This window comes from Vibrio sp. 10N.286.48.B8 (assembly GCF_003050085.1).
Lineage (GTDB): Bacteria > Pseudomonadota > Gammaproteobacteria > Enterobacterales > Vibrionaceae > Vibrio > Vibrio crassostreae.
In genome coordinates this window covers 1-57,671 of the sequence record NZ_PIGD01000018.1, presented here as the reverse complement: position 1 = coordinate 57,671, position 57,671 = coordinate 1, and the positions used below count along the sequence as shown (strand labels likewise).

At 44.1% G+C, this 57,671-nt stretch carries 39 protein-coding genes and 2 tRNA genes (1 of these 41 running past the window's edge); 27 read left to right on the top strand and 14 right to left on the bottom strand.

The window, feature by feature from the left end; genetic code table 11:
* The 3 genes from CWO08_RS18370 to CWO08_RS18360 form a co-directional block, all read left to right on the top strand.
* A protein-coding gene (locus CWO08_RS18370) for an efflux RND transporter permease subunit (protein WP_108020888.1) crosses the window boundary here: on the top strand, positions 1 to 304 show its 3' end. 2,744 nt of this gene lie to the left of the window's left edge; only the last 304 of its 3,048 coding nucleotides appear in the window; its start codon lies off the left edge, out of view; the stop codon is at positions 302 to 304.
* A gap of 126 nt (positions 305 to 430) precedes the next feature.
* Entirely contained in the window at positions 431 to 1,111 is a 681-nt protein-coding gene (locus CWO08_RS18365) for a DUF3313 family protein (RefSeq protein ID WP_017081484.1), read from the top strand.
* Positions 1,112 to 1,115: 4 nt separating this feature from the next.
* Positions 1,116 to 2,237, top strand: coding sequence for a phospholipase A (locus CWO08_RS18360; protein WP_108020887.1), 1,122 nt, complete (start codon positions 1,116 to 1,118; stop codon positions 2,235 to 2,237).
* 127 nt (positions 2,238 to 2,364) lie between these two features.
* Here CWO08_RS18360 and CWO08_RS18355 read toward each other — a convergent pair whose 3' ends face one another.
* The gene (locus CWO08_RS18355; protein ID WP_108020886.1) at positions 2,365 to 4,293 is read right to left on the bottom strand and encodes a winged helix-turn-helix domain-containing protein; all 1,929 of its coding nucleotides are present in this window, start codon (positions 4,291 to 4,293) and stop codon (positions 2,365 to 2,367) included.
* A gap of 231 nt (positions 4,294 to 4,524) precedes the next feature.
* On the opposite strand from CWO08_RS18355, the gene CWO08_RS18350 reads away from it, so the two are divergent.
* The 6 genes from CWO08_RS18350 to CWO08_RS18325 all read left to right on the top strand — a co-directional run bounded on the left by CWO08_RS18350 (position 4,525) and on the right by CWO08_RS18325 (position 13,073).
* Positions 4,525 to 5,160 (top strand): SDR family oxidoreductase, encoded by a 636-nt coding sequence (locus tag CWO08_RS18350; RefSeq protein ID WP_108020885.1) that lies wholly within the window; start codon positions 4,525 to 4,527, stop codon positions 5,158 to 5,160.
* A 366-nt stretch (positions 5,161 to 5,526) separates the two neighbouring features.
* Positions 5,527 to 6,639 carry an NADH:flavin oxidoreductase gene (locus CWO08_RS18345; protein ID WP_108020884.1) on the top strand — a complete coding sequence of 371 codons (1,113 nt, stop codon included), beginning with the start codon at positions 5,527 to 5,529 and terminating at the stop codon, positions 6,637 to 6,639.
* Between the two features lie 418 nt (positions 6,640 to 7,057).
* Complete coding sequence (locus CWO08_RS18340) at positions 7,058 to 7,693, top strand: CatB-related O-acetyltransferase (RefSeq protein WP_108020883.1); 636 nt, start codon at positions 7,058 to 7,060, stop codon at positions 7,691 to 7,693.
* 178 nt (positions 7,694 to 7,871) lie between these two features.
* Positions 7,872 to 9,518 (top strand): ABC transporter transmembrane domain-containing protein, encoded by a 1,647-nt coding sequence (locus CWO08_RS18335; RefSeq protein WP_108020882.1) that lies wholly within the window; start codon positions 7,872 to 7,874, stop codon positions 9,516 to 9,518.
* Positions 9,515 to 11,767, top strand: coding sequence for a peptidase domain-containing ABC transporter (locus tag CWO08_RS18330; protein WP_108020881.1), 2,253 nt, complete (start codon positions 9,515 to 9,517; stop codon positions 11,765 to 11,767). Before CWO08_RS18335 ends, CWO08_RS18330 begins: the two co-directional genes overlap by 4 nt.
* A complete protein-coding gene (locus CWO08_RS18325) occupies positions 11,760 to 13,073 on the top strand; it encodes an HlyD family type I secretion periplasmic adaptor subunit (RefSeq protein ID WP_108020880.1) in 1,314 nt (437 codons plus the stop codon). The genes CWO08_RS18330 and CWO08_RS18325 overlap by 8 nt, the downstream gene beginning before the upstream one ends.
* A gap of 96 nt (positions 13,074 to 13,169) precedes the next feature.
* Here the strand turns inward: CWO08_RS18325 and CWO08_RS18320 are convergent, their stop codons facing one another.
* Entirely contained in the window at positions 13,170 to 24,806 is an 11,637-nt protein-coding gene (locus CWO08_RS18320) for a VCBS domain-containing protein (RefSeq protein ID WP_108020879.1), read from the bottom strand.
* 233 nt (positions 24,807 to 25,039) lie between these two features.
* Between CWO08_RS18320 and CWO08_RS18315 the strand changes: the two genes are divergently transcribed.
* The 6 genes from CWO08_RS18315 to CWO08_RS18290 all read left to right on the top strand — a co-directional run bounded on the left by CWO08_RS18315 (position 25,040) and on the right by CWO08_RS18290 (position 33,223).
* On the top strand, positions 25,040 to 25,504 hold the full coding sequence (locus CWO08_RS18315) for a hypothetical protein (protein WP_102344154.1): 465 nt from the start codon (positions 25,040 to 25,042) through the stop codon (positions 25,502 to 25,504).
* Between the two features lie 99 nt (positions 25,505 to 25,603).
* Complete coding sequence (locus CWO08_RS18310; protein ID WP_108020878.1) at positions 25,604 to 27,046, top strand: TolC family protein; 1,443 nt, start codon at positions 25,604 to 25,606, stop codon at positions 27,044 to 27,046.
* An 11-nt stretch (positions 27,047 to 27,057) separates the two neighbouring features.
* Positions 27,058 to 28,797 carry an efflux RND transporter periplasmic adaptor subunit gene (locus CWO08_RS18305; protein ID WP_108020877.1) on the top strand — a complete coding sequence of 580 codons (1,740 nt, stop codon included), beginning with the start codon at positions 27,058 to 27,060 and terminating at the stop codon, positions 28,795 to 28,797.
* Complete coding sequence (locus CWO08_RS18300) at positions 28,794 to 31,937, top strand: efflux RND transporter permease subunit (protein WP_102478950.1); 3,144 nt, start codon at positions 28,794 to 28,796, stop codon at positions 31,935 to 31,937. The genes CWO08_RS18305 and CWO08_RS18300 overlap by 4 nt, the downstream gene beginning before the upstream one ends.
* A gap of 107 nt (positions 31,938 to 32,044) precedes the next feature.
* Positions 32,045 to 32,602 carry a cupredoxin family protein gene (locus CWO08_RS18295; protein WP_102478951.1) on the top strand — a complete coding sequence of 186 codons (558 nt, stop codon included), beginning with the start codon at positions 32,045 to 32,047 and terminating at the stop codon, positions 32,600 to 32,602.
* Between the two features lie 135 nt (positions 32,603 to 32,737).
* Positions 32,738 to 33,223 carry a hypothetical protein gene (locus CWO08_RS18290; protein ID WP_108020876.1) on the top strand — a complete coding sequence of 162 codons (486 nt, stop codon included), beginning with the start codon at positions 32,738 to 32,740 and terminating at the stop codon, positions 33,221 to 33,223.
* Between the two features lie 161 nt (positions 33,224 to 33,384).
* On the opposite strand, the gene CWO08_RS18285 is transcribed toward CWO08_RS18290, so the two are convergent.
* The 3 genes from CWO08_RS18285 to CWO08_RS18275 form a co-directional block, all read right to left on the bottom strand.
* Complete coding sequence (locus tag CWO08_RS18285; RefSeq protein ID WP_102433146.1) at positions 33,385 to 33,642, bottom strand: hypothetical protein; 258 nt, start codon at positions 33,640 to 33,642, stop codon at positions 33,385 to 33,387.
* 332 nt (positions 33,643 to 33,974) lie between these two features.
* Positions 33,975 to 34,049, bottom strand: a tRNA-Gly gene (locus tag CWO08_RS18280).
* Positions 34,050 to 34,502: 453 nt separating this feature from the next.
* Positions 34,503 to 35,318, bottom strand: a complete 816-nt coding sequence (locus CWO08_RS18275) for a hypothetical protein (protein WP_102433145.1) — start codon at positions 35,316 to 35,318, stop codon at positions 34,503 to 34,505.
* 326 nt (positions 35,319 to 35,644) lie between these two features.
* On the opposite strand from CWO08_RS18275, the gene CWO08_RS18270 reads away from it, so the two are divergent.
* The 5 genes from CWO08_RS18270 to CWO08_RS18250 all read left to right on the top strand — a co-directional run bounded on the left by CWO08_RS18270 (position 35,645) and on the right by CWO08_RS18250 (position 41,162).
* Positions 35,645 to 36,373 (top strand): winged helix-turn-helix domain-containing protein, encoded by a 729-nt coding sequence (locus CWO08_RS18270; protein WP_102431801.1) that lies wholly within the window; start codon positions 35,645 to 35,647, stop codon positions 36,371 to 36,373.
* Positions 36,358 to 36,831 (top strand): hypothetical protein, encoded by a 474-nt coding sequence (locus CWO08_RS18265; protein ID WP_102431802.1) that lies wholly within the window; start codon positions 36,358 to 36,360, stop codon positions 36,829 to 36,831. Before CWO08_RS18270 ends, CWO08_RS18265 begins: the two co-directional genes overlap by 16 nt.
* 199 nt (positions 36,832 to 37,030) lie before the next feature.
* Positions 37,031 to 38,653, top strand: a complete 1,623-nt coding sequence (locus tag CWO08_RS18260; protein ID WP_102433407.1) for an MFS transporter — start codon at positions 37,031 to 37,033, stop codon at positions 38,651 to 38,653.
* Positions 38,654 to 38,854: 201 nt separating this feature from the next.
* Positions 38,855 to 40,489, top strand: a complete 1,635-nt coding sequence (locus CWO08_RS18255) for an MFS transporter (protein ID WP_102433406.1) — start codon at positions 38,855 to 38,857, stop codon at positions 40,487 to 40,489.
* A 253-nt stretch (positions 40,490 to 40,742) separates the two neighbouring features.
* Positions 40,743 to 41,162, top strand: a complete 420-nt coding sequence (locus CWO08_RS18250) for a hypothetical protein (RefSeq protein WP_102433405.1) — start codon at positions 40,743 to 40,745, stop codon at positions 41,160 to 41,162.
* Positions 41,163 to 41,946: 784 nt separating this feature from the next.
* Here CWO08_RS18250 and CWO08_RS18240 read toward each other — a convergent pair.
* From CWO08_RS18240 to CWO08_RS18230, 3 genes are all read right to left on the bottom strand, one after another.
* On the bottom strand, positions 41,947 to 43,686 hold the full coding sequence (locus CWO08_RS18240; RefSeq protein ID WP_102433403.1) for an amidohydrolase: 1,740 nt from the start codon (positions 43,684 to 43,686) through the stop codon (positions 41,947 to 41,949).
* A 269-nt stretch (positions 43,687 to 43,955) separates the two neighbouring features.
* Complete coding sequence (locus CWO08_RS18235) at positions 43,956 to 45,689, bottom strand: amidohydrolase (RefSeq protein WP_102433402.1); 1,734 nt, start codon at positions 45,687 to 45,689, stop codon at positions 43,956 to 43,958.
* A 765-nt stretch (positions 45,690 to 46,454) separates the two neighbouring features.
* Positions 46,455 to 46,529 (bottom strand) — tRNA-Gly (locus tag CWO08_RS18230).
* 525 nt (positions 46,530 to 47,054) lie between these two features.
* Here CWO08_RS18230 and CWO08_RS18225 point away from each other — a divergent pair.
* From CWO08_RS18225 to CWO08_RS18200, 6 genes are all read left to right on the top strand, one after another.
* The gene (locus CWO08_RS18225) at positions 47,055 to 48,218 is read left to right on the top strand and encodes a threonine/serine exporter family protein (protein WP_004731486.1); all 1,164 of its coding nucleotides are present in this window, start codon (positions 47,055 to 47,057) and stop codon (positions 48,216 to 48,218) included.
* A gap of 179 nt (positions 48,219 to 48,397) precedes the next feature.
* A complete protein-coding gene (locus CWO08_RS18220; protein ID WP_004731484.1) occupies positions 48,398 to 48,736 on the top strand; it encodes a zinc ribbon domain-containing protein YjdM in 339 nt (112 codons plus the stop codon).
* 135 nt (positions 48,737 to 48,871) lie between these two features.
* Positions 48,872 to 49,294 (top strand): N-acetyltransferase, encoded by a 423-nt coding sequence (locus CWO08_RS18215; protein ID WP_102433401.1) that lies wholly within the window; start codon positions 48,872 to 48,874, stop codon positions 49,292 to 49,294.
* Positions 49,295 to 49,341: 47 nt separating this feature from the next.
* Entirely contained in the window at positions 49,342 to 49,836 is a 495-nt protein-coding gene (locus CWO08_RS18210; protein ID WP_108020875.1) for a GNAT family N-acetyltransferase, read from the top strand.
* A 120-nt stretch (positions 49,837 to 49,956) separates the two neighbouring features.
* Positions 49,957 to 50,388, top strand: coding sequence for a GNAT family N-acetyltransferase (locus CWO08_RS18205; RefSeq protein ID WP_107898983.1), 432 nt, complete (start codon positions 49,957 to 49,959; stop codon positions 50,386 to 50,388).
* A 215-nt stretch (positions 50,389 to 50,603) separates the two neighbouring features.
* Entirely contained in the window at positions 50,604 to 51,164 is a 561-nt protein-coding gene (locus tag CWO08_RS18200; RefSeq protein WP_057623223.1) for a hypothetical protein, read from the top strand.
* A gap of 113 nt (positions 51,165 to 51,277) precedes the next feature.
* Here CWO08_RS18200 and CWO08_RS18195 read toward each other — a convergent pair whose 3' ends face one another.
* Positions 51,278 to 51,889: a LysE family translocator gene (locus CWO08_RS18195; protein WP_107898947.1), complete on the bottom strand. Its 612-nt coding sequence runs from the start codon at positions 51,887 to 51,889 to the stop codon at positions 51,278 to 51,280.
* Positions 51,890 to 51,991: 102 nt separating this feature from the next.
* On the opposite strand from CWO08_RS18195, the gene CWO08_RS18190 reads away from it, so the two are divergent.
* A complete protein-coding gene (locus CWO08_RS18190; RefSeq protein WP_102478475.1) occupies positions 51,992 to 52,876 on the top strand; it encodes a LysR family transcriptional regulator in 885 nt (294 codons plus the stop codon).
* 66 nt (positions 52,877 to 52,942) lie between these two features.
* Here CWO08_RS18190 and CWO08_RS18185 read toward each other — a convergent pair whose 3' ends face one another.
* The 5 genes from CWO08_RS18185 to CWO08_RS18165 form a co-directional block, all read right to left on the bottom strand.
* Entirely contained in the window at positions 52,943 to 53,887 is a 945-nt protein-coding gene (locus tag CWO08_RS18185; RefSeq protein WP_102478476.1) for an ADP-ribosylglycohydrolase family protein, read from the bottom strand.
* A gap of 192 nt (positions 53,888 to 54,079) precedes the next feature.
* A complete protein-coding gene (locus CWO08_RS18180) occupies positions 54,080 to 55,006 on the bottom strand; it encodes an amino acid ABC transporter permease (protein WP_048660028.1) in 927 nt (308 codons plus the stop codon).
* A gap of 177 nt (positions 55,007 to 55,183) precedes the next feature.
* Positions 55,184 to 55,993 (bottom strand): transporter substrate-binding domain-containing protein, encoded by an 810-nt coding sequence (locus CWO08_RS18175; RefSeq protein ID WP_017093706.1) that lies wholly within the window; start codon positions 55,991 to 55,993, stop codon positions 55,184 to 55,186.
* Between the two features lie 12 nt (positions 55,994 to 56,005).
* Positions 56,006 to 56,803 (bottom strand): amino acid ABC transporter permease, encoded by a 798-nt coding sequence (locus CWO08_RS18170; protein WP_102433397.1) that lies wholly within the window; start codon positions 56,801 to 56,803, stop codon positions 56,006 to 56,008.
* Complete coding sequence (locus tag CWO08_RS18165; protein WP_048662590.1) at positions 56,803 to 57,549, bottom strand: amino acid ABC transporter ATP-binding protein; 747 nt, start codon at positions 57,547 to 57,549, stop codon at positions 56,803 to 56,805. Before CWO08_RS18165 ends, CWO08_RS18170 begins: the two co-directional genes overlap by 1 nt.
* Positions 57,550 to 57,671: the final 122 nt, after the last annotated feature.

Here is a 57,671-nt window from a genome sequence, read left to right as displayed (position 1 = left end):
GCACGGTATTTTGATTGTGGAGTTTGCAAACCAAATGCAACAGGAATTGAAATGCAGCCGACGTGAAGCGGCCATTCGTTCGGCTACCGTTCGAATGAGACCAGTATTGATGACAACCGCAGCCATGGTTGTTGGTGTTGTACCACTGCTCATTGCAAGCGGAGCCGGTGCTCAAAGCCGTTTCTCGATTGGTTTGGTCATCACGGTGGGTATGTCGGTGGGCACATTATTCACCCTGTTCGTGGTACCAACGATATATACCTACTTGGCTGCGGATCACCGCGGGCAAGAGCAAGAAGTTTAGTCCGTTATCTGGCTGCTAACGTTACGCGGCCAATACACATAGAAGTTTAATCAACACGAGTCCCATTTTATGAGCCTTATCGCTCAGGGATTCGTGCACTCAAAATTTAGAAAACTAGAGGTTCACATGAAACTACATTACCTATTCCCATTGTTCGTTTTATTCACTGCTGGCTGTTCAAGCAACATGCCAGATAAACAAGAAATCCAGAGCGTCGACTCAAACCATTATTTTATTGATAGCCAGTTTGATGATGATAGGAAAGGCGTTTCTTGGATAGCGAAAGACAGCGCGTCACTTCACTTTAATCAATTTGAATTTACAACCGTTAGCATGAAAAGCTCGGGTGTTGATCAGCATGTATCAAAGGAGGTTCAGTCTCAATTTAAAGCACAGATCCATAAGAAAATGGATGAGAAGTTGGCTGAGAAATTACAGGGCTACAAGAACGTAGTTTTGGAGAACAAGGAGCTTGATATTAGCGTGAAGTTATATGATATCAATGACATTCCTGAAGACATGCGTGTGACTGAGTTTATCCCAGTAGGTTCGGTTATCGGCGCTGTAAAATACGCGGCAGGTACTCGTGATCGCTCTATTCGTATATTGGCGAGTGTGGATCTGAAAGATCATGATTCATCTCAGCTCATTGGTCGCCGTATTTTCGTCGTGAACGATAATGGCGTACTTGAGAACGACAAATCAGAAATCACCATCGAGATGCTTGATAAAAACGTTGAGCAAATTACTCAGCAAGCGGTCGACTTTGCGTTTGAAGTGACTTACCAAGATAAAGACCAAGGGTAGAGTCATGCGATCTCGTAAACAGAACAGCGCTAGTAAACGCCTTGGGGTTGGTGAAAGGCTAGCTGGACACAAAAACACGCTTGCTCTACTGGTTATCGGCCTCGCTGTGAATGCTTCAGCGTATGCCAATACTAGCGGTGTTGATGAACGAGCAAGCTATGAGCAATGTATTTTGTCTTCATTGGCCAAAGCAACCAATCAACAAAGTATTGAGTGGTTAAAGCAGCAATGCGCATCCCAAGAAGCCGTTACATCAAACAAAACACCCGAGAATAAGTTGTCGGGTGAAACCAGCGAAGACGGTTTAGACTCCATCAGCGAAAGTGCACTGGAGTCTAAAGTCCCGCGATTGAAGATGGAGTACACAACTGAAGATAACCCGTTTGTTATAACGCCTTATCGTTTGAACTATATTTTGCCAGTGACTCATATGACCAACGTGAATACACAGCCCTATGGGGATGAGCGATTCGGAGGTAAAGCGGATGACCTCAGCGATGAAGAGATCAAACTGCAGTTAAGTTTAAAAATTCCAGTGGTTGATGATGGTGTTTTTAATCAAGCGGGCAAAATCTATTTTGGTTTTACGCTCAAATCATTTTGGCAGGCGTACTCTTCTGATATCTCGGCACCATTTAGAGAGACTAACTATCGCCCAGAGATCTTTTACGAAACGCCTTTGAACATCGAGTCAGCTGATGGTGTTTGGTTTTCGCGTTTGGGTTTAGAGCATGAATCTAACGGACGAACGGCAGAGCTTAGTCGTAGCTGGAACCGCGCTTATGTTGGGCTAGGGTATACCGAAGATGACTTTGCGGTTTATTTCCAGCCTTGGTACCGAATTCCTGAGTCGAGCAGTAGCGATGACAACCCTGATATTCAAGACTATTTGGGTCACTATGAATTGTCTGGCGCTTACAAATGGGATGGTTTTGAGGTTTCAGCATTGGGTCGCTACAACTTTCAAACCGGGTATGGTGGAATACAGACATCACTCAGCTTTCCTCTGTATGGCCGGCTTCAAGGGTATGTCCAGTACTACAAAGGCTATGGAGAAAGCTTGATTGATTATGACTACAACAGTGAAAGGATTGGTGTGGGTATTCTGCTAACCAATGCCTTATAGCGGTTATCGCTTTTTTATCAACGATTGAGCGATTAACGATTTCTGTGAGAACCCAAAAACACACCGCCTGAGTAAGCGGTGTGTTTTCTATATTAATAGCTAACGGCCAATAGTTAAGAGCTGTTAATCATTGATTGATACCCAATTTGGATTCAATCTCGGTGATGTTACTTTTGAAAAACAACGTTTGAGCGACTTTCAAAACCACAGGGTGGCCAGATTCTAATATCGCTTCATAGTAGTACTCTTCCGCCATTGAAGGGTTGCCTTGAGATTCTTCAATTTTTGCCAAGATAATCATAGACATCACACTGTATTCATTCCTCGGAATCAAGCTTAGATAGTATTCGGCTTGGTCAGGGTTATCTTCAGTGAGGAAGTAGGCTGCTAACGCGTCATAGACTCGATAAGAGTTAGCATTGTTCTGAGCATTGAGTAACTGTTTTTTGAATTTCTTATTGAGCGCTTCAACCTGCTTATTCTTATTCTTCGATCTCATTATAAAAATGTCGGCAAGCTCATACATGTAACGGTTCGACATAACGAAGTGGTTGTCGGGTTCTAGCTCATTGGCTTGGGCGATCTTAGACAAGGTGTCGGTTCTGTCTAACGTCATGAAGGTGAGCCCGAGCGCTTCAAGGGTGAGCTTTAAGGCTTCTTCTTGTTTGGGTAACTCAGAGATTTGCTGCTTCAATATCGATTTTTGAATATCCAAATTAAATGAATCCAATAGATCATCGAGCATTGAACGCATGGTCGTGTGGAGTGAAGCCGGGTCAATCAGGTAATCTCGACCTAGGTGTCTGAAATTAGAAATTCGGTTGAAGTAGGTGATATCAAGGTATTCTCTGTCGCCATCAATTTCACTCTTGAAACTGATCACGTTGGCTGAATTCGGCACCAAGGTTTCATCGACTACGACACGAAAATCGCGATAGGTGGTCAAGTAGCTCATTAATTTATGAATGATCCCACGTTTAAAGGCATCCGTCTTCAAGTTGTCATCGATACTTACGTAGATATATCTAGGTTCTAAAGATAAGTAGTGCACAGATTCGTGTGCTTTGTGGGCATCTAGGTTTTGACTGTCTACTGTTTGATTAAGACGATTTTGTTCCGTTGATTGATTTGAGTCAGCGAGTGGTTGGTTTGATTCATTAGCGGCGGTATTTAAACTGCTCAAATCGAAGGCGTCCGATGTAGGGCTGGTCGGTTTTAACGTCCACCAAATAAGTCCAAGCGCAATAACTATAGCGCCCCCAAACATCACAGCACGAGACGTTCTTTTCTGAGGTTTATTTTCTGCGATAGGCGCTTGTTTGTCGTTAGCTGTTTTATTTACAGGTGACTGTTGAACGGACTGTGCTGTACTCGAATCGGTATGGCTTGGATCGACATAGCTCGAATCGCTAGGTCTCGAAGCGCTAGGTTGCTGATCAACAGGCTGAATAGGTTCTTGTGAAGCAGGTTTTTCTGAGGTTGCATCGATTGAACTCTCTTCAGATTCTTCGCGTACGGTTTTGGCCTCTGAGCCTTGATTGCTTATTAGGTTCTCACCAGTAACCGATTCTGCTTTTGGTTCGACTTGTTGTTTTTTATCCTCATCCAAAACTGGCGATGTATCTGGTGCGTCTGATTGAGTTGAAGGAAAGGAACCAAAAGCATTAGGTGCATGATTCATGTCTGTAACTGATACGGTATTTGTGGTGACACTTGCAGGTACTAAGATGGTTTTGTGGACATCAACATCGAGTTTATAACCGCGTTTGGGCACGGTGATGATGTGTCCCATTGAATGTCGTTCAGCCGCTTTGAGTATTTTGCGCAGTTCAAAAATAGCTTGCGTGATCACCTGATCCGTCAAGATTGAGCCATTCCAGACTTCATTAATCAGCTCATCTCGTGAGAATACGATCTTAGGATTTTGGCAGAAAAAGTTGAGTAGCTTGGACAAGCGATTGTCGATGATCACGTCTTCATCATTCATGATGAGTTTGTCTTCATCAGGAATAAATAACCACACGTCGAAAGAGTATTGAATGCGTTCTTTTTTCATAACCACCGAGACTAAGTCATTGTATTAAAATTACTTTAGTAGACATGTTTGGGCAATTCAATTAACCAATGTCTAATTATGATAAGTGGACGTGCTTTTGAGCGGATTGGTGAGAGCCAGCAAAAAAATAAAAACAATATTGAGACTTATTCTCATTTGTTGATCTCGATAAAGGAACGGTTTAAATTGTCTGGTTAGTATCACTACAACATGAATATTATGAGGTTTTTTATGAGTACGGTCGTTGTATGGGGAGCAGGAAGTGGGCTGGGTGCTGCAATTGTTGAGCATTTTCACAAACAAGATTATCAAGTAATAGCGATTGCGAGAAACCCAGAGAAGAACACGCGCTTGGCTGAACTTGGTATCACCACACTGCGTTGTGATGCTACCGATAAAGAACAGGTTGAATCTGTGGTCGCTCAGTTACCTAAATCGACACTGGTCGTTTCTAGTATGGGCAGCTTCAGAGCTGACATTCCCGTTGATTACATTGGACACCGACATCTGACTGATGCGCTTGAAGCCAATGGTATTGCTCGATTTGTGCTGGTAACGTCGTTAGGTTGTGGTGACTCTTGGCAGTATTTGTCGGAGCGATCTCGAAAAGTGTTTGGCGCAGCGGTTCGTGAAAAGTCGTTGGCCGAAGCTTGGCTAACCTCGAGTTCTCTGGATTACACCATCTTACGTCCGGGTGGCTTGTTAGACGGCGAGGAGACTGGCAACGGTGAGCTGTCCCAGCAAGTCGAAGTTCATGGTGTGATTTACAGACAAGAAGTGGCGCGCCTTATTGAAGCCTTGTTAACCAATGAAGCGAGCATTGGGCAGATCTATCAGTGTGTTGATCCTACGGTTCAATATGGATAACGCTGTTAAGTCTGATTTTTAGTAAAGCCTTCAAGCTATAAAGCTATAAAGCTATAAAGCTATAAAGCTATAAGCTTATAAATCCCTGAAGTCGTTTAGCTAAACTAAGCGGCTTTTGTTTGCTTCCTTTGTTCTCTCTAATTCCTGCCTTTCTATTCTTTTGCTGTCTCTTTCTGCCTTTTTCTCAGATGAGAGTGGCGCTCTCTTAATCTAGATTAAGTTTTCCCTAGTTTATTCTCTGTACTATCCGCATAAATCAACGCCCATTCAGTAATGGACAAAAGAGAGTCACTTTGTGAATAAGAAGTGCTTCTCTTTTGTCTTTTAAAATGGGCAAACATAATAAAGATTTTGAGAGGAAGACACTTGAGCACTTTGTTTACAGAAACCCACATTGGCAAGATGACACTAAAGAACCGTTTCATGAGAAGCGCGACGTGGGAAAATATGGCCACCGAAGATGGTCATATGACAGATAAACTTTACGCTATCTATGAAGAGTTGGCTCAAGGTGAAGTCGGCTTGATCGTGACGGGTTACGCGAACATCGTTGAAGAAGAAAAGCCGAATGCGGGCATGATGGGGATGTATAACGATTCATTCATTGAAGAGTATCAGAAGCTGACTCAACTTGTGCACGACAACGACTCTAAAATCGTGATGCAATTGGCTTATGGTGGCACGAAAACCACGTATAACCTTGGCGAGCGAGTGATCTATGCACCGAGTGAAGTTCCAGAAAAAGGGACACAGACACTGGGTAAAGCAATGACCAAAGAGGATATTGATTACATCGCTGATGCCTTTGCCAAAGCGTCACTAAGAGCGAAGCAAGCGGGTTTTGATGGTGTTGAGGTTCATGCTGCTCATACCTATCTGATTAACCAGTTCTTAAGTCCTTATTACAACCAGCGTGAGGACGAATACGGCGGTAGCTTAGAAAATCGCATGAGATTTTTGCTAGAGATCTACACGGCAACGCGCAAGCTAGTTGGCGACGATTTCCCAATCTTGGTTAAGCTGACCGCTTCTGAGTTTTTTGAGGGCGGCGTGACCTTCGATGAAACGCGTTTGGTGTGTAAAAAGCTTGAAGAAGTAGGCGTTGATGGCATTGTCGTATCAGGTAATATTCATGGCAAGGCAGATACTATGATTGGCGAGTCGCACGATGGTTTTACTATTCAAGCTGAAGGCTACTTCCACGAATATGGTCATGCGATCAGCCAAGACGTTAATATCCCAGTTATCACGGTTGGTGGTCTAACGGATTTTGATGCTATCGAAGCGATTGCAAACAACACAGGTATTGAATATTTCGCGCTTTCAAGGCCGCTGCTTTCTGAACCACATTTGGTAAAGCGTTGGAAAGAAGGGGACAGAAGCCCTGTTGAGTGCGAAAGATGTTCAAAATGCCGAACTAAGCGTGGCAACTTCTGTGTCGTGAATAAAGACAGAAAAGTACAGCTTGCTCGTATGTAATCGCTGAACCTAGCTCCAAGCGTGAGCCGAAATTTATAGCCGAGCCTATGTTTGAGCCTGTGTAATCGCACAGGCTCTATTCATTCCGTATTCTATGAAACGAAATTTGAAACCTTATTAATCACATCTGACTGTCAAATGGGTGCGATTAAACAGATACACTACACTTGTAAATTATCCAACCAAGTTATCGATAAAAACTGAGCAAACTTTGAAACTACTTCCTCTTCTTAAGCAACCTCGAATCCACTGACGCCTCTTTAGTTTTAGCGGCATTGCTATGATTTAAGCGTGATACTCACTATTTATCCCGGTGAACCCTGTGTTTATGGGGTGCTAGTTTGTGCACCTTGGATTTGCATCGTCGAACATTTTGATAGTTAACGAATAAAACTAAATAGATCATTCAGAGGTAAAAATGCAAAAGAAGCATTGGTCCAAATTCGAGTTGTTGCATGAAGTCGTAACCAACCCCAATATTCATGTAAAAGGTCAACACAGTTATTACAGCGATTGCTGGGATAACGGTTTTGAACAATCGGTAGTGCGTTATTTACACGGCGACGAAGTCAGCCGCCAGTGGGAGCCTCGATGGAAAATCGACGAACTCCATATCGGTGATTATGTCTGTATTGGCGCAGAGGTTGTGATTTTAATGGGCGGCAACCATACACACAGAGTTGATTGGTTTTCACTGTATCCATTTATGGATGTTATCGACGACGCCTACATTGGCAAAGGCGATACTCACATTGAAGATGGGGTGTGGTTAGGCATGCGAGCGATGGTGATGCCCGGTGTGACGATTGGCGAAGGCGCTGTAGTTGCAGCGAATAGTGTGGTGACTAAAGACGTCGCACCCTACAGCCTTGTCGGTGGTTCTCCAGCTAAAGTCGTCAAATACCGCTTTGATGAGTCCGTTATTGACGAGCTCATTTCATTCAAAATATACGAGTGGCCCTCAGATAAATTTGAAGCGCTGAAACCGTATTTATGTAACCCAGACTTTTCAAAGTTAAAGCAGGCGATAACGGATTACGACAATTGTTTGTAAGGAGCACTTGTAACGAGCATTTGTAAGGTGCGTTTTTAAGGTACGGGTATAGCCACAGATTTGTGTAAAAAGATCTGTGTCATATTTATATTGAAAAACACGTTAAATCAGTTCGTTACCTTGCAATACCTAACATGGTGTACCAATCTTATTTCATAAGCATGGATAAGGATTGTGTATGCCCGCAAGTTCAATGAAAAACAAAGGGGTGGTGGGGAAAGTCCTACTGCCTTCTTTGCTCATAAATCTTCTTTCTCTCGCCGTTCCGCTAACGGTTTTACAAATTTACGATCGTATCTTACCTAACCAGAGTTATGGGACTGCCACTCTGTTATTAGCGGGTGCGACGTTGGCTGTCGCTATGGAAGCACTCATACGTTTTGTGCGTACTTGGCTTTTGTCTGCTGCGGCCAGTAATACCGAGAAAGCGACCTATCAAACCTTGGTTGAAAGAGTAACAACGGCTTCATCAGGCCATCTTCGCCACATTGGTGTTGGTGGCGTGGAAGAGGGGCTGGGCTCAGTATCAAAAGTCAAAGATTGGTATTCCGGTGGTGTGATTGCAGGCTTTATTGATTTGCCTTTTGCATTGATCTTCTTGGGCTTGGTGGCTTACATCGGCGGTGAGCTGGTGGCGATACCTTTGGCAGTTTGGCTGATTACTCTTGGAATCGTTTGGTTATCTTCTATTCGCGTTAAAAGCTTAAGTGAAGAAGCTTCCCAAGATGAGCAGGAGCGAAAAGCGTTCTTGATTTTACTAAGCCAAACCATTCAGGGAATCAAACGTCAGGCTGTTGAGTCTCGAATCTTCAATCAGTTTAAATCCCTCAATAATGTTCGCTCTCAGTCTAAAGCGAGAGAAGAAGAACAGAACGCCTTCGCCCAAGAGTGTATTCAGCTTGCTGCATTAGCCACGTCAGTTTTACTGGTGATTACGGGGAGTTTGTGGGTGTTGGATGGCCAGTTAACCACTGGTGGATTGGCGGCATGTTCTATCTTATCGGGAAGAGCCGTCGCACCTTTAAGTGCTCTGGTTGGGGTTAGAATCAAGCTTAATTCAATACACAGTGCCAATCAGGCAATAGAAAAATTGAGTGACTTATCATTATCGGAATCTTCAGATTCTGAGCAAGTTGAGAACCACTTATCTGACTTTGAGACGTTGGAAATCAAGCAAGCGACCGTTGAAAGATATGGTGAACTCTCTCATGCAGATGTCACACTGAATAAAGGTGAGTTGATATTGTTAGAGAGTGAGGATCGCCATACCAACAGTCATTTATTGTCGTCGATTGCAGGTATTGATGATCTAAAAGCGGGTGAGTGCTTCATTAACGGAGCTGCAGTTTCAATCGCATCCGTAACCAATATTGTGGCCTACTGTGGCGTTAAAGGGCAGTTGGTGTCAGGTACTATTCTCGACAACTTGTGCGGGTTTGACCCTGAAAAAACGCAAAGCGCCAGTGACTATGCAAAGCGTTTGGGTTTAACCAAAGAGATTACTCGATTACCCGATGGACTAGAGACACAAATTGGCCATACGAGTGCTTCTTTGTTGAGTATGGGTAACGTGAAAATGCTCAATATCGCGGCTCAATTGGCAAGTGATAAACCCATAATTATGTTGGAAAGGCCGGATTCTTCACTTGATTTAGACGCCCTTGGGAATCTAGCTAAGGTGTTGGAGGAAGAAGTAACGGCAGGACGCACGATACTGATGGTGAGCTACCATTCGAAGCTTCGCGAATTTGCTAATCGAATCATTACAGTGGAAAGTCGAGCTATTACGGTCGACAGCGAGAGCAATCAGGAGGCCGTCGTATGAATCGTTTAGATATTGGTAACCCTTCAGATACGAACAACCGTGCAGATACCAGCGGTCGACAAGAGGTGATGAATCATTTAGAAACCGAGAGCCTTTCCGTTCTTAAGCAGTTGGAAGTTAATGCTAATATCCAGTTGTTCGCACATCAATGGGTCGATGAAAATGGCATTGAATCAATCGACGATATGTTTGCCTTGTTCGACAGGCTTGCACTGCCTTATCGCTTGGTTGCCAACCTAGATGACGTTGGTGAACATAAATTGGTCTTACTGGTGCTTGGTGAAAATGAGCTGGTCTCTGGTCATTTAGAATCCAAGCAATTTGTTGCCTTTAATGCCAATGACGACATTACCGATGTCCCTCAGTTTTGTATTGTTATCGAAGGTCCACCACTAGAGAAGGCTTCTCCTGATTGGGTTGGCGAACGACTACATGCGTTTCGCCCCATTATTCCTAAATTGCTGCTAGTCAGTTTTATCACTAACTTATTTGCGCTTGCTGTTCCCTTCATCACGATGTCGATTTATGACCATGTGATTGGTGGTGATGCAGGGCATGAGTTGCAAGGTATCGCCATTGGCGCGGCGTTGTTGTTTGTGATGATGGGTTGGTTGAGAACATTACGTAGCCGAGTGTTTGCTTCAGTTTCCAACCGAGTAAGTCGTGAGATTTCTCAATCCCTCGTGCAGCGTCTGCTTCGTAATAGCTATGCTCAAAATCAGCAAACAGCTTCTTCTAGTCAGCAAAACCAAGTGATGTTGTCAGAGCGTATTTCAGGTGTGCTATCGGGGCCATTAGGAAATGCGTTATTTGACTTACCATTCATTCTTATTTTTGTACTTGCGATAGGTGTTTTAGGCGGATGGTTGGTACTGGTTCCAGTCGTCTCTTTAATCCTTTATTACTTGCTAGCAAAACGTTCGATACGCTCTAGCAGCAAGCGCTCGATGCAGTCGACAGTGGCAGGTACGAATCGTCAAAACATGACCAATGAGCTTTCATCCAAACTCGCCTTTATTCGCAGTGCTGGATTCTCAGAGCATTGGATTCAACGCTTCAAAAAGGCCAATCTTCTTGCGTCTACAGTGACTTTTAATCAATCGGTTCTCCAGAGTCGTTACACCTCGATTTACTATTTCATTGGTGTGGGTTCGACACTCGCGGTGATGGGGTTAGGCATTGGACTTATCTTTGAACAAGTCATGACCCCTGGTGGTTTGATTGCTTCAATGATGTTGATATCTAAGGTGACGGGTCCTGCTCAGGTGTTGGCAAACAGTGCGATGCGTTTTAATAGCTTTAATCAATCCAAGCTGCAAGTGAACCGTATTTTGTCTCAGCCGTCTGAGCGTGAATTCAGTTACCAGCATCACCCGTTACCTGTGGTAGCGCCTAATTTGAAATTAGAGCAAGTGACACTGCGCTATCCCAAACAGAGTCGCCCGGCCTTGAATGGTGTGAGTTTTGATATTGAAGCCGGTGAAATTGTCGCGATTACCGGCCCTTCTGGGAGCGGTAAATCAACATTAATTGAAGTGCTGTCTGGCTTGCAGCCTATCCAAAACGGCATGGTTGAGCTTGAAGGCGTTAACCTCGTTCAATACGATCCGCAGCTTTATCGCCACTGGTGTTTCATTCGAGCCGCATATCCTGATTTGCTTACGCTGAGTATTCGAGAGTGGCTAAACGACGGTCACAAAGTCGAAGATCAGAAAATGATCTCTGCAATTGAAATGGTCGGCGGAAAGCGTTGGTTCGAGACATTGTCAGGTGGGCTAGACACCTCCATCAGTAGTATTCAACCGGACAGCCTTTTTGACATGTTGTCTGGCAGCGTCGCGCAGATCCTCATTGATGCAAAAGCGCTGGTTTATGACTACCCAATGTTCTTAATGGATAATCCTGTGCCTGATGCTCACCCAAATGCTAAACGTATATTTGGTGAGTTTGTGCAGTCGAAAAAAGGAAAAGCAACGGTGATCTACACGTCCCACGATCCGGATTTAATCAAGCTTGCCGATAAAGTGGTGGTGTTAAATGAAGGAGCTGTAGTTTATGCAGGCCCATTAGAGCCGGAGCAGTCTTCGAAGCAGGAACAGCCTTCAGAGCCTCAAGTTTCTCAAGAACCGCAGTTATCTGAGCAACCGTTATCTCAAGTGCTACAGCCGTCAACTCAAGAGGCGTCTGCTCAACAAAATGCAGCCCAACAAGAACAATCAAAGTCTAAGCAAGGAGTCGCTAATGACTAAACAATCTATCGAGAAGGGCAAGCGCTACGGTGAACTTGTTGAATCACAAAATACGGCTCGTACATTGGCATTGGCGACGTGGTCAGTTGCTTTGTGTGTTATCGCTTTTGCCACTTGGTCTGTCGTCACCCAAGTTGATGAAATTGCTAAAGCCAAAGGCGCAGTTATTCCAGAAGGCGAGAAGCAGGTACTTCAAAGCGCGATTGGCGGTAAGTTAAAGCAAATTCTCGTTAAAGAAGGACAACTTGTCGAGAAAGGTCAGCCACTTGTTGAGTTTGATGCGACCTTCCAACGTACCGCTCTTGAAGAATTGAAATCTCAACAAGTGACGCTTCTAGCCAGTGTGGAACGTATGAATGCTCTGCTTGAACAACGTGAGCCAAATCTTGCGGAGTTCGAGGTCGATTACCCAGAGATCGTTAGCCAACAAAAAGCGCAGCTGAACGCACAAAAAGCCCTCTATTTTCAAAAGCGTGTGGTACTTGAGAAAGAGAGCGAGCAGATTGCAGAGCAGCTTCGTAGTGTAGACAAGTCATTGCCTAGCTACGAGAAAGAGCTGAATGCGACCAAGCAAGAGTTGAACATACTGGAGAAGGGTTATAAAGCGGGTAACATTTCACGTTTACGTGTGCTTGAAATGCGACAAAAACTGGCCAGTATCGAACAGAAAATCGAAGAAGCTCGTGGTAAGAAAGCTGTGTTAATCAAGCAAGCAGACAGCACAGAGCAAAAAATTGAACAACTTTTAGCAGAGGCGAAGGCGAAGGTCAGTGACGATCGTTCTAAAGCCGTATCTGACTTATCAGCACTGAATGCCAGAGTTCGTTCAAGCCAAGCTAAATTGACCAACACCATGTTGGTGTCACCGCTACAAGGCTTGGTGCAAAGCCTGCCAAGCACGCAAAACGGTGGTGTTATTCAGCCAGGTGGCACTGTGGTTGAAATCGTTCCTGTTGGTGGGAAAGCCGACTTTAAAGCTCGTTTATCGCCAAGAGATATTGGTTTTGTGAGTGTAGGGCAGCCGACTCGTATCAAAATTGATGCGTTTGATTACAGCCGCTTTGGGGCACTAAAAGGAGCGGTAGAGAGTATTTCACCGACCACGAGTCAAAGCGAGCGTGGCGAGATCTATTATGAAGTCATCGTCTCGGTGGATGTTCCTTATTTCCGTGATAATCCTGAAAGTTTCTCTATTTTACCAGGTATGACGGGCGAGGTAGATATTACTACTGGTGAGAAATCTGTATTCCAGTACCTATGGAAGCCAATTTACACCAATGTCAGTGTCGCATTTGGTGAAAGGTAATAGTTATAAAGAGTCGTTGAGAGTAAACGAATAACAACTGCAAATAACAAAAAGGGAGCACATTACGTGCTCCCTTCTGTTTGGTCTCGTTATCGGTTAACTATTTGGATCAATGTCCGGTAGCCCGTCTACGTCGTTGTGATGATGGTGCTCATCATCTTGGTTATGGTTGATGTTTGCATCATGGTGTTCCAGCGCGTCTGACATATCCAAGTGCGCTTGGTCATGTGTTACTGCACCTGGTTGGTCGACTTTTGCAAGTACGATATCCATATCCGCAGGTTGATCATGAACCGTTGTCGATGTCGCATCGGGTTTAATGCCCAATGCATCCAGATAAGCGGCTGCACCATGGTGGCTGGTTTTCTGATCGGGTTCTTGATGGGTCTGTTGGGTTAAATCTAGATTACTATCATCGCTTAGAGTGACGGTAAAGTCGGCTTGTGAAGCCATGTCTGGCTCGTCATGTTGAACAGGAGGCGGTGGTGGGGGAGCAGGGTGTGATGTATGGACCAAAGGTGTGATTGTCATATCAACCACTTCAGTTCCAACTGTCAGCTTTCCACTATGTCCAGGCCCATGACTGAGTATCTGGATATTCACATGGGCGACAACTTCATCTTGATTTGTCCCTTGCAATGCCACTTCAAATTTATCTTCATGTTGACCTATGCCAGAAGCGCTGCCATGAGGGCCCGTGTGAACTTGGGCTTGCTCTTGATAATGTAAATGACCAGTCTGAGGGTCAATAGTTAATGTCCCGTATTGACCATGATGACTAGTGACGTACTGTCCGTTAGGTAAATGGATTCGCCAACCGCTTTGTGCTGTTGGTACCGGAGTTAACGATGGTAATAGTGGTGGAACCCCAAGCGTGCCAGATACTTGGTGGCTTCCCGATGGTGGTCTGACAATGATCGGTTCAGGAATAGCACTTGCAGCGAAACCTTGGTTACCTGCGGTATTACCGTGTTCGTCAGTCATTGTTGCTTGTACATTAGAACCGGGATGAACTTCAATTTGTATTCCATGCTGAAGAGTGTGAGCATCTAATACATGATCTTGTCCGTTAACGACAAGATGCTCACCGATTTTTGCATCACCAGGAGGAGTAACGGTTGCTGTGATCGTATTTGCATGGCCTCGGGCGATTTCAGCTTTACTGTATAAGTTGTCTGACCCTGCGTTTTCAAAAGTAATCGTAGGAACGCTAACCTGTGTATCGACTTGGTAAGTAACATCTGCAGTGGCATGAGCGCTATTACCTGCGCTATCTGTTACCGCTACTGATGCCTCTATTTTTTGGTCAGCATCGGCAATGAGTTCACTGCCAGGTACGGCAATTGAATAGTGTCCTTTTGCATCGACCACGCCAGTATGCTGTGTCCCATTTACATCTAAAGTCACAATGTCGCCTGCATTATAATCGCCAGAAACGGATCCGGTGATGTCAATGGAGCTGTTGGATTCTTGAGCATTAATCACATTGTCGGCGGTAATTGGGTCTGTTTGAATACCGACGTGTACTTGTGTATCTATATGGACGGAAAGAAGCGAAGATGTAGCCGGTAGCACTGACGAAGGAGCCAATGCTTTGGCGGATAGATTATGATCACCCTCCGATAAGCTGCTTACGGCAACACTATATTGGCCAGAGGCATCAGATACCGAGTGTCCAACGGGTGTGGAACCATCGTAAATCGTGACTTTCGAGAATGGAATATCAGTGTGTCCGGTAATCGTTGGGGTAGTGTCGTTGGTCAGGTTGTCAGTTTGCGATGAACCTGAATCGCTTGTTGACGCGAGATCCAGAGTAACGGTGTTCGTTGGCGCGACGTTAGTGCCTGAAGGCAAGGTTGGTTGCGTCGTAGTTACCACAGGTTGGTGCAGAACAGTCGTCGAGGTGACTAAGCTACCCGTTGGTGACATGGTGACATGTCCTGAGGCATCAAAGGTGATGAATTTCGAATCTTGCGTATGGCCGTCACTGACTTTTACTTCGAATACATCGACACCATGATAGGAGTTGGTGGCAGAGTCATAACTCATTCCTGTGATAGACGTATTTGGTGTGTAGACGTAGTCACCAGTATTTGGATCGACCGACAATGAACCGAATTGCCCTGTTGAGCTGACGACAGAGAACATATGAGTGTCATTAACGTCTACATCTGTCTCTGTTAATGTACCTGCTGTTGATGATGTCTGGTTAACGCCGAGAATCGGTGCGTCATTGGTTCCGGTAATGGTAACCACGATATCATGGTGCGTGCCATCTGCAGATTGAACCGTGATGGTTTCAGTGTCTGTCTGACCTTCGCCAAGCTGTTGAACTATAGGATGGTTGTTGTCAAGGTCGTAAGTCCAGTGACCATTTACATCGATATGAGCGTGCCCATAGCCTTTGCTTCCGGCTATTCCAGCTCCACCCTGTACCGCGGTAAACCCTGCTGTTCCATCAGGGTCACTCGCCGTCAACGTACCTGAAGCTTGAAGTGTTATGTCTTCTTTTGCCACTCCTGTGGAGTCTCCACTGAATGTTGCAGGGTCAGCGACACTCGCTATATTAATGAGTATTGACCCTTCTTTTGAATCAAGATGACCATCGTTTGCGGTAAATTGCACCGCCCCTAATCCGCTGACACCAGAACTAAAGTAGTTGTGAGTTGGGGTGAAGATGAGTGATGAAACGTCGGAGGCGCTGACGTCATCACCAACATTCACTGTGGTGCCATTCAGCGATAACACGCCATGGGCGACATTGGTAATCGTGATGTGGTTTAACGCATCTCCATCAATATCAGAATATTTAAAGTCTGCGGTGGTGAACGCATGAGGCTTATCTTCTAAAGAACTAATAAAACTCGATCCAACGATAGGTGCATCATTGACCGCATTGACATCCACTACCATCGTTGCGCTTGCCGAATTTTTATGGCCATCATTCGCAGTAAATGTAAATTGCGCATAGTTGGCGCCGTTTTCATTATTGCTCGGCGTGAAAGTTAAATGGCCTGCGTCTAAGTCAGCCTTGCTGATTTGCTGGTTGGCGGTTACGGCGTTACCGTTTAAAAGTAATAATCCATGACTCGGTAAGCTGCTAATAGTCACGAACTGTAACGCATCGCCATCTTGATCACTGTAACCAAATTCACTGGTTGTAAAGGTTCTGGTGATGTCTTCATTTGTAGAAACAGTTTGCCCTGTCACCGTTGGCGCATGTTGTAGAGGAGGGGTGACTTCAATAGAGAGAGAGTTTTGAGAAGAATCTCCTATTGGGTTACCCCCATCATCACCGACACGATAAACCATACTTGGCACTTTACCTGTAAAGCCAGCTTCCGGGGTGAAGGTATAATGACCATTCGCTTCGATCGCGAGTGTACCGATACCGGCCATAGTATGTGGTTGCCCAGGCCTTACCGCGACATAACCTGACACGGGGTCCTTTATTTGAATATCTTGCAACACCAGATGTGCGTTGGAATCGGTGTCTGTTGCTGCACCACTCAATCCTTGATCCGTCCCAGAGCCAGTAAGTAGATTCCCTTCAACTGGACCACTATGTTGAACACCAGAATCACTGAGGCTGTGTAGAGTAGGAGCGTCAGTAGTCCCGTTAATAGTGACGGTAATTGAATGCTTGGTACCGTCTTTTGATGTGACTTCAATGCTATCTGTGAGTGTTTGTCCATTGTCTAAGTCTTGAATCTGCGTACTCTTGTTGTCTGCTTTATAAACCCATGTCCCAGTACTAGTGATGTCGAAATGACCATAGGTTCCATCCAGAGATATTTTCGGTTGCCCCTTAAGATCTAATGCAGCTTCGCCATGACCATCAGCGTCAGAAACAATCAGGTGCCCATGGCAATAAAGGGCATCTGGAATAGTTGCTGACCCAGTGATATGCGCGTTGTGGTGAATGTTTGTATCTTCTTTTATGCTACTGGAGTCACCGGCAAATGTGGCGGCATCATTAACAGCAGCAAGAGACGTGTTTGCTCCTGTATGAGCTATGCCACCGTGTCTATCGGCAACATCGTAAGTAAAGTGGACCGTTCCGTTGTAATTAGGGTCGGGGTTAAAGGTAAAACTACCATCTGAATTTGATACTAAGCTACCGTGGTCTGCAGTCAAGTTTTCAACGTGTAACCAACCTCTATCGTTAGTATCAACATCTGTCGCATTAGCGATTAATTCAGCTTGTGTAATATGTATTGAAGTATCTTCCTTACCTGAAGGTAAAGTGACTTCTCCACTGACTGTTGGTGCATCATTATTTCCATGTACAACAACCGATACGCTTTTCGATACATGGCTACCATCAGTAGATACTGCCTCAACTGTAAAGTGTTCCCAATACTCGTCACCGTCTCCTAATTTTGTAGCTTTACTTTGGTCAACGTCATAATGCCATTGTCCATCTGCACTTAGGTGGAACGTACCATACTGGCCATTAAGGCCTGCTGTTGGTGTTTGTGTCCAACTCACCGTATCGTGAAGGTCGACATCGTGGGCTATTACGTTGCCGGAAACTGAAGCTCCTGTTTGGGCATTTTCTACGACATGGCCAAGTTCTGACTTGGAATCGATTATGATCCCATCCTCTGTGCCGTTTACCTTAACCGTAATAGGAAACTCAGTACCGTCGGTTGCTATTAGCTTTATAGATTCGGTTAATGATTCACCATGCTTTAATTCTTGAACGTGAACATTATTATTGTCGCCAATATAACTCCAAGAATGCTCACCTTTGTGAGATCCACTTGCGATAGTATGGAACTGGAATTTGCCATAGGGAGTCGTAACATCTAGGTCACTGCCTATATTCCATGTGTATTGTTTGCCTGCAAATTCGACAGTGACTTGAGTATTAGGGCTGTCTACATCAGTAATTTGTAGTGCTTGCCAATAAACAGCATCCATAATATTGGCACTCGTAGACATATGAGTGGCGATATCTTCAGTTGCAACACCATGATCAATGCCAGAAATAATGGTTTTGTCATCGACTGCCGCAAGTGTCGTACTCGCTCCGGCATGCGTAACACCGCCGTGCGCATCTTTTACATCATAAGTGAAGTGAACCTGACCGTTATAATCCTTGGCAGGTGTGAAGGTGTACGTGCCGTCAGGGTTAAGATGAACGGAACCGTGATCAACATTCAAGTTAGCTACCGTCAATAAACCCACATCATTGTTATCGATATCTATTGCATTGGCGAGCAGTTGCGAAGCGGTCAAGGTCATGCGTGTATCTTCAACGCCGGCAGGAAGCAGTGTTGCTTGTGTTACAACTGGGGCATCGTTTGTACCATGGATAGTGACTTCAATCGTGTGTTGGGTGCCATCACTTGAATGAATAAGCACCCGATCAACTAAACTCTCTCCATCGCCTAATGCTTGGATATTGGGCTTAGTTGTATCAATGACATATTCCCAACTGCCATTTTTATCGATGCTTAACTTACCCCCCAGCTGGCTTTGATAAGGGGCCCATTCAGGGTGAGACGCTACTTTGATAAAGCTTTTAAAGTCAAAATGATCTTCACCTGTGTCTGGATCACTAATACTTAGCTGCCCTGTGGTATGAATCATATTTGGCAGCCAACTTACAGGTGTATATGGGTCGACATCTTCAGTCACACTACCGGTGTCGGTACCTGTTATTACAGCTACATCATCCACAGCATTTACCGTAAGCACCATTCCCGATAGTGCGGTTTTTCCCGTACCAGTATCTATCGCTTGTGCATTATTATTATCCATAATTGCATAGGTAAAGGTGACCTGCCCATTGAAGTCTTTTTCTGGCGTGTATATAACACTCTTACCGTCAGGTGACAAAACAGCAGTTCCATGATCGACATGCAATTGCTCAAGATGCAATGTATCACCATGGTCAATATCTTTCGCTGACATAAAACGATCCACGGAGATGGTTATGGCTTTATCTTCATCTGTTGTGATAGGAGATGGTCCGCCACTTAGATTACCGTAGCCAGAAAAGAGCAGTTCTGGGTTGTCATTTGTTCCATGAAGGGTAATCGTAATGAGCTGTTTGGTTCCATCTACTGTTGAAACTTCATAGACAATATCCTTTGTCTCTCCTTCTGCCATATGTTGGACTAAATAATTATTTACACCATAATGCCAAGCGCCACTGGGAGAGAGAATAAGCCCATCGTGATTTGTATTGTAGGGGTCATCAATCTTTGTTACAGAGGTAAAGTGAGCCTCTCCACCATCTGGGTCCACCACAGTTAAATGGCCCTGAACAGTCAGTTGAGCTAGGTGTGGGGTAAGATGGTCTTCAGTAATATCTCCAACATGTTGTCCACCAATTAACGCTTTATCTGCTACACCTTGCAGATTCATATTTGCACCAGTAGCAGTTACCCCACCATGTGCATCTTTCACATCATAAGTGAAGTGAACCTGACCGTTATAATCCTTGGCAGGTGTGAAGGTGTAAGTACCGTCATGATTGTCGCGGATAGAACCATGGTTAGAATGAAGGTTAGCGATAGAAAGTATGCCAGCATCGTTGTTATCTACATCTATGGTATTCGAAAGAAGTTCTTTCGTTGTGAGTGTTTGCGAAGTGTCTTCTTTGCCAGAGTTGAGTTGTACTTCTGAAGAGCAGTAAGGTCTATCATTGTCTCCATGAATAGTAATTACGATGTCGTGAGTTGTGCCATCTTTAGATTGTATAGTGATGGTGTCGGTTAAAGTTTGCCCTTCACCAAGTTGATCTATAGTGGTGCCAATCGTTGTTTTTTTATTACCAACCCAATCACTACCTCCCACTGTTACATCGTAATGCCAAGTTCCATCACTGTTTAATAATAAGTGGCCATATTGGCCATGGTAGGAGTTATTCCAAGCGCCGCCTTTAGGGTCAAATTGGGCTTCACCACTATCAGGATCAACTATATCCAACTTGCCATCAGCAGTTATTGCATCTTGTCCTAGTTTCGCCATGCCAGGATGAGCATAGTCTGGTGACATATCGCCATAACTGCCATGTCCTTCATCGACATCACCTGTGCTAACACCGCTGATCGTCGCAGAGTTATTGGCACCTGTTATTGTGATCGAAAGGTTTTGGGTGCTGCTAGCGTGGTGTTCATCGGTCAAGGTTACAGGAATTGTGAGTGTTTTTGTTGCTCCCGATGCTAACGACAGGTAGGTGGCATGACTGGGGTCGAAACTGTAGCTACCATCAGGGTTAAGAACTAAGCCATCAACCTGCGGTGCGCTGTAAGTCAATGTCGCACCTGTATCAATGTCGTGCCCAACCATTTTTCCATTTAAGAGGCTACCTCCTTCAACAACGGAGTGAGATTGCGCATTGATGACAGGGGCATCGTTAGTGCCGTTAATCGTCACTTTGATCGTTGACGTTGTGCCATCAATAGACGATACAGTGAAGGTCTCTTCGACTTTATCGCCGACGTTCAATTGATTAAACGCGTTGTTGGCAGTGAACGTCCAATGACCATTGGCATCAATAGTCAGGTCGCCGTTGGTGCCTGAAATAGAATCCGGCGTGAACGCATTATCTGGATTATCCACGTCGGTGCTGGTTAGGGTGCCTGATGTGGTTACCGCTTTGTCGGTTTCATTGATGGCAACGGTCGCACTGCTGACAGTAGCGGCGTCGTTAGTGCCGTTAATCGTCACTTTGACCGTTGACGTTGTGCCATCAATAGACGATACAGTGAAGGTCTCTTCGACCTTATCGCCGACGTTCAATTGATTAAACGCGCTGTTGGCGGTGAACACCCAATGCCCATTAGCATCAATAGTTAGGTCGCCATTAGCTCCAACAATGGAGTCTGGCGTAAATGTGTTATCTGGATTATCAACATCGGTACTGGTTAACGTGCCTGAGGTGGTTACCGCTTTGTCAGTCTCATCCACACAGACTGTTGCGGTACTGACTGCCGCTACATCGTTAGTGCCATTAATCGTCACTTTGATGGTCGAGGATGTGCCATCAACAGACGATACAGTAAAGGTTTCTTCGACTTTGTCGCCAACGTTTAGTTGATTAAACGCGCTGTTGGCAGTGAATACCCAGTGGCCTGTGGCATCAATGGTGAGGTCGCCATTGGTGCCTGCAATGGAATCCGGAGTAAACGTGTTGTCTGGGTTGTCCACATCGGTACTGGTGAGGGTTCCAGAAGTTGTTATAGCGCTGTCCGTTTCATCCACACTGACTGTTGCGGCACTGACTGTCGCTGCATCGTTAGTACCGTTAATCATCACTTTGATCGTTGACGTTGTGCCATCAACAGACGACACCGTGAAGGTTTCTTCGACCTTATCGCCAACGTTTAGTTTATTAAACGCGCTGTTGGCGGTGAAGGTCCATTGGCCATTAGCACCAATGGTGAGGTTGCCGTTGGTGCCAGTAATCGAATCCGGTGTGAATGCGTTATCTGGGTTATCGACGTCGATACTGGTTAGGGTGCCTGAGGTTGTCACCGCTTTGTCAGTCTCGTCGATGGCGACGGTCGCACTGCTGACAGTAGCTTTATCATTGGTGCCATTGATCGTCACTTTTATGGTCGACGGTGTGCCATCGATGGATGACACCGTGAAGGTCTCTTCGATCTTGTCGCCGATATTTAACTGATTAAACGCACTGCCGGCGGTGAACACCCAATGCCCGTTGGCATCAATGGTTAAGCCGCCGTGGGTTCCTGTGAGCGAAACCGGAGTGAATGTGTTGTCAGGGTTATCCACGTCGGTGCTGGTCAACGTTCCTGAGGTAGTTATAGCTTTGTCAGTCTCATCGATGGCGACGGTCGCACTGCTGACAGTAGCGGTGTCGTTAGTACCGTTAATTGTCACCTTGATAGTGGACGGTGTGCCATCAACAGACGACACTGTGAAGGTTTCTTCGACCTTATCGCCAACGTTTAGTTGATTAAACGCACTGTTCGCGGTGAACACCCAATGACCATTAGCATCAATAGTCAGGTCACCGTTGGTGCCTGAAATAGAATCCGGCGTAAACGCATTATCTGGATTATCAACATCGGTGCTGGTTAGGGTTCCTGAGGTAGTTACTGCTTTGTCAGTCTCATCGATGGCGACGGTCGCACTGCTGACAGTAGCGGCGTCGTTAGTGCCATTAATCGTGACCTTGATGGTCGACGGTGTGCCATCAATAGACGAGACAGTGAAAGTCTCTTCGACTTTATCGCCGACGTTTAATTGGTTAAATGCGTTGTTCGCGGTGAACACCCAATGCCCATTAGCATCAATAGTCAGGTCGCCGTTAGATCCAACAATGGAGTCTGGCGTAAACGTGTTGTCTGGGTTGTCTACATCGGTACTAGTCAATGTTCCTGATGTCGTTACCACTTTGTCTGTCTCATCGATAGCAACGGTCGCACTGCTGACAGTAGCGGCGTCATTAGTGCCGTTAATCGTGACTTTAATGGTCGAAGGTGTGCCATCGATGGACGACACCGTGAAAGTCTCTTCGACTTTATCGCCGACGTTTAGCTGATTAAACGCGCTGTTCGCGGTAAATACCCAGTGACCATTGGCATCAATAGTCAGGTCACCGTTGGTGCCTGAAATAGAATCCGGAGTAAACGTATTATCTGGATTATCAACATCGGTACTGGTCAACGTTCCTGAAGTCGTGACTGCTTTATCAGTCTCAGCGATGGCGACGGTCGCACTGCTGACAGTAGCTTTATCATTGGTGCCATTTACTGTGATAGTCACTTGGTGCGGTGTACCGTCAGCAGAATGAACGGTGATGGTGTCGGTAGCGGTTGCTCCTTTGCCCAATGCTTGAACGTTAGGATTTGTATTATCAAGATCGTACGTCCAAGAACCAGTATCAGTCAGATGAAGCGTACCAAACGAGCCTGTAATATCGGTACTTCTTGTGGATGAAGTAGCGAAGTGCGCTTCACCGGTATCCACATCCGTAACAGTCAGTGTGCCCGAGGTCTGAAGTTGGGACTCTTCGGTTACCACGCCGGCACTGGTTCCGCTTATCACGGCTTTATCATTGGTGCCGTTAACGGTAATAGTGATTTGATGAGGAGTGCCGTCGGCGGAATGGATGGTTATGATATCTGTTGTCGAAGAACCTTTACCAAGAGCCTGAACTTGTGGTTTTTTATTATCTAGGTCATAGCTCCAATCGCCATTGTCTTTAAGGTGTAAAGTACCCAGTGTCCCCTTGAGGTCGGAATTAGAAAAATGGGCCTCTTTTGAGTCGATATCGGTGATGTTGAGTTGGCCCGAAACCGTTAGGTCTTTATCTTCAGTAACTTGGTTTGAGCCATTACTTTTCCCGATAGCGAAAAACGAACTTGGCGAATTTGCTGTACTACTCGTGATTACCGCATTGTCGTTGGTGCCATTAATCGTAACCATAACTTGATGCGCTGTACCATCAGCTGAGTGAACAGTGACGATGTCTGTCGCAGTTGAACCTTGGCCAAGCCTTTGAATTACTGGGTTATTGTTGTCTAAGTTGTATGTCCACGCACCGTCTTTGGTGATGCTTAGCGTACCGAAATTGCTAGTTACTTGTGATGCCTGGAAATGATCTTCTCCAAGATCAGAGTCCGTGACCGAAAGCTGCCCTTGAACTTGTGTCGTTAAATCTTCAGTTAACGTGCCAGCATCCACACCCGTAATTACGGCATTGTCGTCGTTCCCGCCAATCGTCATATCGATCGTTTGCGGTGTGCCATCTTTGGTGTGAATTGTGAAACTTTCATGCAGTGAAGTGGCTGCGGTTAAAGCTTGAACATTAGAGAGCGAGTTATCAACTTGATACTGCCAATGTCCATCAGCATCGATAGTTAATGAACCATATTTACCTGAGATAACTTCCGGTGTAACCGAACTTTCATTTTGGTCAGGGTCTATGACATCGATTTTGCCGTTGGCATGTAACAAGCCTTGTGAATCAATATTGTGATCTTCTGTTACGACACCTGTTAAGTCTCCAGAAATACTTGGCGTGTCTTGCTTACCTGTTACTGGTATCTGGACAATGATGCTCGAGCCATTAGATAGATGTAACGCAAAATGGTCAGTACCTGGTTGGTGCTGATTTAACAGGATGTATTGAGGAGAATTTGGATTCAATACGAATGTGTATTGACCATTTGCATCAACATGAAGCTCTCCGTACGTACCTTTTATGACTTCTGGCATAAAGGTGACGGGTAAAGCGGGCGTCGTAGGCGCATTCGAATGAGTCGGCTGACCGTTACTCCCTGAGGAGATAGTCGGCATCGATACCGAAGGAATGTAATGGACTTGCGGGTGAGAAAGCGTCGATAAATGATGAGAAGGAACCAAGTGAGAGCTCGAACCATGGGCGGCATGACTTGCACTTAAGGTTGAGTTTACGTGGTTGTCACTCGTCTGAGCTTCTTGGAGAGCAACCGCTGATGAGTCCGCCTTGCTATGGTCATCGGTGACATCTTTTTCGGTCACGTTATTTGCGATTACTTGATCTGCAGCACCGCTGGAATTGTCTATAGTCTCGGCAGCTGCGTGTTTAGCCAATGATGGCAAAATCATCATGAGTGATTGAAAAAGTGGGATATTAACTTTTAGGTGTGAATGCAGTCTGAGCTTCTTTTTTTTTGTTGGTTTCTGTTGTTCTAGCTCGTTACTTTTCTTATTTTTGGTTTCTGTATTTTTCTTGTTTGCTTCGACGTTTTTTTTGTTAGCCATTTTTATCATCCGTGAATCGTGGTTGCACTATCTTAAGTAAAATACACAGATAGAGGTTTCGCTAGCTAATTGGATAATTTTTAAAGAAAAAACTGCAAAGTCGAAGAATTATCTCATTTTGATGAAAGAGAGGATGAATACTTTTTCAACGGTCAGGTAAATATCGGCACAATGGCATTGACCTTACCCTAAGGGGAACGTTTATAGTTGCGTTGTAAATTCAAAGGTAAGCTATGACAAACACATTCCGAAAAACTTGGATTATTGTTTTCAGCATCATTGCGATGTTGATGTCTAGCTATGCCTCAAGCTCCTCAGCCTTGATGACTGAAGTAATGATGATGGAAATGGGGTCGAGCAAGTCGGCTTGTTACCACAGCGATACTTCGGTTAATGATTCAATGGCAGGGTGTCATGTGATGAGTGAAGAAGTACACGCTGAAGACTCTAACATGAGTGCCCATGCTTTGATGGCTCAATTCGATATGCCTTCAATGAGCGAAGACGGCAGTCCGATGATGGGTAACCATTGTTCGAGTGCCGATTGCTGTGCCTCAATGTGTTCTGCAAGTCCCTATCCAATTCAGGCTGTTCAAGCCGTTGATCAACTTTCCTTTTCATTAGCTCGTTTTCAATCGGTCACGATTGGCCAGAAAGTCGCACGCGCTCAATCTTTGCTACGCCCACCTTCCGCATAAATCTATATCTAAAAATACAGCTCTATCAGTTAGATAAATCTGATAAGCCATTCTTTTTTATGCGCTAATTAGCGCTAGATATGGACATTCATTGTGAATATGAAACCAACAACCTCTGTGTTTGTCATGAACACGAGCTTAGTGGTTGCTGCTGCCTTGCCTATGGCCTTGTTTTCAAGTGCTACGCTCGCGGCTACCACGGCGTCAGCTTCAAATGCTCAACACATTTCAGCACATGACCAAGCAAGCTCGACGCAGCAACTCAATACACTGATTGAGATTGCTTTAAGCGAAGATGGAAATCGCAAGCAGTACTTTGCTCAGTCTCAAGCGATGCGAGAAACGGGTATTGCCAGCTCGACCTTAATGGACCCGAAATTGAAAGTTGGATTTGGCGGTTTGCCTGTCGATAGCTTTCAATTCGACGAAGACCCGATGACTAATATATCGGTAGGGCTGATGCAGCAGTTTGAGCGTGGCGATACGCTTAACCTCCAACAGAAAAAGGCAGGCCAACAGGCAGATGCTTTAGCTTTGCAGGTACAAGCAAGAGAATTGACGGTTGCAAATAGCATGACGCAGCTTTGGCTTGAGTTAGGTTATCAGCAAAAGGCTGAGTCGGTGATTCGTCAAAATCGTCGTTTGTTGGTTGAGCTTGAAAACTATGTACAAACCAATTACTCGATTGGTAAAAGTGAAGCGCAAGATCTGCTTAATGCTCAGCTTCAAGTGAGCAAGCTTGATGAGAAACTACAGGCAAACCAGCAGGTTCAGCGCCGTTTAATCTCTCAGCTTTCTGAATGGTTGGGTTCTGATTGGCTAGGCTCTCAGGTTCTTGATTCTCAGGGAACACTGAGTGCAACTAACCAAATCGATTGGTCGTTGTTGGAAAGCAAATTAGCGACCAATATCGATTCAACTAAGCACTACCAGCTACTGACTGACCATCCTTTGGTTAAGATCTCCGATGTCAGTATTTCCTCCAATCAAACTCAGGTTGAGTTAGCCGAGCAAGCTTATACCCCGCAGTTTGGGGTGGAAGTGATGTATGCACACCGTCAAGCCAATAACATGGCGGGTGAACCAGCTTCTGATCTTGTGAGTGCTTATCTGACAGTCGACATCCCGCTGTTTACAGGGAGCCGACAAGATAAAAACTTATCGGCTGCTCAGTATCAAGTTGGTGCGGCTAAATCTCAAAAAGACACCTTACTTTCCCAAATGAACGCGCAAGTGAATGCATTGCTGGTGGACAGATCAAATCTGATCCAGCGATTAGATCGCTATCAAACGTCCTTGCTTCCTCAAACCGCAGCACGAATCAGCGCGGTTGAGAGGGGCTATCAAAACAACACCGCCCAGTTTAACGATGTCATTTCAGCAACGACCGATGAGCTGGCGCTTCAGTTAGAGCAACAACGTTTGATCACCGATCTCAACATCGTTAACAGCAAACTGGCGGCGTTAGTCAGTGGCTTTGAATACCAAGTAAACCAACCACAACTCAATTCAAGCGCAACTAAACACACAGCCAATCAATAAGGGAATAGACAATGAGTTCAGTAAAAGTAGCAACAATCGCTTTATTGGTCGGTGGTGCATTGGGTTTTGGTGTGAACCATTTTCTAATTAATCCAGCACATGACATGTCAGCAATGGCAACGAGTACAGACGCCGAAGTAAGTAAACAAACCAAGGATGAACCTCTGTATTGGGTGGCTCCGATGGACCCAAATTATCAGCGAGACAAGCCGGGTCAGTCACCTATGGGGATGGATTTAATCCCTGTTTACGCGGATGACTCAAGTGGTGCTAAAGATGAGCCCGGTACCGTGTTCATTGATTCTTCGGTAGAAAATAATCTGGGTGTCAAAACAGCGAAAGTTAAGTTCGAAGCGCTATCTCCTCGGATTGAAACCGTGGGTTATGTGGCGTTCGATGAAAGTACATTGTGGCAAACCAACGTAAGAGCAGCTGGTTGGGTTGAGAAGCTCTACATCAACGCAGTGGGTGAGAAGGTAAACAAAGGTGATGTGCTTTTCACACTCTATTCTCGAGAGCTTGTTAAAGCACAAGAAGAGTTGATCAGTGCTTATAAAACGGGTCGTAAAGGTTTGATCAAAGGTTCGACTGAACGCTTAATTACCTTGGGTGTTGATAAGACTCAAATCCGCGCTATTACGCGCAAAGGCAAAGCCTCGCAAACAATTGAAGTCAAAGCGCCAGCCGATGGTGTTATAGCGAGTTTGAATATCCGAGAAGGTGGTTACCTTTCACCTGCACAAGCGGTGATCAGTGCTGGTCCATTAGGCGAAGTATGGGTTGATGCTGAGGTGTTTGAGCGTCAAGCGCACTGGATCTCGTCAGGCAGCAATGCGGTGATGACGCTAGATGCCATTCCTGGCAAAGAGTGGTTGGGTAATGTCGATTACGTGTACCCAATCCTTGACCCAAAAACTCGAACCTTGCGCGTTCGTTTGAAGTTCTCCAATCCCCATGGCGAGCTTAAGCCAAATATGTTTGCCAATATTGCGCTGAAACCCATTAGTGATGAAGCGGTTCTTACTATCCCAAGATCTTCGGTGATTCACTCCGGTGGTATGACTCGAGTGGTGATGTCAGAAGGTTCTGGCAAGTATCGCTCTGCTCGTATTGAGGTTGGTCGTGAAGCTGGCGAAAAAATAGAGGTGCTTCAAGGGCTAGAGCAAGGTGAGAGTATTGTCACTTCTGCGCACTTCATGTTGGATTCTGAATCGAGCCAATCCGCTGATTTGTCGCGAATCAATGGCGTTGAAGAAGAAGCCGAAACGGTGTGGGCGAACGGTGAAATTTCCGATGTTATGCAAGGCAGCCGCATGGTGACGATTAACCATCAACCCGTTCCAGAATGGGATTGGCCGGGCATGGTGATGAACTTCACCTTCGCTGAAGGCTTAGATATGAGAGACGTTAAGCGTGGTCAAGTTATTGATTTTGAGATGATCAAAACGGAATCAGGCCAGTATGAAGTCGTTGACTACAAGGTAAGTGAGCACCAAATGGCGGGCGAAGTGTGGGTGAAGGGAGACATCACAATGCTGATGGCAGACTTCGGAATGATCACGGTAAATCACAAGCCAGTGCCTGAATGGGATTGGAAAGCGGGCGAAATGAACTTCCAAGTCAGTGATGACCTCGATTTATCCGAGTTTGCCGAGGGTCAAAGTGTTCGGTTTCTAATTGTGAAGCAAGGTTCGGATTATGTGCTCAAGTCTCTCGAACCGACGAATAGCACGGGTGAGGGCGAACTATGATCAATGCAATCATTCGTTGGTCCATCAGTAACCGCTTTTTGGTGCTGGTTGCCACTGTAGCCATCGTATTTGGGGGCTTATACAGCGTTAAAAACACACCGGTAGATGCGATTCCTGATTTGTCAGATGTTCAGGTGATCATTAAAACAAGCTATCCGGGGCAAGCACCTCAAGTAGTTGAAGATCAGGTGACCTATCCGCTCACAACGGCGATGTTAGCCGTTCCGGGTGCAGAGACGGTTCGTGGCTATTCGTTCTTTGGCGATTCGTATGTCTATATCATCTTCAATGACGATACCGATATGTATTGGGCGCGTTCACGTGTGTTGGAATACTTAAGCCAAGTAGCCCCTAACTTACCATCAAGTGCTAAGCCAACATTAGGGCCAGATGCAACTGGTGTGGGCTGGGTTTACAGCTATGTGTTGCAAGATAAAACCGGTCAGCATGACTTAGCGGATCTTCGTAGCCTGCAAGATTGGTTCTTGAAGTATGAGCTGCAAACCGTTGAGGGCGTATCTGAAGTGGCGACTGTTGGCGGCATGGTGAAGCAGTATCAGGTTCAGATAGATCCTGCCAAGTTACGTGCTTACGACCTAACGCTTCAGCAAGTCAACAAGGCAATCCAGGATGGTAATCAAGAAACCGGTGCGTCTGTTGTCGAGATTGCCGAAGCCGAACATATGGTTCGCACTACGGGTTACCTGACAAGCATCGAAGATATTCAATCTCTGCCGTTAAAAGTGACCGACAAAGGTACTCCACTGTTATTGGGTGATATTGCCGATATTAACCTTGGCCCACAGATGCGTCGCGGTATCTCTGAACTCAATGGTGAGGGCGAAGCTGTTGGCGGCGTTATCGTGATGCGCTTTGGTGAAAATGCCAGTGAAGTGATCGACTCGGTTAAATCCAAACTCGCTGAGTTGCAAGCCGGCTTACCTGATGGTGTCGAGATTGTCGCGACTTATGACCGCTCTACTTTGATTAATTCAGCCGTTGAAAACCTATGGAAGAAACTGGCTGAAGAGTTCATCGTGGTCGCCGTCGTGTGTGCGCTGTTCTTGTTCCATATCCGCTCGTCGTTGGTTATCGCACTAAGTCTGCCTGTCGGTATCTTGGGTGCATTCATTGTGATGCATTGGCAGGGTATTAACGCCAACATCATGTCTCTTGGCGGCATAGCGATTGCGATTGGCGCCATGGTGGATGGTGCCATAGTGATGATCGAGAACGTTCATAAACACATTGAACGGACTCCGCTCACTGACAAAAACCGTTGGCAGGTGATTGGTAAGGCAGCAGAAGAAGTTGGCGCACCGCTATTCTTCTCTCTGATTATCATTACCTTGAGTTTTGTGCCTGTGTTCGCGCTAGAAGGGCAAGAAGGCAAGATGTTCTCGCCACTTGCGTTTACCAAGACGTATGCGATGGCCGCAGCCGCTGGTTTGGCTATCACGCTGGTGCCTGTGTTAATGGGTTATTTCATTCGCGGTAACGTGCTACCTGAACATAAAAACCCAGTAAACCGTAGCCTAGTGGCGATGTACAAGCCGCTTCTAAACCTCAGCCTAAAGTATCCAAAGGTGATGATTGTTATCGCACTTGGCTTAATGGCGTCTGCTTATTACCCAACCAGTAAGCTTGGTAGTGAATTCATTCCTCCTTTGGACGAAGGGGATTTGATGTACATGCCAACCACGTATCCGGGTATCTCAATAGGTAAGGCTCGTGAGTTGTTGCAACAAACCAACAAGCTCATCAAAACCATTCCAGAAGTCGAAACCACGTGGGGCAAAATTGGTCGAGCAGAGACAGCAACCGATCCTGCACCGTTAACCATGATTGAAACCGTGATTCAGCTTAAACCACGCGATGAATGGCGTGACGGTGTCACTACGGAGTCGCTGCGTAAAGAGTTTGATGATCTGATTCAGTTCCCAGGTTTGACCAATGCGTGGGTTATGCCAATCAAAACCCGTATCGACATGTTGGCGACAGGAATCAAAACCCCAATTGGTATCAAGATTGCGGGGCCTGATCTTAACGTTATCGAGAAAATTGGCTCTCAGCTTGAACCTATCTTAAATGGTGTCAGTGGTACGGCTTCTGTGTATGCCGAACGTGTGGCTGGTGGTCGTTATGTGACGATAGACATCAAACGACGCTCTGCTGCGCGATATGGCTTGAGCATTAAAGAAGTGCAACAGGTTATCTCGACTGCGATCGGAGGAATGAACGTGGGTGAAACCGTAGAAGGGCTAGAACGTTACCCAATCAACGTTCGTTACCCACAAAGCTATCGTGATTCTGTCGTTAAGTTGCAGAACCTGCCGTTAGTGACACCAAATGGAGCTCGTATCGCTCTATCGGACGTAGCAGATATTCGTTACGAAGATGGTCCTCCGATGATTAAAACGGAGAACGCGCGTCCTAATGGTTGGGTGTTCGTTGACATCGAAGGTCGCGACCTTGGTTCTTATGTGGCAGAAGCGCAAAAGGTCGTTGCTGACCAAGTTGTATTACCGGCGGGTTACTCGCTCGCTTGGTCTGGTCAATACGAATACATGGAGCGAGCAAAAGACCGTTTGAGTGTCGTTGTGCCTATCACCATCGCCATCATCATGCTGTTGCTTTACCTGAGCTTCCGACGGGTCGGTGAAGTGATGATGATCATGGCAACGCTTCCTTTGGCTATGGTGGGTGGTTTGTGGTTGATGCATTACCTCAATTACAACTTCTCTATCGCGGTCGGCGTTGGCTTTATTGCCCTTGCCGGGGTTGCGGTTGAAATCGGAGTGATCATGTTGGTTTATCTCAATCAAGCGTGGCACTACAAAAAGCTCGATGCAGAGGAGAACCAACAAACACTTCAACAAGCTGACCTAACGGATGCCATTCGTGAAGGGGCAGGGCTTCGTGTTCGTCCAGTAATGATGACGGTTCTTACGGTGATCATTGGCCTAATTCCAATCATGTATGGCGAAGGAACAGGCTCTGAAGTGATGCAACGAATTGCCGCGCCGATGATAGGTGGAATGGCGTCGGCACTGTTGCTTACCCTACTGGTTTTGCCTGCAATCTTTAAGCTCTGGAAACAGCGTGAGATTACGCATAGCCAAAATGAGACAAACAAATAACGTATTGATTATTAGCCCTTACTTACCAAAAACAGAGTGGGTAAGGGCGTACCACATGAACATGTGAAACTAACAAATAAATAACTGAATTAATCTAAGGAACGATCATGAAAAAGACACTTATTGCGATTGCACTGACGTTAACTACTGCAACGGCTTTTGCTGAAATGGACCACTCAAATATGGATCACTCGATGATGAAGAGTGGAGAGATGGATCATTCCCAAATGGACCACAGCATGATGCAGGGCGGAAAGATGGACCACTCAAGTATGATGAATATGGAAGGCATGTCTGAAGTGGGTATGCCTGCGACAGGCGCAAAGCCGGATAAAGTGGTTCATGTGCTGCTTAGTGATGATATGAAAATCACATTTAAGAACAAGGTCGATATTGAGCCAAATGACGTAGTGCAGTTCGTTGTTATGAACACAGGCAAGATAGATCACGAATTCTCGATTGGTTCTGCTTCAGAGCAGCTCGAGCACCGTGAAATGATGAAAAATATGGGTAACCACGCTCATGACTCAGGCAGTACAGTGACGGTAAAGCCCGGTAAAGCGAAGCAATTACTATGGCATTTTCATGGCGACAACAACGTAGAGTTTGCGTGCAATATCCCAGGTCATGCTGAAGCGGGTATGCTGAAAAAAATTGAGTTGTAGTATCGATTAATAAAGCGCACCAGACTTATATTGATTAGTTTGGTGCGTTTTCTTGTTTTTCTCGTATTAGGCGATTAAGTTTAATAGGTAAATAGAAAAAATTTTTAGTTAGAACAAGTAAGTAGGAGTTTAAGGATGAACAAAATAGTACTCGTCGTTGCCGTATCAAGTGCTTTACTATCATGGTCTAATTACAGCATTGCTGCTAAACCTGAGTGGGCTGGTAAAGGTAAGCCCAATTTAGAAGAAGTCAAAACGTTCGCTGAGGCAAAAAAAGTTGAAGGCGAAATTAACGATCGTGAGAAGCAGCTTGATTCAATGATCGAAGAGAAAAAGAAGAAAGCCAAAAAAAGTAAGAATAAAAAAGATAAGCAGAAGCTAGATAAAGAGCTCGACGATTTGGAAGACGAGAAAGAAGCCCTCGAAGAGAGTAAAGAGAAGCTCAAGGATAAGAAAGAAAAGCTTAAAGATGATATGGATAATGACGAAGAAAAGTCGGGATTAGAAAAGCAGAAAGAAAAGAAAGCGGAACAAGAGCGTAAAGAAGAAGGAAAAGGGTCAGAAAAAGGCCAACAGCAGCGTGAAGAAAACAGCAAAAAGTGGTGGAACTTTTGGGAGTAATGCGAGGGCCTTACATCACCTATTCATTTCAACCAATCAGAACAGCTTTGTGTGACCGCTAAGTCATTGATTAAATGCTGTTTTCAGTTAAAGATAAGCCTCAACCTGCCCAGGAATACATGAACTAACTTGGATTGGCTGAGGCTTATCTGTAGCTAGAATCACTGTAGCAAGATAGAAGTTTCAAGCAAGTGGTGTGCTTCACCGCTTAGGTGCGGCAGCTCTGCCATGATCTTTCTAAACTTGTCGTCGATTGATTCTGCTTCATTCAGTGATCGAAAAGCCATTACAGCTTGTTCAGGTTCGCTGTTCACATAACCTTTCAACGTATCTAGCTGAATTTTATTGGCATTCTCAACTTTTGCTAGCGCGACATTGATTGCTTCGATGCTAATCGTTAACTCATTGCTTTTAAACATTTTTTATTATTTATGGGTTATTGCTAATGCGCGCACATTAACACAATGATTTTGGCAGATATTGACCAAGATTATTAAATTGGAACAATTTTGAAAATCATTGAAAGTTGCTCTGCAATGTGTGATTTGGACAAGTGTAAAAATGTGAAACGATTTAAGGCGTTAATAGCTATGAATAGTCGATAGGGGCATAACCAATGTAAGTCAACGCAATATAGGTTTAATAGATATAGGTTTAAACGATATCGATGAAGATGGCTTAATGTACAGAGGGATTTTCTTGGGGAGCGGGTTGCTGAAAGAGATACACATAATAAAACTGGAGGAAGAGTTGGAGCGTGCAGCGGGAATCGAACCCGCATCATCAGCTTGGAAGGCTGAGGTAATAGCCATTATACGATGCACGCACATCGTGAAGACTGAACTAATATGCCATAATTAAAGCAAAAGAAAAGCATTAACTCATGCTTGGCGAGCTATTTGCATGACTTTTGTGCTATTTGTTTGATATCTACACAGTGGGCAAGGGCATCTTTAACAAAAGCTATAAAACGAAACACTATCGCCAATAGAAATACACCAGCTCAATAAGGTTTAACTTATTGTAACCCTACTAAAAAATAGCCATTTTTGCTGCCAAAGTATCCTTCTAACGAATATATAAAGATTTATCATTAGCTCGCGCGGCTTATGCTTTAAATGGTGCGCTATGTTTAAAAAAAGGGGGACAGTTTTATAACCTCAATCCACTTAAAGGGGATTTATAGTGTCCATTGCAATCAAAACCAAGATTATTGCTTGAAATACCGCTTCAGTGAATGCAAAAAGGCTCACCATTTAGAGAGCCCTTTTTCGTGGTACTACATATAGTAGCTATAAGTAAGCTTTAACTCTGTACCTTGACGGTTATGACCAAAGCTTTGCTCTGTGTCATCAAAGTACTCTGTGTAAGTTAACTTACCCCAGTGACGACGGTTACTGTTTAATGGCATTTGCAATACAGTATCCATTTGTAATTGGTTTACTGTGCCAACCGTACCGCCAAGATCTAAGCTGCTAAATTGTGGGTTGAGTTGAATGTGAGTGCCATTTTCATGCAGATAGATAGAGTTTAAGAAATTAAACTGTACCCCATATGTCATTTTATCCACTAGACCAATATTGCTGTAATCTTTGTTATTTTGACCTACCGCAGCGGCGATGATTGGGAATGATAACCAGTTTTTAAACGGTGTGTTCATGCGGATCAAGCCGCCTACGGCAAACAAACGATCAGAAGTTGCATTGGTAAAGCTAGATTCAATGTAGTCAAACGACATACCTAGCATAGGCGCATTGGCCCAATCAGTTCGCGTTACTTCGAAGTAACGAGCTCGAACCTGAGATAGGTTAAAATCCTCGCTTCCTACTTTACCATTGTCTTGCCCTGTCACAGTCAACGAGCCTAGGAATAGGTTTTCATTGTCTTTTGCGCCGGAAATCTGACCTTGCAGTTGAAGAAAGTCATTATCAGCTTCACCAAAACTTTGTTTACCATAAGTTGCACTTACAACTGAAGATACTTTTGTGTGATCGCCTGGATCGGGTGCATTTTCTTCAGTCGCATCTTGTGCGTTGGCAAAAGCAGATAATGGAAGCAATAAAGTGAGTAGTGGTAATTTCTTCGTTATTGGCATAGTAAAACCTGTTAGTTATTCAATTCAAGAATTTCACTATCACCTTAAGTAAATGTTTCGCCCACGAATAACCAAATAAAAAAAGATAAAATGATAAAAAGTAAGTATATTAATTAACTTGTTGTTTAATAATGGATAATTACCCTAATCTTACTTGGTGGGGTTCACATATCCGCTATCCTTTTCTTACTCTACCAAGAGAATAATTTATAATTTATTTATTAAATGGTTAATCAAACCAATAGTTAGTTTGTTGTAGATCAAAATAATTTATCATTAATTAACAGTACTATCTCCTGTAATTTCTATGACCTAGAGGCCTCGGTATGACACAACCCTTTCTTGAACCGCCCATTTATCAAGTGGCAGGACTGCAATACTCTCCCACCTCCGGAGCCATCAAGAATGAAGAAGGTAAAGTGATTCGTCTACGGGCGCGTGAGGCCAATTTATTTACGGCATTAATTGACTCTTTCCCCGATATTTTGTCGCGTCAATCGATTGAAGAGCAACTTTGGAAAGGTTCTTATGCGACTAATGCAACCATTAACCAAACCATTAAAGCGCTACGTTTTTCCCTCGATGATGATCAACGCTCTTTAATTCGTACCATTCCCAAACAAGGTTATGTGCTTTCCAGTAAGCCATATATCCTTGAGTCTTACACTGCTCATCATATGGCGGGGGCGAAAGAGCCGGCTCCTGGTATTGTGCCTGACAGTACCGCTAACTCTTCAGAGTCAGTAACCTTGACTGACACACCTCAGAACAGCAAAGCATTAGGTTGGAGAACTTTTTTCTCAGGCAACGAGTTAATCGGTATCGGCGTAATAAGCCTATTACTATTCACACTCGGATACCTCGGCATATTCAGCCCGTCATTCGAGCGCATTAGCTATAAGGCTGGTGAACATTGGTTGTTATTTGATGCTACAAGCGAAGAAATCAATTCACTGAACCTCAGTGATGACACCCCATCCATTATTATGAAAAACGACAGTAATTATCGAATTTGTCATGTTGAAGAGGGGATAACGGTATGCAAAAATCAATAATCAAACGCGCTATTGCTGTGATGCTACCGGTTGTTGCTCTAACTATTGGCCATTATCTTCATGATCCAATCAAAGCACATAACCAACAGTTTGAAGGGGTATGGACGGGCCAATCTGTCATTCAATTTGATCAGCACACGATTGATAGCTACGCAACCATGGTGGTTGATAAGGACAACATCCGTTTATCTATCAATAATAAAAGTGGCAACAGTAATTATGCTTTCGATGCCAAACTTGAACTGCACTATACCGACAAACAATATAATCGATTGCAATTAGTCGATAGAGAAGTCACTGGCTTGGAGCGATTTGAGCAAGAAACAGGTATTCGAGTTCCGGTTTCTGGCACCCTAATCGAGCTCAATGGCTGGCGACTAGAAGAGGATGAGATCTTTTTCAATTTCAATTCGCTTGGTGAAGATAGCATTTCATATGTGGTAAAAAGAAAGCGCTAACACACCACCCCAAGCAATGCTAAGTTTGTGATATATAGAGTTTTATATATTTTTTCATCGTCATATTATTTTTTTTATTTCAAGAATACTTTTTTTTGTTGGATGAGTCGGTTCTTCGCACGGTTTAATGGTTGTGTTCAAAACTATTTGAAAAAACAACCTCCGAGCAACGGCTCTACAACAAATGAAGGTATCCCCAATGACGGTATCAGTTTCAACTAATCCAGCAGAAGAAAAAGTTGGCATGGCCAAGTGGTTCCCGCTTCTGGTTCTTCTTGCAGCTCAATTCTCAACCATGGCAGACAACACAGGTCTTTCTATTTCAACAGAAGCACTGATCGCTCTTCACGGTGCGACCATGCCTCAGATTCAAATGGCTAATGCTATGTATCCTCTAATTGCGGGTGCTGGTATGATTGCTGGTGGCCTTATTGGCCTAATCATTGGTTGGAAACGACAAATGATCATCGGTGCAGGTATCTTATCGCTTGCCTCATTTGCAGCTGCATTTGCTCCAAACATGGAAGTTTTGAACTATGGTGCTCGCGTTGGTTCTGGTCTAGGTGCATGTCTACTTATTCCTGCGGTTCTAGCTAATGTCGCTGGTATCTATAAGGGTAAAGATCAAGCGATTGCCTTCTCTGCTATCGCTGCTCTAGTTGGCTTGGCAAGTGCTTTAACTCCGCTTATCTTTGGCTTCATCCTTGATGTCGCTAGCTTTGGCGTTGCCTTCGCAGGTCTTGGTGTCTACTGTGCATTAGTTATGTTCGGTAGCATGAAGTTACCTGAGCTTCCAAAAGCCACGTTCAAAGGTAAGTTTGATATCGTTGGTGTATTACTTGCGGGTACTGGTCTACTGTGTTTTGTTACTGGTCTGCTAAAAATTGCTGAATGGGGTCTCGTTGCACCACTGACTGATTTCACTGTTGCTGGTATATCTCCGGCTCTACCTATGTGTCTTGTGGGTGGCATACTGCTAAAAGTATTGATGGTATGGGAACGTCGTTTTGAAGCTGCTGGTAACACGCCACTTCTCCCTCGCTCATATGTTGAAAACCCACAAGTGGTTGTTGGTCTAGTACTTTGTGCCACTATCTTCTTGCTCTTTGGTGCTACGGGCTTCATTAATGTCTCGTACATGCAGTTAGTTGCTGGCATGAGTGCATTCGCATCAGGCATGGCATTGTGTGCATTTGCTTTAGGTATGATGATCGGTTCTCTTGGTGCACCCGCCAAATTGGGCAACTTATCTTGTCAACGTATCTGTCAATTAGGCTTCATCATTGCAGCTTTAGGTACTGCATTAATGTTCTTAGGCTTTACCAAAGACGGCATTACATTCTGGCAATACATCTCACTACTCGTATTTGGTATTGGCGCAGGTTTACTAGCTTCTCAGGCTTCTATTGTTGTGACTTCAGCGCTTAGTGAGCAAGAAGCAATGCAATCAGGTGGTATCCAAGCAACCTCTCGTAACATTGGCCAGGCGTTCGGTGTAGCGATTCTTGGTACGGTAATGCTGTTCTCCCTAACAGGTGAAATCAAGAAGGGCGTTATGGACCACGACGCTATTTCAGCAGAAACCAAGCAGATGATTGTTGACACACCGTCATTACCATTCGTGTCAAATGATATGGCACTTGAGCTTATGGTAAGCGCAGAAGTTCCGGCACAAGAGCAACACACTGTTGTCGCTGTAATGGCAGATTCTCGCCTAACATCGGTTCAATATGCACTTTATACTCTCATTGCCTTAATGATGGGCGGTTTAGCTCTTTGTTCTAAATTACCAACTCGTTCGTTAATGGCTAACTCAGACTAAATTTAAAAGCCCCAACTCAGGTTGGGGCTTTTTCGTAGACACTTAAATGTCGGTATATCGACATCGGTAAAGTGAACTTACTGATGTTTACTCTTTAATCAACTATGGAGCCAACACCCTCTTTACGTTTATGCACCAAATACTGATTTTCAGCACAGGTGCAATCAATCAGTAGTTCACCAAGCAAAAAGAACAATAATTATGACAAATTCTATTACTGCCTCTCAAAAGCGTCTCCTATTCATTCTTTGTATTGCTCAATTTTCTATCTCGGCTGATATAGCCAACTTATCTATCGCAACAGCTACGTTAGTCACCCATTTTCAAACAGACATTAGTGCCATCAAAACCTTGGGGACAATTCAGCCTCTAGTTGGCGCAGCGTTAATGTTACCCGCAGGCCTTATTGGGCTATTTATCGGTTGGCGTATCATGCTCATCACCGGGGCTTTTATTGGTTTAGTCGCTTCTATTTTATTTATTCTTGCTCCTAATGTAGCCTTTGTCACCTACTTGGCTCGGCCACTGACAGGCATATCATCAGCACTGCTTTTACCTGCTATTCTAGCTCTAGTCTCTGCCCGATTTCCTGGTAAATCTCGTGCACTAGCATTTGGCGTGTTAGCGGCTTCCGGTGGAGTATCTGCCGCCGTCGTGCCGATGAGCAGTGGTTTGCTAATGGACCATTTTGCTTGGTATCTACCCCTGACATTTATCAGTGCCTTTTACCTCATTACCAGTTGGTTTGCTATTAAAGGAATCCCGCCAGTGGAGAATCCGCGCCCGAGCTCATTTGATTTTATTGGGGCGCTGCTAAGCTCATCGGGCATCGTTTTGGTGGTGCTGGCACTGATCAAAGCACCCAGTTGGGGCCTATTAAGCGCCAACAGCAACGCTGATATTCCTACTTGGTTTACCGGCCTTACGTCATTAAGCCCTTCGTTGGCCGTTATAGCATTAGGGCTAGTGTCACTATTTGCCTTTTATTTTCAACAGCGACAACGAGAAGCCCAGCAAAAAACAGCTTTATTACCGATTAGCTGGCTGAAAAATCGCCAGTGTCGAGCTGGTTTTCTGCTTCTTACCTTCATGTATATGATTTTAGGTGGTGTGAGTTTTATCATCATAACCTATCTCCAAGTTGCCATTTCATTAAGCTCTTCGCACTCAGGTTTTATTATTCTTCTGTTCTCCATTTGCATGATCGCGTTTTCAGTTATTACACCTTTGGTGTTTAAATCACTAAAGGCAAAGACCTTATGTTTAACGGCATTTATCGGTCTGGCTAGCTCTGCAGTTATTTTATTTTTTTCTAGTCAATCTCATCATATTTTGTCGCCTTTTTATCTAGGTATGCTGCTCACGGGTTCTTCAATGGGGATACTTGCATCACAATGTCCGGCCATCATCACCAATGCGCTTGGTGAAACCGATGCCGCTCAGTCGAGTGGTTTACAAGCCACCATCCGAAATATGGGTTTAGTGCTCGGGATTTGCTTGATTGGCGGGACACAGCAATGGGCACTAGAGCATACGGTCAGGCAGCACAGTGAACAATCGAAACAGATCTTTCCGGACCACTTTATCAGCCAGATCGAGCAAAGTCCGACCCTACCTTATTTAGACGATATTAGAATTGCCAATCTCTCTGATACTTATGGTATGGATCATCAGCAGCATGCGACCTTATTAACTCTTAATGCCCATTCTCGGCTAACCAGTTTTCAAAACGCTTTGATGATGGTGATTTTTCTTTCAGCATTAGGAGTGCTAACCAGTTATCGCTTATCTGTACCCGCTACACAGCAAGGCAAATTAAAGGGGGAGAGTGGCTAATAAACACATATTAATAGTCGTAACTTTAGAACTAACAATACGCGAGCTTGTGGTGTAACTATTTGAATTTATTGAAATAGAGTGGTGATATAAATTAAAAAAAAACCTAAAAAGTAGGAAAAACCCATTTCTATTTTCTCCGCATTTTTTATTGATTGGCTTGTTTATACAATTGCCATATCGACAATTAGGGCAGCGGAATATCAGACCTGTTGCCAACCCTATAATTTGATAATTGATTGAGAGATGCATTATGAAAATGGTTAAAGAAATGGCGGCATGCAGTGTTATTGGTACTGTGGTGATGGTAGGTTATGGAGTAGCTTGGGACTGGGTCACCGTAGAGAGTATTGGCATGGGCGCTATTTCTGCCCTTATCATGGCGGTGATTGTGAAGCTATCAGTGGCGTTTGAAAAAATGACTTCAGAATTTTGTTTAAAACAACGCTCATTAGCTAAGCCAAAGCGTGTGTTCACTTCGTGGTTGATTCTTGTTGGTTCAAAAGTCGCAGCAATGGGTGCTATTGTGATTATGTTTGGTGAGCAAGTGCAGTTTAGCGGACCGGCCAGTGGTGTTGTGGCATTCTACCTTACCATCATGTCAATTCTTCTCATTGAAGCAGTTATCGGTAAGGCATTCAATAAACGCAATGCTGAAGCGGTAATAAGCTAACGAGCCTATTATCTGAATTGCTTGACTAATACCAATCGTAGTAAATAACTGGTCACCCTCGCTTGTTAAAAACCTCGATAACTTCGTTAGAATTTTTGATTGTAGAATAACTACTTATCGAAAAATTCTGTCTTGTTCTCAAGCTTTTTTCGTACGCCATTTTTGAACACTTACTTACTGTGATTGGTATAAATATCCTCGTAGAGGACATGGCGCTAACATTTTTCGCTGTGTTTCTCGTTTTCTCCCGCCTTGTTCTCTAGCCTTTTCCCACGCTATTTCTGAGCACTTACTGTAAGTGGCATCACTCGTGATGTCGTCGTAGAAAGTTTTTTTTTGCTTGCTGTCCAATAGGGCCTTTGCCGCAATCATAATGTACTAATGAGTAAGACCATGAAGAACGTTTCTAACGCAAAAATAGTGTAGGGCGCTTGCCTAAGAGTATCGATTTACTGAATATAAAAAGATTTTCTATCGGCATATTGAACTGGCATTGGCCTGTTTTGCTTGTTCCTAATATTTTAGTTGTTCATCCACTTTTTCTAATGCAGTCGGTAAAACTCAAACATGAGAAAAGCCAAATATCTCAGATGCTGCAATGGGTTTATTTGTAAGAAGGCAATGGGCAACAGACATGACGCTGGTCAGGTTTAGCTTGATCGCTATTATCATAGTAAAAAAGCCTAGCTCAAGAGCTAGGCTGATGTTTTTAATACAAAATTGGTGTATTGCCACAGGTATACCCTTTTATTGATGTTGAATGAAAAATCACTCAGAACATCAATTAGGCAATGGAAAGCTCTTCTTGTTTCACCGCTGCTTTACCAAGGTGAACGGTTACATTGCCGCCTAGCATGGTAGCGTGGACATGAATATCTTTAACTTCTTGTTTATCTACGCTTAGTACGTCTTTATCCAAGATAGCCAAGTCGGCCAATTTACCGACTTCGATAGATCCTTTCATGTTCTCATGACCCATTAAGTACGCGGCACCTAATGTCACTGCGTGAAGTGCTTCCTCTGCGTTCAAACATTCATCTTCGCCGTACACGTTGTCCGAGAATATACACTGGCGGTTCATGGCTCCCCACATCATAAACAATGGATTAACTTGCGTCACACCGTCATCACAGTGAATTGAGAAAGGCACGCCTTTTTTCACTGAACTCTTAAATGGATTTAAGCGTTTTACTAGCTCAGGGCCCACTGTTTGTTCTGCGTGTACATCGCCCCATACCGGTATATGAGTACCAAATAGGTTATGGCAAATTCCGATTGCTTTCATACGATCCATTTGCGCATCTGTTACCATTTGATTGTGCTCTAAGCAATGGCGTGCATTTGGCATTGGCGTGTCTACTTGTAAGCGTTCAATGATGTTAATGAGCTTCTCGGTGGTGCCATTGCCGTTACAATGAAACGAGATGTTGTAACCGGCTTGGTGGAAAGGTAAACATTCTGCAAAAATGGTTTCTTCATCTTTGATAAGTGAACAACTCGGTTTGCCGTTGTAGTAAGGAGCATCATCAAGAAGATTGGCGGTGAAGCCTTGAATTGAACCATCAGTACTGACAAATTTCACGCTAGAAATACTAAGACGATCGTTATCCGATGCTTTCATATCTAGCACTTCACTGGTAGAGAAGTTACTCACCAATGGGTAAGCTGTTATGCGTAATTTAAACGCCGGATTTTGGCTTAGCGCCTGATAAAGCGGCCATGGGTTAGTTGGCAATCCCATACCACAATCGGAAACCGAGGTAACGCCTAACGAATGCGCGATATTGGCGTAATCTATTAGCGTTTTCCCTATCGCTGCAGGATCAGTACCGTAGTTAAAAGCACCTTGGTTTAAGGCACGATATAGATCAGGTAGCTCTGCAATGTAACCAGTTAAGCGGCCATTTTCACGCATGACAAATTCAGGGTTATCTTCGAGGCTGTAGCCAACTTGTTCAAGCGCCATTGAGTTAAAGCTCGCTAAGTGACAACTGGCATGCATAAAGAATACGGGTGAATCATCAATCACTGAATCGATAAAATCACGATTAACCACTGAGCCATCGGTCATCAAAAGTGGGTCTAAGCCCCATAGATTTAACCACTCGCCAGTTTTCCCTGCGGCATCATGTTTTGCTTTAAGTTCTTTAAGCAAAGCTTTTAAAGTGTCTTCAGTGCAACACCCTTTTAGTAACTTACCTTCAGCACCAAGGCGATCATATTGACCGCCATATTCGAACATACCGGTAAACAGCGCAGCCATCAGTGGGTGCATGTGTGCTTCAATAAACCCAGGAACAATGGTTTTACCTTTGAACTCTTCATTTAGTGTGTGAACGATAGACTCATTAGCAAGAAAGGTTTCGGCTTGATCTTGGGTGCCAACAAAAAGGATTTTTCCATCTTGTACGACGATGGCTGAAGCCTTAGGTTGTTCCTTATTGACAGTAACAAAGTTACCCGTATATAAAACAGCTTCTTTATTGGCTTCTAGACCCGGATTTAAAAATGGTTGAGTTGTCATTATGTGCTCCACATTACTTAGTGTAGGGGGTAATCAAAATCAATTACCCACTTACTTTGCACATCGGCCACTTTTGGGTCGAGACTTTATAAGTCAATTTAAATTATAAAAAGTAATATTGACGAATCGAGTAGTGATGAAGATAAAAGTTAACTTAAAACAATGAGTTAAACTTATCCTGACGGTTGTGTAAAATTAAAAAGCAGCACCACTAGTGGCACTGCTTATCTATTTTGAATTAATTTTCACAAATTAATACTGGACGAAAGCTAAGCTTCAGCTGTTTGCTTAGCTTCAACCTCTGATGTTTGGTGCACTTGAATATCTCCACCTAGCATAGTGGCGTGCACTTTAATCTCTTTGACTGCCATTTTATCAACGGTTAATGGGTTTTGATCAAGAATGGCTAGATCTGCCAACTTACCCACTTCGATAGAGCCAATCATATCTTCTTGCTCCATCAAATAAGCAGCACCCATCGTCACCGCGTGCAATGCTTGCTCTGCAGTTAGACGCTCTTCTTCTCCGTAGACGTTACCAGAGAAAACACATTGGCGGTTCATTGCCCCCCACATCATGAATAGTGGGTTTACTTGTGTTACCACATCATCACAGTGAATAGAGAAAGGAATACCTTTCTTCACCGATGTTTGGAATGGGTTCATTGTTTTAACGCGCTCTGGACCAACAGTTTGTGTGGCATGAACATCGCCCCAAAATGGAATATGTGTGCCAAACAAGTTATGTAGCACGCCTAACTTCTTCATGCGATCCATCTGCGCTGGCGTTACCATTTGGTTGTGCTCTAGACAGTGACGAACGTTTGGTTGTGGGCACTGTGCTTGCATTTTTTCTATTAAGTCTAGTAACTTAGTTGTACAACCTTCACCATTACAGTGGAAAGAGATGCTGTAACCTAGTTTGTGAGCATAGAAGACGTCAGTCCACATTTTCTCATCGTCAAATTGGAAGTGACCATTTGCTTTGCCGTTATAGTACTTCTCGCCTTCTTCCAATACCGCTGTAAAGCCTTGAATAGAGCCATCAGTGTTTAGGTATTTTGTTTTTGTTGCAAATAGACGATCGTTACTTTGTGCTTTAAAGCCAGCTAGCTCTTCTTCACTAAAGTTTGGGACTAGTGGGTAAGCGGCTAGGCGCGAGCGGAATGTTGGCATTGTCGATAGCGCTTGGTATAGCGGGAATGGGTTATGAGGTAAGCCCATACCGCAATCAGACATCGTCGTTACGCCAAGACGGCTGGTGCTGTCTGCATATGAAATCATCGCTGCAACGGCATCTTCTGCTGTACCTAAGTTAAAACCACCCACTTTTACAGCACGTAAGATATCTGGCATTTCTGCGATTTCACCTGTTAGGCGACCATCCTTGCGAAATACAAATGCTTCGTTATCTTCAAGGCTAAAGCCTGCTTTTTCAATTGCAGCACTGTTAAAAGCCGCTACGTGACAAGATGCGTGCATCACCATCAACGGCGAATCTGAGCAGATTGCATCTAAGAAGTCACGGTCAATAACCACCTCTTCGGTCATTAGAAGTGGGTCTAGCCCCCACATATCAAGCCACTCGCCTTGTTTGCCTGCTGCGTTATGAGCATCAACAAAGCTTTGCATCTTATTGCTCAATTCTTGCTTGGTTAGGCTTGCACTTAATACTTCGCCGCCACCTGCACTGCGTTCAATTTGCCCCACATAACCAAAGCGTGCTGTAAATAATGCAGCTCCTAGCGGGTGCATATGCGCTTCGATAAAACCAGGAACAATGGTTTTACCATTGAATTCGTCATTCAGCGAGAAAGCAATCGATTCGTTAGCAAGGAAAGTTTCTGCTTGATCAACAGTACCAACAAAAAGAATTTTACCACTTTGTACCACGATTGCTGATGCACTTGGTTGTTGTTCATTGACGGTAATGAAATTGCCAGTATAAAGGACAGCTTCGTCGTTGTAGCTCAGACCCGGTTTAAGTTGTGATTGTGTTGTCATTATATGCTCCACATTGGTGTAGGGTTTAATCAAAGTTAACTGCCAGTTCACTTTGCCCCTATGCCCATTCGTGGTCGAGAATTAAGAAATGAAATAAAGATCGGGAAAATGAATAGAAATAATGAAAAATAGTGGCTATCAAAATAAATATAAACTGAAGCCCGCTAGCTACTATAATGGTCATTTATATCAATAGGTTAAGTGGTGTTAAGAATTTGGCGCATCATCTGTATTTACTGTTGCTCTCGCAGAGCGGGGCGATTAAAGAGTTATTTTTTAGTATTAAGTTTATTCAACAAACGATTGGCTAGGGGGCTATTTCATCTTTGTGCGAGTAGCACTGTCTTGAAGTTATAAAAAAAACTCAATCGCAACTTATACTTCAAGAGATAAATGACATCATAAGTCTAAATTCAATTTGCTAGTGCTGCTAGGGCGGAGGTCCCTTAATGGCTGTTTATGGGTTGGGTCGTGTGACCATAATTATTAGCAAAGTCTGTTGAGGTTTCATCGAGTAGGGACGTGCTGATTTTTGGTGGTCGTGTGAGACTGGCGGATGCGTGGTGTTCTAAGTAACACAGGTTTTGGCGAATGTTACTGGTCTGTTCAAGTTAAAAGGCAGTTTATTGTTGCCAATCTGACCCAATTTATTTCGACAAAACATGAATATACAACGGATAAGTTCTGTATTGGCTTTTTTTAAGGTGCTATCTAAAGGGGGGCTATAAAATTATTTATTTGTAAGAGAGAGGAGTCAAGAGGGCTTGGAGCGTGCAGCGGGAATCGAACCCGCATCATCAGCTTGGAAGGCTGAGGTAATAGCCATTATACGATGCACGCACATCGTCTTAACGAGTTTGATAATGCCACATCTAACTGAAAACGAAACCTTTTTCTTTCATTTTTATTCTAAGTGCTCGCATAACCACCACTCCGCTAGTTTTTCCATCATGTTCGGCATTTTCATAGTGAATAAAATGTGACTAAAATCTCGTTAAAAGGAGGGCTAGAAATATTAGTAAATGTCATGCTTATTTCTATGATAAATCTACCTTAATTTATAAACCTGTTTTAGTGGTGCTCAGTTGTCATAAATCTCATGAAAATTAAGGTATTTGGAGTGTTAACATAAACTGATTTTCATGCGTGTTTTGGCGCCCGTTAATAACAATCTAAATGCATAAATTTAACTTATCAGCAGGTCAAAACATTCAGTAAACTAATCCCAAATGAGTAGAGATATAGGCACTTCTAAGCCTTTGCAGAAAAAAGTAACGAGTTCAGTTGATAATTTACGCAAAAGTCTCGTCATTCCGTCTATCGTTTGGTACATTTGCCGCACATTTTGTCTCCCCTAAAATACCCATGCCTTCTCAGTTCCGAATTAACAAAATTGTTGAAATTGGTGACACTCTTCACCGCAGTGGCTGTGCTCCTTACAAGCTAGAGAAATACACTCAATTCTATGCAAAAAAGCATGGTGTTGACGTGATGATCCAAGCAACGCCAACTGCGATTAACTATCAATTTCCAGACGATAACAACGCCGTTATTCTTAAGCGTCTAAAGCCTGCGTCAATTAACCTGAGTTTGTTGGCCAATACGATCATTCGTATTAACCAACCGAGCAGTGAGCCTGTACCAGAGCCTGTCGGTTACTCTAAATTTGTGACTGCACTAGCCAATATGGGGATTCCGCCTGCGTATTTGATGCTGGTGGGCAGTACGTTGGAAGCTGTGGGCTTTTCTGCGTTATTGGGTTTGATGGTTTGGGTCTGTCAGCAAGTTCTTCATTCACGTCGCGCTATCGCGGTTGAGTTCATCTCTGCATTGTTAACGGGTATCTTTGTGGCGTTTCTGGCAAGTACAGGGTTGCCGATTCCGGTGTGGGCGTTGTGTATCGCCTCGATCGTCTTATTTGTACCAGGGTTATCCATAGCCAACGCATTAGAGTGTTTGGCGTTTAACGATCTCGTCTCTGGTACTAGTTTACTAGGGCAGAGTGCGTTAACGCTGATCAAGCTGTTTGTTGGGATTATCATGGGTCTCAATATTGGTGAAGCAATATGGGGACAAGCGGTCTCCATCGACTATACCAATGCGGTACCGATGTGGATGCACATATCAGGCTTGGTGTTGATCTCAGTATCTATCGGTGTGATGTTCAATGCGCGCCCTAAAGACATCTTGCTTGGCTTGCCAGTTGCGGTTCTTGGCATGTGGGGGCCGTTCTACCTCGGTTTTGATAGTGGTTGGGTTGTGGGTACTTGGGTAACCACGGTTCTTATTACTCTGTACGGAACTTGGATTGCCAAGAAGATGGAGCTCACAGGCTCTATTTATATCGTGCAAGGGATCATCATTTTGGTTCCGGGTAGCCGAGTATTAGTGAGTGCCAGCCAGTCGGTGTTTGAACAATCTATTTTGCCTATTCCAAGTATTGGTTTGTCGGCGTTATTCATGTTTTCTGCAATTGTGGCAGGGCAAATCACCGCTTACTCGATTTATTCGCCAAAAGTCGAACGTTAATCGGTTCCACTTCCTAGGCCTTTAAACAAACACAGCTTAATGGCTGTGTTTGTTCGTTTTAGGTGCTGTTCTTTTCAACGTTAAGTTACGCTACCGAAAATTGGTTCGATTTGTGCTCGCTAAGCCTAACAAGAGTCATTAAAATGGGGACAAATTCTATTTAAATGAAGTATTAACGTATGTCTTTACCTCCTTGTCCGCAATGCCAATCTGAATATGTCTACCCAGACCAAAACAACCTGATCTGCCCTGAGTGTGCCTATGAATGGAATCCAGAAGAAGAGCGTTTAGAAAGAGAAGCCGCGCGTGTTAAGGACGTAAATGGCGTTGTATTGGAAAGTGGCGATAAAGTTACCTTCATTAAAGATCTAAAAATCAAAGGCAGTTCTTCTGTACTGAAAATCGGCACTAAAGCAGTGATTCGACGTATCAATGAAGGCAAAGATCACCAGTTAGATTGCAAGCTGGATGGTGGCGGTGAAATGCTTGTTACGGCGAAGTACGTTAAGAAGCAATAGCGGCCAATGGTATTGATCTATCATTGCCGTTCAATAATTCTGACTGGGACATTGTCGTAAATCTTCAATAGGTTTAAGTCGCTTCTTGGCATACTGGTTAGCCCATTAAACAATATTAATTGCCTGAGAATTAAGATGATTAGAGAGTACAACCCAAATGATATTGAAGCTGTTTTAGATATTTGGTTAACCGCCTCGATAAAGGCCCATGACTTTGTGGCTCCTGAGTTTTGGGAGTCGCAAGTGGCCAATATGCGTGACCTATATATTCCGGCATCAACAACTTACGTGTATCAAGTAGACGGTGAGGTTCGTGGCTTTTATTCGCTTTATGAAGGGATCTTAGCGGCGATCTTTGTCAGTACAGAACATCAAGGCAGTGGTATTGGTAAGCAACTTATCCAACACGCTAAGCTTGAATGTCTGAACTTGTCATTGAATGTGTATAAAGAGAACCAAGCGACGATTCAATTCTACTTGTCCCAAGGATTCTCTATTGTGAATGAACAAGTTGATGAACATACAGGGCATCAAGAATACACCATGCACTTAGCTTAGGCTTGATAGCTCAACCCGAAAGAGCAGTAACTAGGAATCGAAACTATATGGACATGGTCAAAGCTGATATTTCGTACTCAAGTGCCTTTCATCATTATGTGAATGCTTGCTCTGAGGATGGGTTAGTTATTTACACCGGTATTTCTGACAGTAGTGATGCGTATTTAAAAAGGCGAGTCGCTTATTCAAAAGGTGAGGAACTTCCAGAAGGTTGGACGCCTGCTTCTACGTATTTTTGTATCGACTCTGGTCAAATCCTTGGTGTGATAAGAGTTCGTCATGGTACCAGTGAATACATTCATAACGTTATCGGACACATAGGCTACGAGACTTTGCCACAAGCGAGAGGGCAAGGTATCGCAAGTCATATGTTGTCTTGGGTTCAACGTCACGTACTGACCGAAAACGCTATTATTACCTGCGAGTACGGCAATATTGTTTCGCAAAAAGTAATTGAGAAGTGTGGCGGGCAGTTCTTAAATACCTTTTACTCAGAGCAAGATAAACACGAAGTTCTACGCTTTCAACTAAACCCTAAATGAACACTGAAGCATGGCACCTTCCTCATTCTCACTTACTTGTCGTGAGCGAGCTTTTTGGAAATGAAGCCGCTGTTGTTTCTATTCATTGGTTATAGTTCATTGATTATTGTTGGAGATATTTTGAAGTATTCGACAAGACCTGCTCAGTCATCAGATTATGAATTTCTGTTCGAGCTAAAAAAGGCGGCTGAATTTGAGCCAATCAAAGCTGTTTTTGGCTGGGATGAGCAAGTTCAACGAGGCATACACGCCGAAGAGTGGGCAGAAGAAAGGCCTGAAATCATTGAATATCAGGGCAAAGCGATTGGCAGTGTGTTGCTGAAAGACAAGGGTGACCACTTCTACTTTTGCCGATTCTTTTTGCTGCCTGAATATCATGGCAAAGGTATTGGCAGCCAAGTTTTAACGGATTGCTTAGCTCAAGCAGCCAAACTCAATAAGCCTGTAGAGTTGTGTTATTTACAAGGTAATCGAGTTGGGGAGTTGTATTTAAGGTTTGGCTTCGAAATCACCTCGCAAAACGATGAGTTTGTCTATATGTGGCGTGAATAGTTTGTAATAAATTGAGATTAACTCATTCCTTTAGCCTGTATCTCCATCAGATAGTTGCCTTCATCTGCCAACAGAGGACGTGTAAATATGAGAACTGTCAGCTGAATTATAAAATAATGCCAACTATATCAAGATTTTATCAATCTTTGTTTTCGGTCTGGATTTTTAATGATAGGGTCGCCGAATAATTATATTGATAAGAATAAAGGCTTTATATGAAACATTTTCTGCCAATGGCTTTGGTAGCTAGCTTAACGGGTTGTATGACGTTACCTCATAATGCGTCGAATACTCTATCTGCTCCTCATGGAGATGGAGCTATTGGTATTACTACGAAGATCATTAAGGTTGGTAGTGTTTATCCGTGTGATACTTTTTCGATTCTAATGTACGAAAAGATTGGTGATGAACTCGCTCAAGAACCGGAGACGTTGAGAATGACAGTCTACGAAGATCTAGAGTACGTATTGTTTGATAATATCAAGCCAGGTAGTTACGTTGTTAAAGAAGCACGCTGCAATGTTCCAAGAGGGATCGTTGTAGACGGATATAAACGTTACCACTCTATCGAAATGTCGAGTGAGTACATGGTTAAACCCAACACATTGACTTTAACTGATGACCTAATCTTTGCTGCTCAGGAAACTGAGAAGGACTTTTATTTCACAGTTGAATCAAGTGAAGAAGTTTCCATTTACCTTGAGGGTCTGCTTGCGGTATCAGATACTATCGGTGAAGGGTGGAATATAGAAACTCCTAAGAGTCAGCAGCTCTAATCGTTCGTTGGCTCTAAAGTATTAGCTGCCTTAAAACTGGTTAACTTAGCTGGAAATTGTAAATAAACTCAATGGAACACTGTATCATTGAGTTTATTAGTTTTAGCTTCTATTTAAGACTTAACCGCCAATAGTGCTCCGAACGTCACTAAGCCAAATCCACACGCTTGATTAAGCCTTTTCTTTGCTCTCAATAGATGCTTTTGCAATGTATTCGAAGTAAACAGCATAGCGACAATTCCAAACCATAAGCCGTGAAGAACGATCATGTAAAGTCCATAGCCGAGTGCGACATGCTGGTTTTCTGCATCAGGTGAGATGATTTGGCTGAAGATGCTCAAGAAGAACAACATGGTTTTTGGGTTGAGCACGTTACATAAAAAGCCTTGGGTTAAATAGCGCCAAACATTGGTGCTTTGTTTTGCATCTTCCATCGGTGCAAGCTTGTTGTCCGCACTCAAGATACCTTTTAGCCCTAGATAAATAAGGTAGGCTGCACCTGCGTATCTGATCATGTCAAACAGCTGCTCATTCTGTGAGATTAAGTAACTGATCCCAAGCATTGAATAACTGATGTGAACACAAATCGCTAAACTCACACCTATTGCAGTCCAAATCCCTGCTTGTCTTCCTTGATTGACACTGTTTTTCAAAACTAAAACGAAATCAGCTCCTGGACTAATAACAATCAATAGTCCCAATACTGCTAGGCTTAACCACTCCATAATGACTCCAACTCTTTATATTTGATGAGCGAGCATTGTATGGTTTTTTATTGCTGCCTATAATCGAAATGAACTCCACCTATCTGTGAGAAAAAATCACGCATGAGACATTTGAAAGCATTTCATATTTTCCACATAGCAGCGCATTCGAGCAGTTACAGTGATGCGGCGGATAAACTCAATATCACACATGGCGCAGTGAGTAAGCAGATCAAGGTATTGGAAAATCACTTATCTCACGCCTTGTTCTATAAACAGGGCAGGAATGTGTGTCTCACCAAAGAGGGGGAATTACTCAAAGGTTACACAGAGCAAGCGTTCCAAGCCTTGGAAACTGGAGTCCACAAGCTTAATCAGCTGAATCATCACGCGTTGGAGGTTTCATGCGAACCCACATTGACCATGCGTTGGTTAATGCCTCGACTCGGTGATTTCTATAACGAATCCGGAATTGATGTCCGATTGTCTACCGCAGGTGGACCTGTGACATTAGGCGCAACTGGATTAGATATGGCCATTCGCCGAGACGACTTCAACGTAATCGAGCATTATAAACAGATTCCGTTAGTTGAAGAGTGGGTTGGCCCTGTGTTCTCGCCTGATTACTGGCAACAGGTCAAAGACAAGTTAGCCGATGTAAAATTACTGCACAGCAGCACGCGACCAAACGCTTGGAGCCACTGGGCATCCATCACCAAAGATAGTGAATTTGATAGCCGAATGGTGCCGCAAGCTATTTCAAACCAAACCTTTGCACACTTCTATTTTTGCTTTCAAGCGGCCGTTGATGGGTTAGGAGCGGCTCTTGGCTCTTATCCATTGGTGGTTGATGATTTGAATAGAGGCAACTTAATCGCACCGTTCGGCTTTGTGCCTTCCGGTCATCAGTACATATTGCTCACACAAGATGACAAGCAAGATGAACCAGAAAGCCCGTTTGTGGTTTGGCTAAAGAATGAGTTGTCACAGTGTGTTCCAACCTTATAGGAACGACAGTCTCCGACCTAGAAGTGTGCTTGTCTTATGTCAGACTTTAGTTCGTTATTGTGGGAATCACTCAATCGGCAAAGACAAGACACCACCATTGAGTTCTACTTGGTTTAGCCATTCTGTTGGAATCGCTCCGTCTTCTTCATAGAAGCAAGCCGCTAATACCGCGCCAATCACGATCGCACGACCGCAGCTATCACCGCCACATAAGATGTTATCTCGAATAGCTTGTTTAAAGCTCTGAGCACCCGCAATGATGCGAATTAGTAGTGGGAACGCGGCGCTCAATTCACAATGCAATCCAAATTTCTTTGCAGCCTCAGTGATTGAAAGTTCAGGTTCTGCTAATGCTTCATCGATTTGATCGTGTATAAACTTGCTGCAGGTTTGTCTTACCATTTCTACCGACTGAAGCGGAGAGTTACCCTGTATCGCGGCTTGAATTAATAGAGTGATTGCCTGCGCCCATTCCACGGCTTTGTCGTTGTTGTTGGTCACTCGTACCGCACTCTCTACCATCGCGGGTAAGGTGTGTGAGGTATAAGTACATGCCACTAATGGAATGATCTTTGAGACTGCGGGAAGTTGTGTATCGTCTGCGCCACACGCAGCAATAGAGGCGTCCTCTAGTTCTAATTGATGGATGTTCAACAAGCTCATACGCGTTGCTTTATCAATGTAGCCTTGCCAACTACCACCAAAATCAAACCAGAAACGGAAATGTTTGATGTAACTCGCTTCATCGTATTCTTTATTGTCGACTAAGCTGTCGACCATCGCCAAGAGCTGAGCACCGTATTGCGATTGTTCACCTGCGGTTTTACCTTGGTGCGCAAAGTAGCCCTTGTCTTGGTAATCGAACTGATTCGGTGAGCGAAACTCTGGTTCAAAACCCGCCACGTGTAAGATTCTCTCTTGGTCATACAGCCAGTGCAGCCCCATTGAAGCGGCGTCGCCAACCAAGGCGCCAACAACAGCGTAAAAAGCTCTTTCTTTATGATTGTCCATGTTGAGTGATGTCCTTGAGAAGAATCAACGCAGTTCGATACTTTAAGTATAGTGATTAGGCGAGTATTTTGCTGTGTTTCTAAGAAGAAATATGAAGAGATAAATCCTGATTAGTCAATAGCTTAAACCAATCAGGTGAAATTGATAAGGGCAATGAATAGTCGGGCGAGTCGATACTTTTGATTAATGGTGTTACTGATGGTTAAGGTAGGCGCTAGAACGCTGCTCAATCACTTTGAATAGACGCGAAAGTGCAAAGCACAAAGTAAAATATACGAAGCCAACAATCAGCCAGATCTCGAAGATCAAACCGGAAGAGTTGGCCATCTCAGTACCAACAAAAGTCATCTCTTGGATGGAAATTAGAGACACAATCGACGTGTCTTTAACCAAAGATATTGCTTGGCCAGCCAATGGTGGGGTGATGGCAGTCAATACTTGTGGGCCAACCACAAATCGATACTTAGACAATGCAGACAAGCCAAGTGAATCGGCGGCTTCCCATTGGCCTTTAGGAATACCTTCTAAACCCGCTCGAATCACTTCCGCAATATAAGCCGAAGAGAGCAAACCAATACAAATAACACCAGATGCTAAGTTTTCCCAAAGGTTAGCTGGGCCGAATAGGAAACCTTGAACAGCGTTAATCTCGCCATTATGTTCACGTAAGATACTTTCTAAACCAAGTAATGGAATCAGTTGGTTAGAAACGAAGAAATAGAAGATGAAGACAAACACCAGTGGCGGAATATTTCGAACCAACTGGATAAAAATCAGTGCAGGCGTTCTGAAGAAAGCGATTTTGGAGTGCCTTGCGACGCCAAGTAATGTGCCAAAAGAGAGTGCTAACACCATGCTCCAGACACTCAAGCGCAGTGTGGCGATCAAGCCTTGGAAAAAGTACGGGACGTTACCTTCGGATGGCGGAATAAAAATCAGGGTAAACGCATCTTCCCAGCGCCACTGGTAGTTAATACCAACAGCAGAGCGATAATAAAGCCAGCCTGCAAACACACAAATGACAGCGAGTAACACACCATCTAAAAGAGTAAGGCGTTGATACCAAGGCTTCATATGAACGTTGGGCTTAGGTGTTGTTAATGCGCTAGTACTACTCACGTCATTCCTGTTTAAACATTAATTATTATTGGGTTGTTGCTTGGATCTAAAACGAATCAAATAAAGCTACTTAAAAAGGCTACTTAAATCGTCGATGAGAAGGCAGTGCAAACAGTGCACTGCCTTGATTCAGATTCGACAGATTAGCTCATATTAAAAAGTGAGCTCAACTTCAGATTACTGACCTTGAGCAATTTGATCTTGCCAATCCAGAGTAGAGAACCAGTACTCGTAACGCTCTTTCAACCAACCGTCTTCAGTACGTGCTTTGATCCATTCGTTGAAGAATTCTGCCTTGTCAGTTTCACCTAGGCGAACTGCAAATGCTTCGTTACCTTTGGATAGACGCTCTTCAAATGGAATAAATAGCGTATCTGCGTTTTTAATCGCTTCGTGTTCTGGTTTCGGGCTAGACGCGATAACTGCGTGCGCGTTGCCGTTTAACACTTCTTGGAATGCTTGAGCATCGTCATCGAACTGTAGAACTTTCGCTTTAGGGAAGGTTTCACGAGCCACTTGAACGGTGAACGCACCACGACGAGCGGCAATTTTCACGCGGCGAGAATCAAAATCAGAGATTTGAGTAAAACCTTCCGCTAGCTCTTTATTAGCAGCCAGTTGAACACCAGAGTGCGAGTATGGTTCAGTGAACAGTACGCTTTTAGCTCGCGCTTCAGTAATAGACATACCGCCGATGATCACATCAAACTTCTTCGATAATAGAGAAGGGATAATGCCGTCCCATGCCGTAGGTACAAATTCGACTTTCCAACCTGAATCTTCGGCAAGGCGTTTCGCCACGTCGATTTCAAAGCCAACAAGATCGCCTTGTTTGTTACGCATTGCCCAAGGAACAAATGTCGACATACCAACGCGCAGTGAGCCACGTTCGTTGATTTTATCGAGGTTAGGCGTTTCAGAAGCAAGTGCAGGCAAACTTACGGCAAGCGCAAGTAGGGCTGTAATCGCGGTTTTAAATAGCTTCATGCTGATAAATCCTTATTGTGTTCGCCAGTTAGCTCCGAGCTTATGCTCAAGCCAAGCAGCAACGGAAGAAAGTGAAAGTGTAAGAGCAAGATAAATGATCGCCACAGAGAACCAAATCTCGAATGGCATCGCGGTTTCAGAAACGATGTTTCTGGCTTCGGTTGTCAGGTCGAAAATAGCCATGACACTCACAATCGAAGAGTTTTTAATAAGAGAGATCACTTCATTGGTCAAAGGTGGCAAGGTGCGTTGCACCACTTGAGGAAGAATCACATCCCAGTAAGTATAGGTCTTTGATAAGCCCAAGGATTGAGCTGCTTCAAATTGTCCTCTCGCAATACCATTTAAACCGGCACGAAATATCTCGGCGGTGTAAGCACCTTGGAAAAGTGCCAAGGCTAAAACGGCAGTGCTAAAGCGATCCAGCCCTAATACGGGGCCAAATACAAAATAGAGCAAATAAATTTGTACCAATAACGGCGTATTACGAATCAACTCAACATAGCTGGTGGCTAAGGTGCGTCCGACTACAGAGTTTGAGTTTCTCAATAGCGCTGTCGTTAAACCAATGATCAACGTAGCGACCAAAGAAATCAAAGAGATATTGATGGTAACCAGTAGCCCTTCAACCAGCTCTGCTGGCCACCATTCACCATCTTCATAGAAAGCAATATAGTCCGGCACGCGCTCCCACTGCCAGCTGTATCCCATGGTTTGTGCGCCAGAATCGAGGATCCAGACAACCGCAGCCACGAGCACAATAATTTGTACCAAAGCGGATAGGGCGGGTTTAATAATTCGAAGCAACATCAATAAGTCAGGATCTGATTTAGGAACGCTTGAGTACGTTCATGTTGCGGGTTTTCAAAGAGCGCTTGTGGCGTATTCGATTCCACAATTTGTCCTTCATCCATGAAGATAACACGGTCGGCCACTTGTTTCGCAAAGCCCATTTCATGGGTCACACACACCATGGTGATACCTTCACTCGCCAGTTCAACCATTACATCGAGCACTTCGTTGATCATCTCCGGATCAAGCGCTGAAGTTGGTTCGTCGAACAAGAGTAATTCCGGCTTCATACATAGAGAACGGGCGATAGCCACGCGTTGTTGCTGACCGCCAGAGAGTTGCACTGGGTATTTGTTGGCTTGTTCTGCGATGTGTACACGCTCAAGATAGTGCATTGCAAGCTTCTCGGCTTCGTGTTTACTTTTTTTAAGCGTACGAATTGGGGACAAAGTTAAGTTCTCAAGCACAGTAAGATGGGGGAATAAATGAAAGTGCTGAAACACCATCCCAACTTGGCCTGGGGTGTTGAATTTGCTCGGAAGTGCTTGATCTAACACAGAAAGCTCGCCACTCTCGAAAGGTTCTAGCTGATTGATACAACGAATCAAGGTTGATTTACCTGAACCTGATGGCCCGCAAATCACCACTATCTCTCCTTGTTCAATATTTAAATCGATATCCTTTAGGGCATGAAAATCACCATACCACTTGTTAAGTGACTTAAACTTAACCATTTCCTTGAGATTGTTCAAATCGTTGTTCATACCTAGTAAAGAGACAGGTTTACCTTACCAATATAGAAATATGATTGCACATAAAATTAGGGACTTATGAGAATTTAATAGCATCTTGTAGGGCAAATAAAAAGCAGCGCCTGATTTGGACG

Excerpts from the sequence above, each read along its gene's own strand:
- CWO08_RS18365 (WP_017081484.1), top strand. The coding sequence starts at position 431 with ATGAAACTACATTACCTATTCCCATTGTTCGTTTTATTCACTGCTGGC.
- CWO08_RS18360 (WP_108020887.1), top strand. The coding sequence starts at position 1,116 with ATGCGATCTCGTAAACAGAACAGCGCTAGTAAACGCCTTGGGGTTGGT.
- CWO08_RS18355 (WP_108020886.1), bottom strand. The coding sequence starts at position 4,293 with ATGAAAAAAGAACGCATTCAATACTCTTTCGACGTGTGGTTATTTATT.
- CWO08_RS18350 (WP_108020885.1), top strand. The coding sequence starts at position 4,525 with ATGAGTACGGTCGTTGTATGGGGAGCAGGAAGTGGGCTGGGTGCTGCA.
- CWO08_RS18340 (WP_108020883.1), top strand. The coding sequence starts at position 7,058 with ATGCAAAAGAAGCATTGGTCCAAATTCGAGTTGTTGCATGAAGTCGTA.
- CWO08_RS18335 (WP_108020882.1), top strand. The coding sequence starts at position 7,872 with ATGCCCGCAAGTTCAATGAAAAACAAAGGGGTGGTGGGGAAAGTCCTA.
- CWO08_RS18330 (WP_108020881.1), top strand. The coding sequence starts at position 9,515 with ATGAATCGTTTAGATATTGGTAACCCTTCAGATACGAACAACCGTGCA.
- CWO08_RS18325 (WP_108020880.1), top strand. The coding sequence starts at position 11,760 with ATGACTAAACAATCTATCGAGAAGGGCAAGCGCTACGGTGAACTTGTT.
- CWO08_RS18320 (WP_108020879.1), bottom strand. The coding sequence starts at position 24,806 with ATGGCTAACAAAAAAAACGTCGAAGCAAACAAGAAAAATACAGAAACC.
- CWO08_RS18315 (WP_102344154.1), top strand. The coding sequence starts at position 25,040 with ATGACAAACACATTCCGAAAAACTTGGATTATTGTTTTCAGCATCATT.
- CWO08_RS18310 (WP_108020878.1), top strand. The coding sequence starts at position 25,604 with ATGAAACCAACAACCTCTGTGTTTGTCATGAACACGAGCTTAGTGGTT.
- CWO08_RS18305 (WP_108020877.1), top strand. The coding sequence starts at position 27,058 with ATGAGTTCAGTAAAAGTAGCAACAATCGCTTTATTGGTCGGTGGTGCA.
- CWO08_RS18300 (WP_102478950.1), top strand. The coding sequence starts at position 28,794 with ATGATCAATGCAATCATTCGTTGGTCCATCAGTAACCGCTTTTTGGTG.
- CWO08_RS18295 (WP_102478951.1), top strand. The coding sequence starts at position 32,045 with ATGAAAAAGACACTTATTGCGATTGCACTGACGTTAACTACTGCAACG.
- CWO08_RS18290 (WP_108020876.1), top strand. The coding sequence starts at position 32,738 with ATGAACAAAATAGTACTCGTCGTTGCCGTATCAAGTGCTTTACTATCA.
- CWO08_RS18285 (WP_102433146.1), bottom strand. The coding sequence starts at position 33,642 with ATGTTTAAAAGCAATGAGTTAACGATTAGCATCGAAGCAATCAATGTC.
- CWO08_RS18275 (WP_102433145.1), bottom strand. The coding sequence starts at position 35,318 with ATGCCAATAACGAAGAAATTACCACTACTCACTTTATTGCTTCCATTA.
- CWO08_RS18270 (WP_102431801.1), top strand. The coding sequence starts at position 35,645 with ATGACACAACCCTTTCTTGAACCGCCCATTTATCAAGTGGCAGGACTG.
- CWO08_RS18265 (WP_102431802.1), top strand. The coding sequence starts at position 36,358 with ATGCAAAAATCAATAATCAAACGCGCTATTGCTGTGATGCTACCGGTT.
- CWO08_RS18260 (WP_102433407.1), top strand. The coding sequence starts at position 37,031 with ATGACGGTATCAGTTTCAACTAATCCAGCAGAAGAAAAAGTTGGCATG.
- CWO08_RS18255 (WP_102433406.1), top strand. The coding sequence starts at position 38,855 with ATGACAAATTCTATTACTGCCTCTCAAAAGCGTCTCCTATTCATTCTT.
- CWO08_RS18250 (WP_102433405.1), top strand. The coding sequence starts at position 40,743 with ATGAAAATGGTTAAAGAAATGGCGGCATGCAGTGTTATTGGTACTGTG.
- CWO08_RS18240 (WP_102433403.1), bottom strand. The coding sequence starts at position 43,686 with ATGACAACTCAACCATTTTTAAATCCGGGTCTAGAAGCCAATAAAGAA.
- CWO08_RS18235 (WP_102433402.1), bottom strand. The coding sequence starts at position 45,689 with ATGACAACACAATCACAACTTAAACCGGGTCTGAGCTACAACGACGAA.
- CWO08_RS18225 (WP_004731486.1), top strand. The coding sequence starts at position 47,055 with ATGCCTTCTCAGTTCCGAATTAACAAAATTGTTGAAATTGGTGACACT.
- CWO08_RS18220 (WP_004731484.1), top strand. The coding sequence starts at position 48,398 with ATGTCTTTACCTCCTTGTCCGCAATGCCAATCTGAATATGTCTACCCA.
- CWO08_RS18215 (WP_102433401.1), top strand. The coding sequence starts at position 48,872 with ATGATTAGAGAGTACAACCCAAATGATATTGAAGCTGTTTTAGATATT.
- CWO08_RS18210 (WP_108020875.1), top strand. The coding sequence starts at position 49,342 with ATGGACATGGTCAAAGCTGATATTTCGTACTCAAGTGCCTTTCATCAT.
- CWO08_RS18200 (WP_057623223.1), top strand. The coding sequence starts at position 50,604 with ATGAAACATTTTCTGCCAATGGCTTTGGTAGCTAGCTTAACGGGTTGT.
- CWO08_RS18195 (WP_107898947.1), bottom strand. The coding sequence starts at position 51,889 with ATGGAGTGGTTAAGCCTAGCAGTATTGGGACTATTGATTGTTATTAGT.
- CWO08_RS18190 (WP_102478475.1), top strand. The coding sequence starts at position 51,992 with ATGAGACATTTGAAAGCATTTCATATTTTCCACATAGCAGCGCATTCG.
- CWO08_RS18185 (WP_102478476.1), bottom strand. The coding sequence starts at position 53,887 with ATGGACAATCATAAAGAAAGAGCTTTTTACGCTGTTGTTGGCGCCTTG.
- CWO08_RS18175 (WP_017093706.1), bottom strand. The coding sequence starts at position 55,993 with ATGAAGCTATTTAAAACCGCGATTACAGCCCTACTTGCGCTTGCCGTA.
- CWO08_RS18170 (WP_102433397.1), bottom strand. The coding sequence starts at position 56,803 with ATGTTGCTTCGAATTATTAAACCCGCCCTATCCGCTTTGGTACAAATT.
- CWO08_RS18165 (WP_048662590.1), bottom strand. The coding sequence starts at position 57,549 with ATGAACAACGATTTGAACAATCTCAAGGAAATGGTTAAGTTTAAGTCA.